Source organism: Flavobacterium niveum, from assembly GCF_055231775.1.
Genome location: NZ_JBUYSX010000006.1, coordinates 346029 through 393714, shown reverse-complemented (window position 1 = coordinate 393714; position 47686 = coordinate 346029). Strand labels below are relative to the sequence as shown.

General features: G+C 45.9%; 40 protein-coding genes (1 of these 40 running past the window's edge). 13 read left to right on the top strand and 27 right to left on the bottom strand.

Annotated features, from left to right (window positions below; all coding sequences use genetic code 11):
• Window positions 1–229: 229 nt before the first annotated feature.
• The 7 genes from ACZIX4_RS16460 to ACZIX4_RS16430 form a co-directional block, all read right to left on the bottom strand.
• Entirely contained in the window at window positions 230–2059 is a 1830-nt protein-coding gene (locus ACZIX4_RS16460; protein ID WP_463336736.1) for a BatD family protein, read from the bottom strand.
• A 65-nt stretch (window positions 2060–2124) separates the two neighbouring features.
• On the bottom strand, window positions 2125–2946 hold the full coding sequence (locus tag ACZIX4_RS16455; protein WP_463336735.1) for a tetratricopeptide repeat protein: 822 nt from the start codon (window positions 2944–2946) through the stop codon (window positions 2125–2127).
• On the bottom strand, window positions 2946–3980 hold the full coding sequence (locus ACZIX4_RS16450) for a vWA domain-containing protein (protein ID WP_463336734.1): 1035 nt from the start codon (window positions 3978–3980) through the stop codon (window positions 2946–2948). Before ACZIX4_RS16450 ends, ACZIX4_RS16455 begins: the two co-directional genes overlap by 1 nt.
• 3 nt (window positions 3981–3983) lie before the next feature.
• Window positions 3984–4991, bottom strand: a complete 1008-nt coding sequence (locus ACZIX4_RS16445) for a vWA domain-containing protein (RefSeq protein ID WP_463336733.1) — start codon at window positions 4989–4991, stop codon at window positions 3984–3986.
• Between the two features lies 1 nt (window position 4992).
• Entirely contained in the window at window positions 4993–6654 is a 1662-nt protein-coding gene (locus ACZIX4_RS16440; RefSeq protein WP_463336732.1) for a hypothetical protein, read from the bottom strand.
• A 13-nt stretch (window positions 6655–6667) separates the two neighbouring features.
• Window positions 6668–7534, bottom strand: coding sequence for a DUF58 domain-containing protein (locus tag ACZIX4_RS16435; protein ID WP_463336731.1), 867 nt, complete (start codon window positions 7532–7534; stop codon window positions 6668–6670).
• A 113-nt stretch (window positions 7535–7647) separates the two neighbouring features.
• The gene (locus tag ACZIX4_RS16430) at window positions 7648–8649 is read right to left on the bottom strand and encodes an AAA family ATPase (RefSeq protein ID WP_463336730.1); all 1002 of its coding nucleotides are present in this window, start codon (window positions 8647–8649) and stop codon (window positions 7648–7650) included.
• A gap of 274 nt (window positions 8650–8923) precedes the next feature.
• On the opposite strand from ACZIX4_RS16430, the gene ACZIX4_RS16425 reads away from it, so the two are divergent.
• From ACZIX4_RS16425 to ACZIX4_RS16415, 3 genes are all read left to right on the top strand, one after another.
• Complete coding sequence (locus tag ACZIX4_RS16425; protein WP_463336729.1) at window positions 8924–10954, top strand: M43 family zinc metalloprotease; 2031 nt, start codon at window positions 8924–8926, stop codon at window positions 10952–10954.
• 95 nt (window positions 10955–11049) lie between these two features.
• Window positions 11050–11919: an aldo/keto reductase gene (locus ACZIX4_RS16420; protein WP_463336728.1), complete on the top strand. Its 870-nt coding sequence runs from the start codon at window positions 11050–11052 to the stop codon at window positions 11917–11919.
• A gap of 198 nt (window positions 11920–12117) precedes the next feature.
• Window positions 12118–12873, top strand: a complete 756-nt coding sequence (locus tag ACZIX4_RS16415; RefSeq protein WP_463336727.1) for an SDR family NAD(P)-dependent oxidoreductase — start codon at window positions 12118–12120, stop codon at window positions 12871–12873.
• 65 nt (window positions 12874–12938) lie between these two features.
• On the opposite strand, the gene ACZIX4_RS16410 is transcribed toward ACZIX4_RS16415, so the two are convergent.
• The 6 genes from ACZIX4_RS16410 to ACZIX4_RS16385 all read right to left on the bottom strand — a co-directional run bounded on the left by ACZIX4_RS16410 (window position 12939) and on the right by ACZIX4_RS16385 (window position 22459).
• Window positions 12939–15101: a T9SS type A sorting domain-containing protein gene (locus tag ACZIX4_RS16410; protein ID WP_463336726.1), complete on the bottom strand. Its 2163-nt coding sequence runs from the start codon at window positions 15099–15101 to the stop codon at window positions 12939–12941.
• Window positions 15102–15183: 82 nt separating this feature from the next.
• On the bottom strand, window positions 15184–17337 hold the full coding sequence (locus tag ACZIX4_RS16405; RefSeq protein WP_463336725.1) for a M12 family metallo-peptidase: 2154 nt from the start codon (window positions 17335–17337) through the stop codon (window positions 15184–15186).
• A gap of 270 nt (window positions 17338–17607) precedes the next feature.
• The gene (locus ACZIX4_RS16400) at window positions 17608–18270 is read right to left on the bottom strand and encodes an ACT domain-containing protein (protein WP_463336724.1); all 663 of its coding nucleotides are present in this window, start codon (window positions 18268–18270) and stop codon (window positions 17608–17610) included.
• Window positions 18271–18349: 79 nt separating this feature from the next.
• The gene (locus ACZIX4_RS16395; protein WP_463336723.1) at window positions 18350–18709 is read right to left on the bottom strand and encodes a YraN family protein; all 360 of its coding nucleotides are present in this window, start codon (window positions 18707–18709) and stop codon (window positions 18350–18352) included.
• Window positions 18709–19605: a S66 peptidase family protein gene (locus tag ACZIX4_RS16390; protein WP_463336722.1), complete on the bottom strand. Its 897-nt coding sequence runs from the start codon at window positions 19603–19605 to the stop codon at window positions 18709–18711. The genes ACZIX4_RS16395 and ACZIX4_RS16390 overlap by 1 nt, the downstream gene beginning before the upstream one ends.
• 235 nt (window positions 19606–19840) lie before the next feature.
• Entirely contained in the window at window positions 19841–22459 is a 2619-nt protein-coding gene (locus tag ACZIX4_RS16385; protein WP_463336721.1) for an immunoglobulin domain-containing protein, read from the bottom strand.
• A gap of 217 nt (window positions 22460–22676) precedes the next feature.
• Between ACZIX4_RS16385 and metG the strand changes: the two genes are divergently transcribed.
• A complete protein-coding gene (gene metG, locus ACZIX4_RS16380) occupies window positions 22677–24737 on the top strand; it encodes a methionine--tRNA ligase (protein WP_463336720.1) in 2061 nt (686 codons plus the stop codon).
• A gap of 112 nt (window positions 24738–24849) precedes the next feature.
• Here metG and ACZIX4_RS16375 read toward each other — a convergent pair whose 3' ends face one another.
• Entirely contained in the window at window positions 24850–25065 is a 216-nt protein-coding gene (locus ACZIX4_RS16375; protein ID WP_463336719.1) for a hypothetical protein, read from the bottom strand.
• Between the two features lie 164 nt (window positions 25066–25229).
• Window positions 25230–25958: a metallophosphoesterase family protein gene (locus ACZIX4_RS16370; protein ID WP_463336718.1), complete on the bottom strand. Its 729-nt coding sequence runs from the start codon at window positions 25956–25958 to the stop codon at window positions 25230–25232.
• A 124-nt stretch (window positions 25959–26082) separates the two neighbouring features.
• Here ACZIX4_RS16370 and ACZIX4_RS16365 point away from each other — a divergent pair, with 124 nt between their 5' ends.
• A complete protein-coding gene (locus ACZIX4_RS16365) occupies window positions 26083–28245 on the top strand; it encodes a DUF7619 domain-containing protein (protein WP_463336717.1) in 2163 nt (720 codons plus the stop codon).
• Window positions 28246–28285: 40 nt separating this feature from the next.
• Here ACZIX4_RS16365 and ACZIX4_RS16360 read toward each other — a convergent pair whose 3' ends face one another.
• The gene (locus tag ACZIX4_RS16360; RefSeq protein ID WP_463336716.1) at window positions 28286–28576 is read right to left on the bottom strand and encodes a hypothetical protein; all 291 of its coding nucleotides are present in this window, start codon (window positions 28574–28576) and stop codon (window positions 28286–28288) included.
• 7 nt (window positions 28577–28583) lie between these two features.
• Window positions 28584–29738: a DUF5929 domain-containing protein gene (locus tag ACZIX4_RS16355; protein ID WP_463336715.1), complete on the bottom strand. Its 1155-nt coding sequence runs from the start codon at window positions 29736–29738 to the stop codon at window positions 28584–28586.
• A gap of 141 nt (window positions 29739–29879) precedes the next feature.
• On the opposite strand from ACZIX4_RS16355, the gene ACZIX4_RS16350 reads away from it, so the two are divergent.
• Both ACZIX4_RS16350 and ACZIX4_RS16345 read left to right on the top strand, forming a co-directional pair.
• Complete coding sequence (locus ACZIX4_RS16350; protein ID WP_463336714.1) at window positions 29880–31022, top strand: lycopene cyclase family protein; 1143 nt, start codon at window positions 29880–29882, stop codon at window positions 31020–31022.
• Window positions 31023–31115: 93 nt separating this feature from the next.
• A complete protein-coding gene (locus tag ACZIX4_RS16345; protein WP_463336713.1) occupies window positions 31116–31664 on the top strand; it encodes a hypothetical protein in 549 nt (182 codons plus the stop codon).
• A 91-nt stretch (window positions 31665–31755) separates the two neighbouring features.
• Here the strand turns inward: ACZIX4_RS16345 and ACZIX4_RS16340 are convergent, their stop codons facing one another.
• Window positions 31756–32433, bottom strand: coding sequence for a hypothetical protein (locus ACZIX4_RS16340; protein ID WP_463336712.1), 678 nt, complete (start codon window positions 32431–32433; stop codon window positions 31756–31758).
• A 256-nt stretch (window positions 32434–32689) separates the two neighbouring features.
• Between ACZIX4_RS16340 and ACZIX4_RS16335 the strand changes: the two genes are divergently transcribed.
• The 3 genes from ACZIX4_RS16335 to ACZIX4_RS16325 all read left to right on the top strand — a co-directional run bounded on the left by ACZIX4_RS16335 (window position 32690) and on the right by ACZIX4_RS16325 (window position 35089).
• The gene (locus ACZIX4_RS16335) at window positions 32690–33100 is read left to right on the top strand and encodes a BrxA/BrxB family bacilliredoxin (protein WP_463336711.1); all 411 of its coding nucleotides are present in this window, start codon (window positions 32690–32692) and stop codon (window positions 33098–33100) included.
• 252 nt (window positions 33101–33352) lie between these two features.
• Window positions 33353–34087 carry a lysophospholipid acyltransferase family protein gene (locus ACZIX4_RS16330; RefSeq protein ID WP_463336710.1) on the top strand — a complete coding sequence of 245 codons (735 nt, stop codon included), beginning with the start codon at window positions 33353–33355 and terminating at the stop codon, window positions 34085–34087.
• A gap of 6 nt (window positions 34088–34093) precedes the next feature.
• Complete coding sequence (locus ACZIX4_RS16325) at window positions 34094–35089, top strand: acyl-ACP desaturase (RefSeq protein WP_463336709.1); 996 nt, start codon at window positions 34094–34096, stop codon at window positions 35087–35089.
• A gap of 58 nt (window positions 35090–35147) precedes the next feature.
• On the opposite strand, the gene amaB is transcribed toward ACZIX4_RS16325, so the two are convergent.
• Window positions 35148–36695, bottom strand: a complete 1548-nt coding sequence (amaB, locus tag ACZIX4_RS16320) for an L-piperidine-6-carboxylate dehydrogenase (RefSeq protein WP_463336708.1) — start codon at window positions 36693–36695, stop codon at window positions 35148–35150.
• Between the two features lie 200 nt (window positions 36696–36895).
• Here amaB and ACZIX4_RS16315 point away from each other — a divergent pair, with 200 nt between their 5' ends.
• Window positions 36896–37351, top strand: coding sequence for a DinB family protein (locus ACZIX4_RS16315; protein ID WP_463336707.1), 456 nt, complete (start codon window positions 36896–36898; stop codon window positions 37349–37351).
• Window positions 37352–37440: 89 nt separating this feature from the next.
• Here ACZIX4_RS16315 and ACZIX4_RS16310 read toward each other — a convergent pair whose 3' ends face one another.
• Window positions 37441–38235, bottom strand: a complete 795-nt coding sequence (locus tag ACZIX4_RS16310; protein WP_463336706.1) for a DUF3298 and DUF4163 domain-containing protein — start codon at window positions 38233–38235, stop codon at window positions 37441–37443.
• 110 nt (window positions 38236–38345) lie between these two features.
• Between ACZIX4_RS16310 and ACZIX4_RS16305 the strand changes: the two genes are divergently transcribed.
• Entirely contained in the window at window positions 38346–39491 is a 1146-nt protein-coding gene (locus tag ACZIX4_RS16305; protein WP_463336705.1) for a cystathionine gamma-synthase, read from the top strand.
• A gap of 318 nt (window positions 39492–39809) precedes the next feature.
• Window positions 39810–42092, top strand: coding sequence for a type IX secretion system anionic LPS delivery protein PorZ (gene porZ, locus ACZIX4_RS16300; RefSeq protein WP_463336704.1), 2283 nt, complete (start codon window positions 39810–39812; stop codon window positions 42090–42092).
• 51 nt (window positions 42093–42143) lie between these two features.
• Here porZ and ACZIX4_RS16295 read toward each other — a convergent pair whose 3' ends face one another.
• The 7 genes from ACZIX4_RS16295 to hemC all read right to left on the bottom strand — a co-directional run.
• Window positions 42144–42539 carry a c-type cytochrome gene (locus ACZIX4_RS16295; protein WP_463336703.1) on the bottom strand — a complete coding sequence of 132 codons (396 nt, stop codon included), beginning with the start codon at window positions 42537–42539 and terminating at the stop codon, window positions 42144–42146.
• Window positions 42540–42715: 176 nt separating this feature from the next.
• Entirely contained in the window at window positions 42716–43729 is a 1014-nt protein-coding gene (hemB, locus tag ACZIX4_RS16290; protein ID WP_463336702.1) for a porphobilinogen synthase, read from the bottom strand.
• 92 nt (window positions 43730–43821) lie between these two features.
• Window positions 43822–44724: an oxygen-dependent coproporphyrinogen oxidase gene (hemF, locus tag ACZIX4_RS16285; protein WP_463336701.1), complete on the bottom strand. Its 903-nt coding sequence runs from the start codon at window positions 44722–44724 to the stop codon at window positions 43822–43824.
• Window positions 44714–45259, bottom strand: coding sequence for a GNAT family N-acetyltransferase (locus tag ACZIX4_RS16280; protein WP_463336700.1), 546 nt, complete (start codon window positions 45257–45259; stop codon window positions 44714–44716). Before ACZIX4_RS16280 ends, hemF begins: the two co-directional genes overlap by 11 nt.
• Window positions 45260–45369: 110 nt before the next feature.
• Window positions 45370–46398: a uroporphyrinogen decarboxylase gene (hemE, locus tag ACZIX4_RS16275; RefSeq protein WP_463336699.1), complete on the bottom strand. Its 1029-nt coding sequence runs from the start codon at window positions 46396–46398 to the stop codon at window positions 45370–45372.
• 165 nt (window positions 46399–46563) lie between these two features.
• Window positions 46564–47232: a uroporphyrinogen-III synthase gene (locus ACZIX4_RS16270; RefSeq protein WP_463336698.1), complete on the bottom strand. Its 669-nt coding sequence runs from the start codon at window positions 47230–47232 to the stop codon at window positions 46564–46566.
• On the bottom strand, window positions 47232–47686 hold the 3' end of the coding sequence (gene hemC / locus ACZIX4_RS16265) for a hydroxymethylbilane synthase (protein WP_463336697.1). Its footprint extends 469 nt past the window's final position; the window shows 455 of its 924 coding nt (coding positions 470–924); its start codon lies off the right edge, out of view; it ends in the stop codon at window positions 47232–47234. Before hemC ends, ACZIX4_RS16270 begins: the two co-directional genes overlap by 1 nt.

The following is a 47686-nucleotide window of genomic DNA, read 5'->3' as shown; positions in this document are numbered from 1 at the left end:
ACCACAAGGTGCACAAAGTTTTTTCACTAAGTACACTATGTTGTTGACCACAAAGTGCCGACTTTGTCAGCTTACAAAGTACACAAAGCTTTGTGGTTGTACGTTTACGGTATATAGCTTGAAGCCTTGCTTCAAGCCTTTGTGAACTTTTAAACACTATTCATTTACCTTGTGAACTCCGTGAAAACCCTTTGTGCACCTCGTGGTAAAATCAACAGCAATGAGCCATTTAAGAAACCTGTTTCTCTAAACTCGTTATAACACTCACTGCGCTTTCATAATCCTGCTGCATGGCCGTATCAGACGACGGTGCATAACGGGCAAACTCGCAGCTGTCCATAATACGGGTAAAGTCATTCACCGTATCCGGATTGGCCTTGCGTGACAGCAACAGCTCACGGATGTTATCGCGGCTAAGCTCGGCGGTTTCAATGCGCAACCTGGCTTTCAGGAAGTTGTGCAGGGCTTTTTCAAGTGCCAGGTAGAATGGCTCCTTGTTGCCCAGTTGTTTCCTGGCATCGGTAAGGTACTTTTTAGCCAATTTGTTGTTGGTGCGTATCTTGCTGCCTTCCACATCGCTGTCGTAGGCTTCTTTCTTCTTACGTGCCAATACAATTACCGGTATCAGTGCAAACGGCGTTACCAGCAGTATATAGAACAGCGTAGAACCGTAAAAATCCTCATTGCCCTGCGCCCTCAGGGTAGTCTTGGTAGCTATGTAGCGGAAGGTTTCAGCCGGTGCCAACTGATGCTTGCCGCCCTGGGCCTTGCCAGATGCCACGGTACCTTCAGGCACGCTGAGTACATCTATCATTATCTCGTCGCTGGATTTGCTGTAGTACTTGCCTGTAGCCGGGTCAAACCACGAGAAGGTCATGGCCTTAATCGGGTATTTGCCTTTGCTGTTCGGTACTATGGTGTATACATCGGTAATGCTGCCCGTCATGCCCGTAAGCGGGGTCTGTACGTTTTCCTTGTGCTCAGGGTCATACATTTCCAGTGCGGCAGGTACTTCAGGTTTCGGCAGGCTGAACAGTTTCAGGTTGCCCTTGCCGCTTACGCTGATGGTAAGCTTTATAGCCTCGCCATTTTTACTGGTGGTTTTATCAGGCGTAACCTTAAATTCGAATTTACCCACGGCACCGGCAAAGTCGGCCGGCTTACTTACTTCAGGCAACGGCCTTACGTTAATATATTGCTTGCCTGTACTCACCGTCATTTTGGCTTCCTTCATCTGTACGCGCCCAAAGAAATCGGGCCTTCCTGCGACTATTTCTGCGCCAATTTCATCAATCAGCGGCTCCAGCAACAATTTCCCGCTTTTCTGCGGATACAGTACTGCCTTGCGCACTACGATATAATGCGCGGGTTTGCCTTTGTAGGTACCCTCTTTCAGTTGTATCTTTTCGCCTTTAAGCAGGTCTACCTGGCTCCAGAAGTCGTTGTATTTCGGGGTGGTCTTTTCCTGCCACGATATATTCCCCACATTACGGCCTATGTACAGTTTGTATACTACATTAACCGGTTCGTTTACATACGGGTTTGTATTTTGCACTTCAGCTACAAGATGTACCTCCTCTTTCGGGTCTATATTTATATCCTGCTGTTGCTGTTGCTGCTGCTGCCTGCGCCCAAACGGGTCAAACGGATTGAAAGGGTTGTATTGCGGCGCCTGCTGGTCCGGGTCGGGTTCTGCCACAGCATTACCCACCGTGATTTTAAACGGTGTTGTTTTATATTCTACACCCGCTATTTCTATAGTTGCCGCGCCTATGGTAAAAGTACCTTTGGCAGTGGGCGTAAGCAGGTAATTATAGCTTTTGCTAAAAGTGTGTTTATTATTTACCCAAGAGTTATTGATACTTTGCCCCGGTCCCGAAACCTTAAAGCCCTGGAACGATGGCGGCACAAAGTTATCGCCGTCCTGGTTCATGGTAAATTCTATACGCACGTGCTCGTTTATCCCTATCTTGCTACGGCTGGGCACGGCTTTAAACTCCACCTGGGCATGCAGCCCCTGAAGCACTAAAAGGAATAATAAGATTAAATACTTTTTCATTACGTTCGTTATTCCGTAGTTACGGGCCCACAGGCATTGTGCAAAAATAGCATTTGCTGTGGCTATTACCAGTCTTTTTCAGGTTTTACCTGCTGGCCGCGCACCTTTTTACCATTTTTCAGTTTATCCTGAACTTTCTTCTCTTCGTTATTCATGGCATCGAGCATACGCTCCATCTGGTCTTTGTTAGGGCTGGCACCGCTTGGTTTAGGGTCGCCGCCTTCATTCTTATCCTTGCCGTCGCCGTTCTTCTTATCTTTATTATCGCCTTTATCCTGGTTGTTGTCCTGCTTATCTTTACCGTCCTTTTTATCCTTGTCCTGGTCTTTGTTATCGCCCTGGCCACCTTTGTTAGGATCCTGGTTTTTGTTGTCCTTGTTCTTGTCCTGCTGGTCGTTTTTGTCCTTATCGTTGTTCTTTTGCGGCGGTGGCGGAGGGTTTTGCTTTAGCATTTTTTTCGCCAGGGCAAAGTTATAACGGGTTTGCTCATCAGCCGGGTTATTGCGTAAGGCATTCTTATAGGCTTCCACGGCGTTTTGATAATCCTTTAACTCCATAAGCGCATTACCCATGTTATGGAACGCACGGTGCTTCTCCTCCTTGGTCTTGGCTGTTTCTATGGCACGGGCGTATGCAAATGCAGATTCTGCCGGTTTCTTTTGCCTGTAAATGGCATTCCCCAGGTTATAGGATGCTATAGATTTGCCCGGCTCATTACTGCCCGAAATGCGGTATTCCGCCTCGGCAGCGGTATAATCTTTACTGTCAAAGGCTTTATTGCCCTTCGGCAGGTTCCTGTCTTTAACCTGAACCTGTTGTGGCTGCTTCTCCTGCGAAAAAGCCGTAATGGCACCGAGCAGCAGGCATACTGTAAGTACTCTTTTCATTATTCTTTTTCGTTAAACAGGTTAAGTTTTGTTATCCAGGCCGTTTTCCTGTCCAGCAGGAAGATGTCTATAAACAGCAGCAAAAACGCCGCGCCTAAAAACCACTGGAATTGCGACTCGTACAGTGCTACTTCCTTAGAATCGAACTCTTTCTTTTCTATATTGTCCAAAGCCTTCTTTACGTACTCGGTTACCTCGCGTGTGGTACCGCCGAATACATAACCGCCATCGGTTTTTTCAGCTATGGTTTTCAGTGCATCAGGGTACAGCTTTGTAATTACCGTTTCACCGGCGTTGTCCTGCTTGTAGCCTTGTAGCTTGCCGTTTTCACGCAATGGAATAGGCCCGCCCTTTTCAGAGCCGACACCTATGGTCAGTATCTTGATGCCTTTTTCTTTTGCTTCAGCAGCCGCGGCTTCGCTGTCTTCGCCGTGGTCTTCACCGTCTGAGATCAGTATCAGCAGTTTGCTGGTCTGCGGGTCGTCATAATAGGTAGCTGCCAGGTGAATAGCATCGGCTATGGCAGTACCCTGGCTCGAAACCATATCGGTATTCATGTTCTGCAAAAACATCTTCGCTACACTGTAGTCTGTAGTAATGGGCAGTACCGGGTAGGCGCTACCGGCATAACCAATGATACCGATGCGGTCGGCACCCAGACTGTTGATGATTTGCGATGTTATTTGCTTGGCCTTTTCCAGCCTGTTCGGGGCCATGTCTTCGGCCAGCATACTCTTACTTACGTCTATGGCAAAAACAATGTCTACGCCCTGGCGTTTTACCGTTTCGGTACGGGTACCTACTTTCGGGTTTACCAATGCCAAAATCACGGCAGCTATAGCCAGTGATACCACAGTAAGTTTCAGTGCCGGCTTAAATACCGAACTGTCGGCGCTGAGCCTGCGTACCAGCTTAGGGTCGCCAAACTGGCGCTGCTTCCTTTTTTTCCACCAAAGGTTGAATAAAAAAAGCGCTACAAGCACCGGGATGATGCCCAGCAGGTACAAATATTTTGGTTCGTCTAACTCGTACATAGTTTATATAAAGCTTCTGTAAAGTGTTTTACGCGCAGCTGCCTCCAGCACAAGCAGCCCCAGGGCAGCCCATACCCACGGATGGAACTTTTCGTCGTAGTTATAAAACTTCTGTTCTTCTATCTCGGTTTTTTCGAGCTTGTTTATCTCTTCATAAATAGCCTTAAGCCTGCTGTTGCTGGTAGCCCTGAAGTAGGTACCATCGGTTTTTTTGGCAATTTCCTTCAGCAATGCCTCGTCTATTTCTACCGGCATCATCTGGTACACCAGCTTACCTGTACGAGGGTCGCGGGCATACGGCATCATGGCACGGCCGTTACTGCCTATACCTATGGTATATACCTTTATGTTGTGCTCTTTGGCAAAATCTGCCGCCATGCGCGGGTCTATAAACCCGGAGTTGTTTACACCGTCTGTCAGCAATATGATGATGCGGCTTTTTGCCTTGCTTTCCTTAAGCCTGTTTATGGCAGTGGCAAGTCCTACGCCTATACCGGTACCGTCCTGCAGCACCTGTTCGTCGTACTGTATTTCGCGTATCGATTCCTTTACAAGCTCTTTATCGCTGGTTACGGGTACACGTGTATAGCTTTCGCCTGCATAAACAACTAAACCTACACGATCGTTAGGGCGGTTGTCTACAAAACTTTCGGCTACTTTTTTAAGTGCTTCAAGGCGGTTCGGCTTAAGGTCTTTCGCCAGCATACTGCCCGAAACGTCTATCGCCATAACAATGTCTATACCCATGGTAGAACGTATCTTGTTGTTGATGTCTACCTTACGCGGGCGGGCAAGGCCAACAATAATGCAGCTTAGTGCCAATAGCCTTAGGGCAAACAACACCGGCTTTAGTTTGGCCAGCATGGATGGTGCTGCCTTAAAACCGTTTAACGAACTAACCGTAAGCGCAGCGGTTTGTCTTTTCCTCTTCCAAATGTACCAGCCAATAGCTACGGGTATTGCCGCAAACAGCCAGAAGAAACCGGGATTTAAAAATGTTACTTCGTTCATATTATTGCTGTTGCTCTTGTTGTTGCTGGTTGTTATTAAGTGCCCTTAATTCTATCGAGTTTTTCACACGGTTTAATATCTGCGGGGCATATTTATCACCTTCGCGGTACGCTACCATTACCTGTTGCAGGCCGCCCTGCTGGCTGAAGAAATATATCTCGTAATATGCCCGTACCGGGTTACCGGTAAGCTTATCTTTAAGGTTCATTGTGCCGTAAGAACGCAGGCCTGTAATACCTTCAGGCGTTTTAAACTCGTCTGTTTTTACCAGTATGTCTGTTGCGCCTTGTGCTTCCATGGTTTTTATAACACCTTCACTGGCCTTTTCAAGGTCTACATTAATAGGTTGCTTAAAGTTGGCCGTGGAAACCAAAATATAAAAATCGCTGAACAGGGTGCCCTGCCCGAACATGGTCATGTCCTTTATAAGCGCCATGGTTTCAGGTGGCATTACCTTGGCTACATCCACACGTTTAAGTACCTGAGGGGTTTCTATAGTAACCCCCGGCACACCGTATTCGCTTTTTACCCAGTCACCTTCCAGCATGTCTTTGGTCGACTCACCAAACAACAGGGTGTGTACATAGTTATAACTGAAAAATGCTGAGATGGCAAAGACAAGTACCGAAGCACTTATAATAATTGCCGTAGTACGGCGCTTTTTACGTTTAGCCTCTTCCTTAAGGCGTTTGGCCTCCAGCCATGCCTGTGTGGTGTTTTCCTCATCGGGTTTGTCCTCAGGGATGCTGCGGTCTATCACCACTATGGTTTGCTCTATACGGCTGCGGTCGTCGGCAATTTCAAAATCCATCGGGCGCGATTTGGCAAACTTCACCATATCAGCAGTACGCAATACTTTTTCAAGCTGCTCAAAGGTTTCCTGCTTCAGTACCATTTTGCGGCGCTTCATGGCTTCGCGCATGGCTTCAATAAGCTCACCTGTGGTGCTTTCCATCGCCGGTACATGTATGGCTTCCTCTATGTACATACGGGCGATATCGGCCAGTTCGCTGTAGTATTCCTTTACGGCACCTTGTTGTAGTAGTGCTTTTTTCTCCAGGTCCTGAAGGTGGGCAGTGGCTTTTTCTATAGGCGAAACAATAACCTCAGGTTTTTTCTTCTCTGCCGGTTTCTTTTTACGGAGGAAGAACCACCATCCGGCAAATCCTGCACCGCCCAAAACAACTATGCCCAACAGCCACCAAACCCATGCCGGGGTGAAGGATTCGCCCGTGGCTACAGTTTTAATGTCGTACATTTTTTGCTTCAGGGTATCTACCTGTACTGGGGCTACTTCCAACATCAGCGAATCAGACTGTACGGTTTTGTTGTTTATCACCACCGGAAGGCGGGGTATTACATAGCGCCCGCTGTCAAACTGGGTGATGCCGTACTTTTTTACCAGCTCATAGATGCTGCCTTTTTTCACGGTATCTACCGGGTACGATTCCAGTACCTCCAGCTGCCCGAATACCTTCCCTTCGGGGAAGTTTACCCTGTCTTTGCTGTTTACGGTAGCCTTAAGGGTAAGGTTAGCCTGCGCCCCTATTTTTATCTTAGCTGAATCGATACTGGTGTGTATGGGGTTTTGCTGTGCAAAGGCGGCAAACCCTATAAACAGGGCCAGTAAGGCATACAGATAGTTGTTTTTTGTTACTCTCATGGTTTTAACCTGCTTATGCCCGGGCCTTAAAATAGCCCAGCAGTTTGGTTACATACGATTCGTCTGTGCGGGTGCTTACCGTACCGGCACCGCATCGGCTAAAGGTTTCCTGGAAATATTTTACCTTTTCCTGATAATACTTTTCATATTGCAGGCGCACCTTTTTACTGCCGGTATTTACCAGCAGGGTTTCGCCGCTTTCGGCATCGGCCATTTGTACCATGCCTATATTGGGTAGCTGTTCCTCGCGGGTATCATACACGCGCACCCCGGTAATATCGTGCTTTTTGGCTGCTATTTTCAGGGTATGGTCATAACCATCCGCCATAAAATCAGAAATAAGGAACACAATGGCCCTCTTTTTCAGCACGCCCGACAGGAATTTAAGCGCCTGGCCCACATCGGTTTTTTTACTCTTCGGCTGGAACTCTATCAGTTCGCGGATGATGCGCAGTACGTGGCTCTTCCCTTTTTTGGGCGGGATAAACAGCTCTATCTGGTCTGAAAACAGGATAAGGCCTATCTTATCGTTATTCTGCGTAGCCGAAAAGGCCATGGTTGCCGCAATTTCGGTAACAATATCGCGCTTAAAGGCGTTTTGCGTACCGAAGCTTTCGCTCCCGCTCACATCGGCCATAAGCATCATGGTAAGTTCTCGCTCTTCCTCAAAAACCTTAATGTACGGCTCGTTATAGCGCGCCGTAACGTTCCAGTCGATGTTACGCACGTCGTCGCCAAATTGGTATTGGCGCACCTCGCTAAAGGTCATACCCTTACCCTTGAATGACGAGTGGTACTCACCGGAAAATATGTGGTTGCTGAGCCGCCGGGTCTTTATCTCAATCTTGCGGACCTTTTTTAATATATCTTTTGTATCCAAAATCTTTTTGTTTCACGTTTCAGGTTTAAAGTTTTTTTGCCTGTTCGTTCGTTACCGTAACGTTTTTCAGGTTCCACAACTTGAAACCTGAAACTTTAAACTTGAAACGAATATTAAGGAACCTCTACCTCGTTTACAATCTTGTTGATGATATCAATCGAAGTGATGTTTTCGGCTTCGGCTTCGTAGGTAATACCTATACGGTGGCGCAGCACATCATGCACTACGGCGCGTACGTCTTCCGGAATTACATAGCCACGGCGCTTGATGAAGGCATAACACTTGGCAGCAGTAGCCAGGTTAATACTACCCCTTGGCGAAGAACCGAAGCTGATAAGCGGCTTAAGGTTGGCCAGCTTATACTTTTCAGGATAGCGGGTAGCAAAAATGATATCGAGGATGTATTTTTCTATTTTTTCGTCCATGTATACCTCACGTACTGCTGCCTGGGCACGCAGTATCTGGTCGGTAGTAACCACTGGGTTTACTTTTTCAAACGAACCTTTCAGGTTGGCACGGATAACCAGGCGTTCGTCTTCCATTTTAGGATAGTCGATAACCGCTTTCAGCATAAAACGGTCTACCTGCGCTTCCGGCAGCGGATAGGTACCTTCCTGTTCTACCGGGTTCATGGTAGCCATTACCAGGAACGGTTTTTCCAGCTTAAAGGTTTCGTCGCCTATGGTTACCTGCTTTTCCTGCATGGCTTCAAGCAGTGCCGACTGCACTTTTGCAGGGGCACGGTTAATCTCATCTGCCAGCACGAAGTTGGCAAAAATAGGCCCTTTTTTTATGGTGAAGTCATTTTGCTTAATGTTGTAGATAAGGGTACCCACCACGTCGGCAGGAAGCAGGTCTGGTGTAAACTGTATACGGCTGAAACTACCGTGTACTGCCTGGCTCAGTGTATTAATGGCCAGTGTTTTTGCAAGCCCAGGAACACCTTCCAGCAATATATGGCCCTGGCCTAATAAACCGATAAGCAGGCGCTCTATCATATACTTCTGGCCTACGATAACCTTGTTCATTTCCATTACCAGCAGGTCTACAAAGGCGCTTTCCCTTTCTATCTTTTCATTAATCGCCCTTATGTCTAAGGCAGTATTTCCTTCCATAATTTATGTCGTTTGTTTTAGGAGTGTAATTTAACAAATGCTTTTATAACACTACAAATTCATTGCCGAATTTATACAGTTTACCGCGCATAGCTTGTTAATGTGTTGTTAACGGGTTTTATAGTTGATGCAATTTACTGAATTTCAAAAATATAAAAAACAAACTATTGTTAACTACATTGTTTTCGCTTTGTCGCAGGCAGTGTTAAAACGGAATTATCCTGTTTAAAGTATATTTTTGTTAATTTTGCCCGCAAATTTAATGCACAAACCAATGAAGCAATTATTATTTATTATTACCTGCCTGTTTATAACTACAGCGCAGGCGCAAGAGCATTGCGGTACTGATACCTATCATCAAAATTTAGTGGCTACTAATCCTGAATATGCAAGAAGAATGCAGGAATTTGATGCAAAACCCCATAGCCGTGTAGCCTCTAAAAATGAGTCTGAAAATCCAATTTATGTCATTCCGGTAGTTTTCCATATTATGCATAAGGGAGAACCTGTGGGTGAGGGTGTAAATGTAACAGATGAAGAAATAAAGCTAAAAATAAAGCAGTTAAACGAGTCGTACAGGAAAGTCGCCGGGTCTTTAGGCGACGGAAACGGTGTGGATGTAGGCCTGGAATTTGCTTTGGCGGTGCGTGACCCGCAGGGAAACTGTACTAACGGTATTGTAAGGGTAGACATGACCCAGAATACTGAGTACATGAATAATGGTGTGGCTTACGGTAATTCAGTTATAGGTATAACCGATGCCAGCCTTAAAGCCACAAGTTTTTGGGATTCTAACCAGTATTATAACATTTGGATAATTTCAGAAATTGACAATGGTACCTCGCCCTGGGCAGGATATGCCCCCTACGCTTCTGCACACGGCATGGCCATCGACGGTACTGTAATGCTATATTCACAAGTATTATCACCTACCGGTATAACCCTTCAGCATGAATTGGGGCATGGGCTTAACCTCTATCATACATTTGAAGGCGATAATGACGGTGCATCTTGCCCTACTGTAGAAAATGGTTGCGGAACAGGAAGCGGTGATTGCTGTGACGATACTGCACCGCACAAACGATTTAGTCTGTGCGATGCTTCGTCTAACGCTTGTGCCCCTGATAACAATAACTTTAGTTTTGCTAAAAATTACATGACTTATGGAGACCAGAGTTGCCTAAATTCATTCACACAAAACCAGAAAGAGCGTATAATGGATGCTTTAATAATACGTCAGTCTTTATTGGCAGAAAACGGCAATATGAGCCTGGTGCCGCCGGCGGCTCCTGAGGCATCTTTCTCTTTTACCGGAGGTGGCGTAGTTTGTGCCGGTGAAGCACTGGCAAACATGGTTAGAAACACATCTACCTGTGTGCCGGATACGTATCTTGAGCAGTCGCCATGGGATACCATTACATATTCCTGGACCTTTTATAACGGCACCAACAGCTATACAATTACAGGGCAAAACCCGGTAATAAATATTCCACAGGCAGGTACCTATAGTACGTCGCTTACTGTTACCACATCGGCGGGAAGCAGTACTGTAACGCAGCAAAATGTGGTGACAATATCTGATCCTGCGCCGGACTTATGTATTCCAAATGTTATTAGCGTTGGCGGAAACGGCTACTATTGTATAAGTAAAGTTGATTTTAATACACTATCCAGCACCACTTCGTACAGTAACAACGAAGGCTATCTTGACCTGAAATGCAGCAAGGCCACATCTGTAGTGTCGGGAAATACCTATGATTTAAAATTATCGGTTACTGCAAATGGCGATACCGAATATTTTATGGTACTTATAGATTACAACAATAACGGCGAGGTTGAGGTAGATGAAATTGTATTTAACGGGCAGCACGTAGGAGATAGTACTGATGATTATGAAACTACGGTAACAATACCTGAAACTGCGGTACAAAACCAATTGGTTAACATGAGGGTAATAGGCAGCTTTACGCCTATTACATTTGAAAATATGATGTGCCAGCAAATATTTTTTGTGGGCGACATTGAAGACTACGGTGTGTACATCACTCCTACGTTAGGTAATGAGGACTTTGAACAAAATAAAGTTATTATTTCGCCTAACCCTGCAGCTGATATCATAAACATCAGCGCCGGTAAACCTGTAGACAATATCATTGTTTATAACATGCTGGGGCAGGTTGTTGTGCAGCAAAACATCAACGCCGCCTCTGGCACTGTAAATATTTCAAAGCTGAGCAGCGGTACTTATTTGGTATCTGCTACATCCGGGACGGAAGTTTACAAGCAAAAAGTTATAAAGAAATAAAACTTTCAAGCCTCGCGAATGCGAGGCTTTTTTTACAAATTATGCAACGGATTTATGTGTAATTTTACAACGTTTGTAACCCTACAGAAAATAAAATGGACGTACATCTTTCGCCTGTAATAGCTGGAGCCATGAACTGGGGCGACTGGCATGCGAAATTCTCCCCTGCACAAATGGCCGCGCTGATAAACGACTGCGTAAGCTATGGCATAACCACCTTTGACCACGCCGATATTTACGGGGGCTATACCACCGAGGCTGATTTTGGCCGTGGCTTTGCCGAAAGCGGCGTTAAGCGTGAAGACATTCAGCTGATAAGCAAATGTGGTATACAACATACCGTGGGCAACCGCGAAAACAAAGTAAAGCACTACGATTACAGTAAGGAATACATCATTTGGAGTGCAGAAAACTCACTGAAGTTCCTGCAAACCGACTACCTTGATGTGCTGCTGCTGCACAGGCCAAGCCCGTTAATGCATCCGGATGAGATAGCCGAAGCAGTAACCAAACTGAAAAGTGAGGGTAAGATACGTGCCTTTGGTGTAAGTAACTTTACCAACAGCCAGACCGACCTTATACGCAGCCGCACCGAAGTGTTTTGCAACCAGATAGAATTTTCGGCTACGGCCTTCCAGCCTATGCTGGACGGTACGCTGGATTATATGATGGTACACAACATAAAGCCATTGGCCTGGAGCCCTATAGGCAGCGTGTTTAAGCAGGGTAACGAACAAAGCCGCAGGCTGAAACTGCTGCTTATGGATATGGTGGTAAAATACAGCGCCCCGGTAGATGTAATACTGCTGGCCTGGATTATGCAGCACCCGTCGGGTATTGTGCCGGTATCGGGTTCTACGAGCAGCGACAGGCTGAAAAGCCAGATGAAGGCCAAAGACATTAAGCTGGAGCTTACCGACTGGTTTGCCATCTGGACGGAGAGTATGGGGAATAAGGTGCCATAAGAAGTTTACAGTCGCAGTATTCAGTTTACAGTGTCCCATGACCCTGAAGGGGTCACGTATAGTAGCCATGGGCAACGCCCGTGGGAATATAAGAGTCGCGCGCAATAGCCCCGGGCAACGTCCGGGGGGAAATGTAAACACAACGGTGGCATCCAGAATTTTTAAATTTTAAATCTTTCAATTTTTAAATAATAAAAGATGAAGAAAACAGTACTGATAACAGGCGCTACAAGTGGTATAGGCAGGGCTACGGCACGCCTGCTGGCACAAAACGGTTACCGCCTTATTATATGCGGGCGCCGCGAAGACCGCCTGACTGAACTACAGGATGAATTTGCCGACCTTACCGATGTGCAAACCCTGAACTTTGACGTAAGGAACAAAAAGGCTGTTACCAAGGCCATAGCATCGCTGCCTGCTGATTTTATCAACATAGATGTGCTGATAAACAATGCCGGTAATGCACACGGCCTTGACCCGATAGAAAATGGCGATGTGGATGACTGGGACAGCATGATAGACATCAACATTAAAGGGCTGCTGTACGTAAGCAAGGAGGTTATACCGGGTATGGTAGAGCGCCGTGGCGGCCACATCATTAACATAGGCTCTATAGCCGGGAAAGAGGTGTATGCTAATGGTAACGTATACTGCGCCACCAAGCATGCTGTAGATGCCATAAACCAGGGTATGCGTATGGACCTTAACCAATACGGTATACGCGTAGGCGCCATTAACCCGGGTATGGTAGATACCGAATTTAGCGAAGTGCGCTTTAAGGGAGACCAGGAGCGTGCCGAAAACGTGTACAAAGGGCTGGAGCCACTACATGCAGAAGATATAGCCGATATTATCCACTTTGTAATATCGCGCCCGTACCATGTAAACATAGCTGACCTTACTGTGCTGCCTACCGCACAGGCCAGCGCTACTATTGTAAATAAGGCTTTATAGTTACTATAAAAAGCAATAAAAAATGCCGCATATTATGCGGCATTTTTTGTATAATCTTTATATGGTTATTCTTTTACAATCTTCAGGTTGGCGCTGTTGCGGCCGTTATCTACTTTTATAAAGTAAACCCCCGTAGCGTATCCCGACATATCGGTAACATTGGTAGTGGCATTTACCTGCTTTTCTGCTAACAGCTGGCCGGCTATGTTGTAAATGGCTATGTGCGTAATGCCTTCACTTGCTGTTATGGTAAGGTTACCGTTTACCGGGTTAGGGTAGTAGCTCAGGCTGCTAAAGGTATTGTCTTTAGTGCCAAGTGTGGTACAACTCACGGTAGCTTCCCAGCCCGAACGGGTAAGGTAGGCATCTGACGTAAACTCAAAGGTAAGGGCACCCTCTGCATTAGTGGCTTCAAACGGACCGGGTATGTCTTCACCGGTAAATGTGCCCAGTAGTGGGGCAGTGGTGCCTATGCCATCGTACACATACATAAAATCGTAATCATACTCCAGTTCGAAGCTGTCAAACGAAACGAAGGCCATACTGCCTGCCACGCCGGGTTTTATAATACGTACCAGGTGCTGGCCGTTCGGGTAATCGTCAAAAGCGCCCCCGGTATCGGTCCATGATACGCCGTTACACCAGTCATCTGATTCTGTGCCAAATGTAATACTGCTGTTTCCCGGTACCTGGTTTTCATTACACACCGGCCTTACGGCAAAAGTGTAGTAGCTGTCGGCATCCAGTCCGCTTATGGTATATGGGTTTTCGGCAACTTCTGTCCAGTTGGTTATTTCGTCACCAAAAAAGGCATACCCCACCTGCCATGGGCCGCTGTTACCGTCTTCCCATTGCAGTGTAGCAGTAGTCATGGAACTGTCCATAACGTATAATGCCGTTACGGTATTTATGCAGGTATTAATACAATCGGTGCTTAAACATTGTGAGCTTTCTATATTATCAATTATACGCTGTGCAGGCTGTGGGCCAAAACCATTGGCAAAATTAATACCCACACCGCCTACAAGGTGGCAGTAACTCATTATGGTACCACCTTCTTCTTCAGATGGTATATAACCTTCTTCACACAGGCCTTCTATATACCCTACCGATGTGCCGCAGCCGTCTATAGCCGTATCGTTACCATTCCAGTAGCAGCCGTGCGTATGTGGCGAGCCGTACAGGTGGCCCAGTTCATGCGTTACCACCTCTATAGTCCATGAAAAAACAGGTACGGTTTCATAAAACAGGTAAGTATCGCTGTAGCTAACGTTGGCATCGCTGCACAGCCCGTCTATAGAAATAGCCACGCCGCCCAGGCCACCATCGTCTACGCCCAGTAGCTGCCCCACGTCACCGTCAAAAACCGGCCTGTTGTAGTAAAACTGCAACAGGTAGTCTCCCGATGCGGTGGCATCGTATACATCGGGCTCCGTCCATATATAAACCGACTTGATAGCTGTGGTAATACCGTCGTTGTCGTACAGGGTCTGCACGTTGTTAAACATGGCAGTAAGCCAGTTGCTGGTAAGTGTGGTATCGTAGTTGTTTTGTTCAAACAGCTTGTAACGGATTTCAAAATACACCGTAACGCAACGGGTGCTCTGTACATCCTGCGCCATTTTGCCGTGTGGCATAAAGCCCGGAACGATATTATTATCCTCTGTATTACACACAAAAGTATTGGCCACGTTCATGTTTTTATCGGAATACACTATGTAATCGCTGAAATTATTTGGCGTATTAAGCCTGCCTACCACAAGGTTATGTAGCTGCGGTGACGATACCACACCGGCCATTTCCTTATCGAAGAAACTGAATGCCGCTACCGACTTTGGGTTGCCTTTTACAATACCCCTGTAGTATGCACCACCTGCATAGGCTATGTTCTGCTTTTTATCGGTATCAATGTGGAAACCGTTTGCAGTAACCTCTACGCGGTACAGCTGCATGGTTACCGTACTGTTGTTGTACGGTATGCTCAGCTCTATGGCGGCGTATTTGTTTTTGGCAATGTCCTTTACCACCGCAGGGTTTAAGCCTGCATACGTAGCATTGTTTACTACGGCATCGGCTTTGGTATTGCGGGTAGTAGTAACATTTAGCGGGCTTACCGGCCTGAATGTGGTTTTATTGTTTATGAGCTGCTGCACGTGTGCCGGTATGCGCTGCTGCCCAAAAAGTGTTACGGCACATAAAAGTGCCATAACAAGGGTAATTCTTTTCATTATCGTTAAAATGTTTTGGCGTAAAATATCAGTCAGGGGCAAATGTATGATAAAACATGATAGATTAAGAAATCTTTAACAGTTATTGCTTAATGATATTAAAGTTAGCCAATTTGTTGTTACCGGTTACCTTAAAGAAGTATACACCCGTAGCAAACGAAGAAATATCCGCTACAAAATGTGTTGCATTTACCTTTTGCTGTAGCAATATTTGCCCTGTTGCGTTATACACCGTTATTTCTTCCACGGGTTCTTCAGAAACCAGGGTTACCTCGGTTGAAGCCGGGTTAGGGAAGTATCGAAGATTAATAAAGCTTCCCGCATCTGTGCCAAGGATAGACTCACAGGTTACGTTTGCCAGCCAGCCAAGTGAATTCACTTGTACATCAGAGGTAAACTCAAAAGTTAGGGCACCATCCTCTGCCGAAGACACAAACGGTCCGGGGTTGTCGTTACCTGTAAATTCACCTATTAATGGCGCATTAGTATCGGCACCGTCATATACCTTTAGGAAATCAAAACCATCTTCAAGATGGAAAGAGGAAAAGGCAACTTTAACCCTGCTGTTTGGCGCTGAAGGGGTAAGCGTACGGATTACGTGCTGGTTAGAGTCATAAAACCCGCTGATGCCATTAGGTCCGGTAAACACCTGCCCGCCGCACCATTCGGCACCGGTAGCAAAAAGAACCTCTTCGGCAGCAGATGTCCCGCTGTCGCACACCGTCCTTATGCCAAATGTGTAATACGTATTCGGCTGTAAACCCTCAAAAGTTACAGATGGTGCTGTAGCATCCTGCCATGTTGGCTCCTCATTTTGGGCATATATTGCAACCTGCCATGGGCCTGTAGTTTCGTCTGTCCATGAAAAACCTGCCGTATTGTTAGTTATTGATGTTGTATTTACAGCACTTACGTAGCTGTGGCACGCCGTTGCTGCACAAAGTGAGCCGAGGCAGGTAGCATTATTAATAAAATCCTGTATCCTCTGTGCTACCTGCAAACCAAACCCGTTTGCCAGGTTAACGCCCACGGGCTGCAGGTGGCAATAGCTCATTATGGTGCCGCCCTCCTGCGGGATGGGGCCAGGTGTACACACACCATCTTCAATGGGGGCACAGCCGTCTATAGGGGTGTTGTTTCCATTCCAGGCGCAGGCGTGGGTATGCTGTGACCCGAATAAGTGACCCAACTCATGCGTAACGGCCTGTACCGTCCAGCTATACAAAGGTATGGGCGAAAAATTAAGGTCATCTATATCTACGTAGCTTACATTAATACCCGAACTGTTTTCGCAAAGGCCACCCAGTACCGCCAGCCCACCAAGCCCACCGGGGTCCATAGCCAGCAGCTGGCCGATATCGCCGTCGAAATCCTGTTCAAAATGGTTAATGGCAAACTCGTTCAGGTAATCTTCTGCCCCGGGGCCAACATACTGATCCGGTGAAGTCCATACCATAAACGACTTTAACGATACCGTAATGCCGTCATTTTCATACAGTGTCTGGGTGTTGTTAAATAGTGCCGTAAGCCAGTCGCCCGCCGCCTGTTCGTTCGAACCGTTTTGCAGGTAAATATCGTGGTCCAGTTCAAAATATACTGTGGCGCAGTTATTTGTTTCTGTATCAGTAACAGCGTTTATCCCTTTTTTATCATTTGGGAGTAAAACATCTGCTGTTGTACATGCAAAATTGTTGGTAAGGTTAAGGTTGGCATCCGAATAGATAATATATTGTGATGCGTCCCTTTCCTGTGGCAAATGGCCTACAACAAGATTTTTCAGGCTGGCCGAAGATGCCATGCCGTTCATTTCGTTATTAAAAAAACTGAAGGATGCCAGCGAGTTTTCGTCGCCTTTTATAATTCCCCTGTAATAAACGCCGGGGTGGTAATTAAAATTTTTACGCTTATCGGTATCGGCATGGAAGCCCTGCGCCATGATTTCGGCTTTGTACAGTTGCAGGACAACATTGGTGCCGTTATAGGGCAGTGTAAGCTCTATAGCATCAGGTGCTGAAACGTTAATTTGTTTTAAAAGGTTTTTGTCCAGTTTTGCCAGTGTGGCATTTTTAACTGCTGCATTAATGGCGGTATTGGCAGGGGTTTTACTCGCTTGTAGTGGCGTAAAGTGGGTAAACGTTATGTGCCGGTCATTCATCTGCGCTATCTTTTCAGATACTTTGTGCTGCCCATAAGAGAAGGATCCGAGCAGCAACAATAAAAAGGTAAACTTTTTCATAGCAATTTAGGAATTTTGAATAAAAATTATAAATGGGAGAATAAAATCGCTGCAAGAAAAAGCAAATTCCTCTTAATTTATTTAAAAACAAGAGAAGATGTGGTTTCGGTTAGTATTTGGCAGTTATGGTTTAGTATTCGATATGATATGGTCTTTATGACCATTATTTTGTTTTTCCGGATTATTGTTGCTGTACAGAGAGTTAAAAAACAAAAACAGGCCCCGCTAAGCGGGGCCTGTTTTTTATACTATTGTAGAAAATTCTATATACTAATGCGTTGTCTTTAGGTCTTTTATCACCTTAAAGGCAAGGTCTACCTCGTCTTCATTTACCAGTATGGTAAATTCGTAAGACGTAGATATTACCTCTATTATGGTAATGCCTTCCCATGCCAGCCTCTGGAAAATGTAGTAGTAGATACCCGGGGTATTAATGTTGTCCTTAGGCAGTTTTACAGTTATAGAGGCAAGGTTATCATTACGCTCTATCTTTTTTTCTTCGGCAAAAAGGCGGTCTACAATGTGGTTCATGCTGCTGCTTACCACAATGTTAGTCTCGTTAACCCCGCGTGATGAGGTATAAAATACATCCGGGTTCTGGTTAATGCTGTTTATCAGCTCAGCCTGTTTGCTCAGTATGGTGTCGCTTACGGCAAATGTAAAATCAGTCAGCGATGAGCGTACGGTGATTTCGCCTATTCCTTTAAGTACCTTAACAATTTTGTGGTTTACACGGAAGTCAAGGTCTTCACTCAGTCTTTTCAGCGACATAACCACAGCGCCCTGCTTTATGTCTTTGCCCAGTTCCTGCTCCAGTTCAGGCATCATGGTACGGGCAAGGGATGTAAGGTTGATAATACCCTGGGAGAGGGCACTCAACAAAAACGGTTTTGTTTTAATGTAGTGTTCTACTACAGAAGAAATGGTTTTCATAACAGATAAATAGTTGTGTGTGTTTTAGTTCTGGGGAACAAATATACGAAATTAAACAAATTGTTAAAAATTTAACACATCAAAAATGAAAAAAAGCATCTGTAAGGTGCTCAATTTCAAATGAACTGCCGTTTTTATGTACGCCAATGATGTCAAAACGTACTTCGGCATCAATGTCGTTGTCTTCTACATATTGGTTCATAGCCTTTACAAGGAGTTGTATTTTTTTCGGTTTTACAAAATCCTGCGGCAGGCCAAATTCTAACGTCGTACGGGTTTTTACTTCTACCGATGCCAGGATGTTACCCTTCTGGGCAATGATATCTATTTCGGCTTTTTGCCAGATATAGTTGGTCTGTAAAATGGTGTAGCCTTCCTTCCTCAGGAAATCAGCTGCGGCTTTTTCGCCCTCTTTGCCCAGCTCATTGTGTTCGGCCATTACTCGAAAGTGAGTTTTGTACCGGTGGCCGTTACATCCAGCATTACCTCTTTGCCGAATACCAGTGCGCGGTTATCGGTTATGTGCCCCGCCGGGAAGTTAAAGCATATCGGTATGTTGTACTCTTTGGTGATGTCCTGTATTATTTCCAGTGCATCGTGTCCCCACGGTATGTCATTGTCGCGCATTTTGGTAAAGCCGCCTATAATAATGCCCTTTACATTTTTAAAGTACCCGTTGCGTTCCAGGTTCATCATCATACGGTCTATGTGGTACAGGTACTCGTCCAGGTCTTCTATAAACAATATCTTGCCCTTATAATCCACCTCAGAGCGCGACCCTAAAATACTGTACAACACCGAAAGGTTACCACCCACGAGTTCGCCTGTGGCTTTGCCTGTTTTATTGAACTTATGTGCAGGTATGCTGTAGTTTATCTTTTCGCCAAACAGCGCCTTACGGAACGATTCTATGGCTTCGGGGGTGGCATGCGCCACGCTAACGCACATAATGCCGTGTATGGTGGCTATGTCCATGTTGTTTATGTGGCTGTGCAGCACGGTGGCATCGCTAAAGCCTATGAACCACTTGGGTTTTTTCTTAAACTGTGTAAAATCTATACGGTCTACCATACGTACAGTGCCGTAACCGCCTTTGGCGCACCATACCGCCTTTATGGTAGGATCGTCTATCATTTCCTGGAAATCTTTAGCACGCTGCCAGTCGGCACCGGCCAGCTGGTTGTTGTCCAGCCCCACCGTTTTACCCACTACCACGTTCAGCCCCCAGCTTTTCAGCAGTTTTATGGCAGGTTCCAGCGGTTCGTGGTCTATTTTACGGGCGGTGGCCAGTATGGCTACAGTATCTCCTTTGGTAAGGTACGGCGGTAGTTTCATAAGCTGTTTCTGTGGGTAAGCAGTAAAGGTGTTTATCAGTAACAAAAGAAATAAAAATATTCGTTTTGTAAGCATTTGCTGTATTTGATTTACCGGCACAATCTTTAAGCACCGTAATGTTTAAACGTAAAAGCCCGTGTTTTACATATAAGCAAAGTTAAAAAAATAAGCACGTGCATAGTGCACGTGCTTACCAGAAAAATGAGTGGAGTTATCTATGGTAATACAGATTCGGTTAGAATACTATTTTCTTGGTTACCATACCGCGTTCGGTATTAATCTCCAGGACTACCACCTGCTGTGCTATTTGCAGCCCGGTTACCGAAGCTGAGTTGGCACTGATTTTATCGGCGGCATACAGTTGCTGGCCCCTGATGTCGAACACTTTTACAGATTGTATTTGTGCCATTTCTGAATTAATATCTATAGCATTGCCGTTTTTATAGGCAATAATATTATTTGATGTAAGGGTATTATTATCTACAGAAAGTGCAGATGTAGCATAGGTAACCTGGAACCTGTCGTTAAACGTACCGGCTTCGGTTGTAAAGCTGTATACGTTAGTACTCAGGTTAGTAACGATTCCGGTAACGGCATCGGTAAGGTATATTTTTTGGCCTTGGGCAAATACACCTTCGCTCCTGTCAAGGTTTATAGTGTAGGTGCCTGCTGTGGCAGCGTTGTAGCCAAGGTTTACCATATCGGTACTTTCAAAGGCCGGGCGTGCCTGTATGGCAAGGTTTTTACCTGCTGCCAGTGTGTATAGGTTTACACTGTCTTCATCATTAAAGCCTACTCCGTCGTAGCCATAGTCAATGCCTGTAGTAGCGCCGTCTATATAAGCTACTGCTGCCTGGCTAAATGCATCGGCCGTGTTGCTTATGTTAAGCCATAGCCTTGATGCCGTTTGTGGTGCCGACTTAAAAAATGCCTGCCCGTTTAAAGATGCGCCCCTGCGCATGCCGTTGTTATAAGTAAGCGTAGCTGAGGTAAGGCCTTCTTTTGTTTTTACAAAGAAACCCTGCCCCTGTGATAGTGTCCATTGGCTGCTGTCACCAAGAAAGTAGTCGGCCTGGTCCTGGCCACCGTAGTTGTAGCCGGGGATTGGCACACCGGTAGCATCGGCAACACCTCTATTGGCTACAAAGCCTGCAAGTGTTACCTGTGCGTAAGATGATGTGGCCATGTTGTTCTTTTTCCTCCACAGGTAAATACCTGAAACGCTGTCCAGCACTGCGGTATTTTGCTCAAAGAAGTCGGCAATGTTTATAGGCGATGCATACGGGTTACCCGTAGCGGTAAAACGACCTGCATTTACCGAAAGGCTTGTAGAAATATTACCATTGTACGGTGTACCGGTAAAGCTGCCGTGGTGTATTATAGATACGCTTCCGCCGTTATAGCCCGGTGTGCTGTCTACGTTAGGCATCCTGATAAGGAAACCTTTACCCGCACTGAAGTAAGTAGATGCAGGGTTTACTGGCCAGTAGGCTTCCACATATTCGGTACCTGTGTAGTCATATTTGTATTCGTAAAAACGGTGTTGTACCGTAACCGGTGAAAATGCCAGCAGTTGCTGCCCGCCTACAGGTGATGACCATAGAGTATAATCAAGCCTGAAAAGCGCGTGGCTGTCTTGTTTTACAGTAATGATACCGTTATTGTCCACATCGTTTACTTGTACCAATGCGCCGCCGTTTTCTACCACAAAGCTGCCTGAGCCCAATATGGCTATATCGTCTATAACTTCTATTGTACCTCCGTTAGCTACTGTAAGGCCTGCGGTGTCGTCTATGGTAAGTGTGCGTGCATACGCTGTATCGCCTGAGGCTACAACAGGTTGGTTATCGCCGTTTTCAGGGACAATTACGTCAATTTCACTATCAGGAATCAGGTTACAAGACCAGTTGCCCGGTGTATTCCAGTCGCTGCTTTCGGCACCGGTCCATAAAAATACGTGGCCAGTGGTTACCGAAACCACATCGGAAATATCATAACCGCATACGCCGTTTACCAATACCCTGTAATAGGTAATTTCGTAAACTGCCGGTGTTGTATACATGGTTGTGGTAGCACCGCTGCCGCCGGAAACGTTCGTCCAGCCGCTTGTGCCGTTTTCTGATTGCTGCCACTGGAAGCCAATACCGCTGTACCCCGTAACATACACGATAGTGCTTTCGCCGGGGCAAATGGTTACGTTAGCCGATGTATTACCGGCATTTACACCGCCCGAGACGGTAAAGGCTACCGCATTAGAGGTTACCGAAGCACACTCATAGTTAAGCGGGTGAACTACGGCATAGTAATAACGTGTACCTGCTACATCGGTAGCGGGGGTATACAGGCTTTCTGTAGCGCCATTAATAATGGTACCACCCACATTGGTATTGGTTGCAGAGCTGTACCACTGGTACTGCACGTCTTTACCTTGAGTGTTTACCTCTATGGTTGCAGGGGTGTTCAGGCAGGTCGTATTGCCTGTAGTGGTGGTAATACTGGCGTTAAGATACGCAGTATCTGAAGTGCTTATACCCGCCGAATGTGTTACCACACAACGGTAGGCTGCATAATCACTTTGTGTTATGTTGTTTAAACTAAGCGAACTGCTGTTTGCTCCGTTTATGTTACTACCGTTTTTTTGCCACTGGTAAGTTAATATAGTACTGTTTTCAAAAGTCACAGTAAATGTTACATCAGCGCCCGGGCACGCAGATTGCGATTGGGGCTGTTGGGTAAAACCCGGCTCGGCCTGCAGTACAACAGTCTTCCCCACTGCTGCAAAGGCCATAACTGCCTGTAAGGACATCATCCAAACAAGTAGCTTTCTCTGTACATTAGTAATTTTCCGCCTCATAAAAAATTAAATTTTATATACTTCAAAGGAAATTATTAATAATGCAAATTTTTGTTGACGCTTTGTTAAACAGTGTTAAGCCCCGTATTTACTAAGAGTTATTTAACATGTGTTCGTTAAAGGACGTTAAATACTTTTTAGATAATCAGCACATATTTGCGTGGCAAGGCTATCTCATGTATAATTTGTACTTTTGCACTAAATTCAAAAAACTACCATGTTACAGGATCCGAAACGATATACCATAACCGCTGCATTGCCTTACACTAACGGCCCTATACACATAGGCCACCTTGCAGGTGTGTATGTACCCAGCGATATTTATGCCCGTTACCTGAGGCTTCAGGGCAGGGATGTAGCCTTCATCTGCGGAAGCGATGAGCACGGTGTGGCAATATCTATGAAAGCCAAAAAGGAAGGCATTACACCACAGCAGGTTATAGATAAATACCACCATATCATCAAGACCTCGTTTGAGGATTTCGGGATATCGTTTGATAATTATTCGCGTACATCGGCTCAGATACACCACGAAACGGCATCGGAGTTCTTTAAGAAACTGTACAATGAAAACAAGTTTATAGAAGAAGTTACCGAGCAGCTGTATGATGCACAGGCAGACCAGTTCCTTGCCGACCGTTTTGTAACCGGAACCTGCCCTAAGTGTGGCAACGAAAGCGCGTATGGCGACCAATGCGAAAACTGCGGTTCGTCACTTAACGCTACCGACCTTATAAACCCTAAGAGTACCATAACAGGTACTACACCGGTACTAAAATCTACCAAGCACTGGTTCCTGCCACTGGACCAGTACGATGCTTTCCTGCGCGAATGGATACTTGAAGGCCATAAAAACGACTGGAAACCAAACGTATACGGACAGGTGAAATCATGGCTGGAAGATGGCCTGAAACCACGAGCGGTAACCCGCGACCTGGACTGGGGTATCCCTGTGCCTGTTGAAGGTGCCGAGGGTAAGGTGCTGTACGTATGGTTTGATGCTCCTATCGGGTATATTTCGTCTACAAAAGAGTGGGCGCAGCGCGAAGGCAAAGACTGGGAGCCGTACTGGAAAAGCGACGATACCAAGCTGGTACATTTCATTGGCAAAGACAACATCGTATTCCACTGTGTGATATTCCCTGCCATGCTGAAGGCTGAAGGCAGCTACATACTGCCGGATAACGTTCCGGCAAATGAGTTCCTAAACCTTGAAGGTAACAAACTGAGCACCAGTAAAAACTGGGCCGTTTGGCTTAATGAATACCTTGAAGACTTCCCGGGCCAACAGGATGTGCTGCGTTATTCGCTTACCGCCACTGCCCCTGAAACCAAGGACAACGACTTTACATGGAAAGACTTCCAGGCGCGTAACAACAACGAGCTTGTAGCCATATTCGGTAACTTTATCAACCGTGTCGTGGTGCTTACCAATAAGTATTACGAAGGCGTGGTGCCTGCACCTAACGAGTTTAGCGATATAGATGAGGCCACCCTTACCGAAATGCGTGCTTACCCTGCCGTTATAGCCAGCAGTATAGAGCGCTACCGTTTCCGTGAGGCGCTTACCGAGCTGATGAACCTTGCCCGCCTTGGTAACAAGTACCTTGCCGATGAGGAGCCGTGGAAGGTAATAAAAGACAACCCTGAACGTGTAAAAACCCAAATGTATGTGGCGTTGCAAATAGCCACTGCCCTTGCGGTACTGAGCGAACCATTCCTGCCGTTTACGGCTGCCAAGCTGAAAGGCATACTGAAGCTGGAGGGTGATTTTGGCTGGAACGACATCAGCACTAAAACCGACCTGATTAAGGCGGACCATACCATAGGCCAGGCGGAGCTTCTTTTCGGTAAAATAGAAGATGAAACCATACAGAAACAGGTGGACAAGCTTGAGGCTACTAAAACAGCCAATAAAGCTGCCGCTAAAACCGTGGAGCCGCAAAAGGATTTAATACAGTACGATGATTTTGCTAAAATGGACATCCGCACGGGTACTATCCTTGAAGCCGAAAAAATGCCTAAAGCCAACAAGCTACTGGTACTTAAGGTAGATACGGGTATTGATGTGCGCACTATAGTATCGGGTATTGCAGAGAGCTTCACCCCTGAGGAAGTGGTAGGCAAACGCGTTACTGTGCTTGTAAACCTTGCCCCGCGTGCACTTCGTGGCGTAGAAAGCCAGGGCATGATACTGATGACCCAAAACGCCGAAGGCAAGCTGGTATTCGTTAACCCTGATACCGATGGTGTAGGGAACGGGGAGGTGATTTCTTAGTCTTAAAGTCAGACGGCTAAAGTCATAAAGCTTTAGCTTCAGAGATAAATTAAAAGGGCTGTCTTTCATGAAAGACAGCCCTTTTTGTTGTCATTTATTATTTAGTAGGATGCTAATAGAAACAGTTTACAATGAATAAAGTGCTGTTTACAAATATGCTCGCCAAAAGCAGGTTAAACGTGGTCTTTGCAGATTGCTGTGATAGCAGTGCGCCGTTGTAACTTACACATAATACCACTGCCACAAACAGCTGCACCATTTGTACCGGTGAGTTACCGTTAATCAGTATGGCCATGGCAGCAAGGCCGCCCAGGCAACTTTGTACCATGACGCTAAGGGTTGAAAATCCTAAATAGCCGCGTGTGTAATTCTGTAGATAATATTGATAAGTGCTCATAACTAAAAACCTTTATTATTATGAGTCAAAATTACGCCTGCCATACCCTTAACGATATGATATTTATCATGTTGCAGTAACTGTTTTATGCGTATTTAATTCCTCCCCGCTTCATCAGGGTATAGTTCGTGTACCGGGTCGCTTTGCCAGTATTCTTTAGTATCGGCATCCATAATGGTCAGTGGACCTTTAAAGGCAGCACCGGTGTCTACATTCCAAATATTCGCTTTTTGTACCGGTACCGTTTGCCCTATACGGGTTACGGGTGTATGGCCTATAAAAACCTCTTTGTAGTGTGTAAAACGCTTAGGGTACAAAGGGTCTTCCGTACTTAACGATGTGTCCAGCGCCAGTGCGGTTTCCCAGAGGGTGCGGTCCCAGTAGAACAAACGGGTAAAATACTCGTGGTGTATACCGTTCAGGTTGGTAAAGCCTGCGTGTACAAACAACCGGTTGTTTTCATCGAGGTGGTAGTCCTTCAGGCTTTCCAGGAACAGTATATGCAGCTGCTTTTTGTCTTCGGGCAGGGCATTGTAACGCTCCATGGTAATGCGACCGCCGTGGTTAAACCACTGTTCGCTATACTGGCCGGTATGCAGCCACTGCATCAGCAGGTCGTCGTGGTTACCGCGTATGTAGGTGCAGTTGTGCGTAGCCTTCAGGCGGATGAGGAAGTCTACAACCTCAGGGCTTTGGCTCCAGCCGTCTACAAAATCGCCCAGGAAAATAAGGTGGTCTTTTGGGGTTACGGCAGCGCGTTCCAGTATTTGTTGTACTGCCAGTAAGCTTCCGTGGATGTCGCCAATAACAAGGGTTCTGCCCATTCAATGTAGTTTTTAAGTACTTAGGTACAAGTGTAGCGTAAATTTAGTATTTTGCGGGAAGAATTGCCAACCGCTTTTCCTAAAACTTACAAAAACCACTTATTATCCTGAAAAACCAATTTACATGAAAAAAACATTACTTGCATTTTTAAGTTTAATCTCGTTATCTGCCTTTGCCCAGGAATTTGTAGAGGGTTTTGAGGGCACCTGGCCACCCGAAGGCTGGTCTGTTGTAAATGTTGCAGGCCCTAACCAGCAGTGGCAGCAAACCACAAACCCGGCAATGGCCGCCCAGGGTTCGTATGCTGCTACAATAGCCGGTGAAGATGTAACTGACGGTACACAAAGCGAGGACTGGCTGATAAGCACACAGTTTATAGCAGGCCCTGACACCCAGCTTAATTTTGTTTCACGCCTCATACAAACGGGCGACCAGGGCAATACTTACAAGGTAATGATAGGCACAGACCCCACCAATATAGGTGCGTTTGTGCAACTACAACAATGGACGGAGTTAGAAATAAACCCGGTGCAGAGCGATTTCAGCCTTATTGTGGTAAACATACCACAGGTATATGCCGGGCAGGCAGTACATGTTGCATTTGTAATGACGGGCGACAGTGGCGAAGGCTGGATAATAGATAATGTAGGCATAGAAAATTACTGTGTGGCTCCTGATAACCTTGCGGTTTTTAACGTAACCCTTACAAGCGCAGACCTTGCCTGGACTAACCAGGGTACTGCAAGTGCATGGGAAGTGGAAGTAGTACCCCAGGGTGCTGTGCCGCAAGGTATAGGTACTTTGGCTAATTACGCACCCTATACGGTAGTAGGCCTTTCGCCGGATACCTGCTATGAGTTTTATGCCCGTGCGGTATGCAGTGAAAGCAGTTTTAGCCCATGGTCAGGGCCTGTTTCATTTTGTACACCTTCAGTAATTGGTTTTAACCACCTTACCGGCTATGCACGTGCTGATATAAACGGCGACGGTATTTGCGATAATACTGATGCCGCCATACCTAATGTGGAACTACAGGTGGCTGTAAATGGAGTAGATGCCGGTTCGGTATATACCAGTACAGATGGTTCTTATAACGTTTACCTGCCTGCTGAAGATACCTCTACTGTAACCTTAACACCTGTGGCGGTACCGGGCTTTACAACACCGGCACCTGTAACGGGTAACTACACTTTTGCATCATCGCAAACGCAGCCCGGCCCTGATTTTTGCCTGGGTACAACTGCCGAAACGGTGAACAACCTTAGCATAACGGTAAGCGCATCGTCTAACATTGTACCGGGATTTGACTTTTATGTGAGCGTAGGGGCCTTAAATACTGGCAATACCGTACCTCCTGCTCCTATGGCCTCGTTTACCTATGATGCTTCGCGTTTTACACTGCTGTCTTATGACGGTGTAGCTGCAACGGCAGCGGGTACTGTTGATATAAACTTTGGTGATATAGGCTTGTTTAGCTATGAAGTGCACGTACTGCAATTCCATGCGGCTGAGCCTCCGGTAAACGTAAGCGGTGATTTGGCTACGTTTAGCGCAGTGCTTGACTATGCCGATGACAATGCTCTTGATAATACGGCTATATTGAATAAGACAATCGTAAACTCTTTTGACCCGAATGATATTACCGTGCACGAAGGTGCCGAAATAACCCCTGCGCAGGCAGAAGGCTACCTTACCTATACCGTGCGTTTCCAGAATACGGGTGATTTTACAGCGACCAATGTAAGGATAGAACAGGAGCTTGATGCCAACCTGGACTGGGATACTTTTACCCCGGTAACCGCAAGCCATTTGGGCCAGGTAAGCCGCGTGGAGGATGCACTGGTGTATAACTTTAATGGTATCAACCTGCCTTTTTCAGGCCAAGATGAACCGGGCAGCCACGGGTATGTTACCTACCGCATAAAACCGAAAAGCACGGTAACCATAGGCGATTTTATGTACGGTACCGCTGGTATCTATTTCGACTTTAACGAACCGATAATTACCAATACATGCAGCACGCAGATTGTAGAAGCAACTTCTGGTACCGATGGTTTTGCATTGGGCAACATAAAGCTGTACCCTAACCCGGTAAAAGATGTGCTGAATGTAAGCCTTACCGATGGCACATTACAATCGGTAGCGGTGTACGACCTTAACGGAAGGCTGTGCCTGCAATCAGGAAACACCACAACGGTTAAAACCGACGGCCTGACGCCGGGGCTTTACATGGTAAAGGTTGTTACTGATAAGGGCAGCGGAAATTATAAGCTGATAAAGAAATAAGGAATAAATTACGGGCGGCACTTCGGTGCCGCTTTTTTTGCTACAGCAGGAAGAACAATACAAAATAAAAAACCAGCATGCCTAAATGTATCATTGCCGATGGTTTATGATGTTCTTTGCCATATAAATACAACCCAAAATTCACCACAAATAATATAAGGCTTATGATTGGTAATAAAAACGCTACCATAATACCTGCACCGGGTGCACAAGGACCACCGGGATAAACTTTATTTAGAATTATAATGGTCGCAAAAGCGACAATGTAGAAAACTATAGTAAGCCCTGTGCCTACTTTTTTATTACCTAATGCAGAGGTTGATTGTTCCATGTTTTATCTAAGTTACCTGCCTGTCGTACTTCATTTTGCGTAATACCCGCATCGCTTCCTTAAACGATACATATACAGAAGGGTCCGGGAAGGCTTTCAGTAAGGGTTTGGCATCCGCCAAAAGCTGCTTGGCATCCTCAAAACCGTTCAGGTAGCAAATCATCAGCGTACTGGGCAGGTTGGCCACATCGTTGTACTCGCGGTCGGTGAGGTATACATTCTTTTCCAGCTTGCGAAGCAGTGCGAGCTGCGAATTGTATATGTGGTACATCAGTTTTTCGTTGTACTGCGGCGGGTCAAACAACAGTTGCGATTCTATATGGTAGGTGCCTTTCTCGGTAAAGCTGATGTTCACCTGTTCCAGCGGGTAATAGCTGGTTTTGTCATTCAGCCCCAGGGCTACATATTCGGTAATACTGAAAGTATCGTCTGTAAACTCTATACTTACTTCATCTAACGCCGAATAAAACAGCTTAATCTGTTCGTTAATCAGCTCTATGTCCACCCGGCTGTAGTAGTTGCGGCCTTTCACCACTTTTTTATGGCCGGCCCAACAGACTATAAACAACTCCTTAAACACCTTGTAGTGTGCAGCCATGTCCTTATGGCGGTTGTTTATAAAGTCGATAACTCCCTCCAGGGTGTGCTCTATGCTGTTTCGGGAGCTGTTTTCTATGTTGCCCACCGTAAGTTCGTTCATGCGGTTAGGCTCCACGCTAAGCCCGTCTACCGGTATGGAGTTACTGCCCCGGCGCATAAAGATAGCCCCGGCGGGTATGGTGTAAATATTCTTTTTAAAATAAGCCGTGCGCCCATTCGGGCTTATGGTAACCAGCCCCACCACGTGGTCTTTAGGCAGGTTAGGGAAAGGCACGTTTTCGTACTGTATCTGCGGAGGGTTTTCCAGCAGGGCATTTACCAGGTTTTGTATGCGGCTGTCGTCATAGAAGTCGGTACCCACAATATCGTTGCTGCCGTCTTCCACACCTACCACTATATAGCTGTTGTTGGTAGGGTTGCTGTTACTCAGCGCGCAGATATGTTTGGCAAATTTAGCCTTACCTTCTTTGGTATGCAGGTTCAACTGGCGCTTTTTGTCATAAAAGCTGCTCTCGTCGTTGTGGGCGAGCAGGTTTTTTATGAGTAGGCGCTTATTAATCATGATTTCAGAATTCAGATTGTAGATTTCAGATTGAAACGAAACCCTCTGGTAACAAATCTATTAAATAAATAACGGATATAAAAGCCCTTTTGGTGTTAATCCCCTGAAAAATAGTGCTGCCTATTTACTATTTTTGGGATAATGAAACACTACCACTATATTTTTGCGGGTACGGGGCTGGCCGCGCTCATGACGGTGTACCGTATGGTACTTTCGGGCAGTTTTACAGATAAGCATATACTGCTCATAGACCCTGACATAAAAACGGCAAACGACCGCACCTGGTGTTACTGGGAAACCGGTACAGGGGAGTGGGACAGCATTGTGTACCGCAAGTGGGATAAAGCCAATTTTCTTGATGCGCACATGCAGAGAAGGCTTGATTTCGGAGGTTACAAATACAAAATGATACGCGGGGCTGATTTTTATGCCTTTGTAAAGGCTGAACTGATTAAGCATCCCAATGTAGAAATTAGCCGGGAGCGGGTTATTTCTTTTAAAGATACAGGAGATGGTACCGAAGTGCAAACCGAAACAGGAAGTTACACCTGCGATACGTATTTTAACAGCATATACTGCCCCACGTTACCTGCCCTGCAAAAAAAGTACCCGGTACTGCAACAGCATTTCATCGGTTGGCATGTAAAAGTGAAGGAAGCCAGGATTTTTAATCCCGGTATACCCATATTTATGGATTTTGGCGTGGCACAAAAGGGTAATACCCGCTTTATGTACGTGCTGCCGTTTAGTGCTACCGAAGCCATTGTAGAATATACGCTGTTCAGCAAAGACCTGCTGCCCGAACACGAATACGAAACTGCTATACAGGAGTATATTACCCACTTAGGTGTAACCCGATATGATATATTAGGTAAAGAAAAAGGCAGCATCCCCATGACGGGCTATAAGTTTTGGCAGGCGAATACCAAAAACATTATGTACATAGGTTCGGCAGGGGGGTGGACCAAGGCCAGCACGGGCTATACCTTTAAAAATGCCGATAAGCTGAGCCGGAAGCTCGTGGATTTCCTGCAAACGGATAAACCGCTTACGCAGTTTTATAAGCCAACCCGTTTTTGGTTTTACGATTTACTCCTGCTGGATATACTGGCTAAGCATAACGAAAAAGGCAGTGCCATTTTCTCGGCGATGTTCCGAAAGGGGAAGGCAGCACCTGTGTTTAAATTCCTGGATGAGGAAACCTCGCTGTGGGGCGACCTGAAGGTAATATGGAGCTGCCCAAAGGGATTGTTTATTAAAGCGCTGCTGGGTAGATTGTTTTAAATTCTAAATTTTATATTTTAAATGAACGAGATGGGCTAAATAGCTCAGAAGCTAAGCGACTCACGAACTTATTAAAAATAACCAACCAACATTATGGAAGCACTTGGACACTTTATTTTTGAACTATTCAAGATTGGTTTACTCAGTTTTGCGTACGCCTGGATAATACGCTATGTTTTAAAGAAGCTAAAAAAGGACAAACCTATTTTGTCCCTTAAAAAAATAGCGTCAGGCATTGCGGTACTGCTGTTTGTGTATATGTTTATGCCTTATGGCAATCATGGCTTAGGAGATTCGGCGCGTATACCCGTGGGTTGGAGTGATGGGCTGTCTAATATAGATTCGGGTAATATTGCAACCCTTGAAGATGTATATACTCCGGATAAAAGTCAGGTGCAGACTACAGCTTTTCTAATAAAGGATAGTTATGTGTGTGGAAATCTATCTGGTGATTTTTATGATTATAAAAATGTTTATTTTGTTTACAATTCAGATTCCGATGTTTTGAAAGAATTTGCATCAGAGTCAGATTATATGCGTTATGCCAAAGAAAATAATTTCCCCGTGGTAAGTGAGTTTAAATCTTTTGAGCAAAACTATCACGACTACTGGAGCGGATGGCGCTTTTTCTTGTTGCCCTAAAGCTATAGTTTATTTTAAATTCTAAATTTTATATTTTGAATTATGTGGTGCCTTCAAAAGCTAAGTAGCTCAGAGACTCAGTAGCTTACTTTTAAGAAATCCACCTGCCAAAAACGTAAACCTGTTTCCATTCCCCATCTGTCTTTGTAAAAATATAGCATGCCCCACTCCCGGCTTTGTTCACCTGAATTATGGCATATTTCCCGTCAGATGAAAATAGCGGTGTGGAAATCCTGAAATAAGTCATTTTTTCAGGAGGGGTTGCGTCATAGTAGTCCTGCCAGGCTTTATCGGTTACCCTGTCTATTTTCTTTTGGCTCCATGATTCTTTCACCCGAACAATTAACTCATCATATTTTTTATTTTGTTCTAAGCTGTCTAATGTGCGTTTAGGGGTGTCATACGGTACCAATCTCGTAATTTTACCCCAAGTGGGAAATCTCGGAATAGTGTTTTTCGAATATAAAACTGCGTTTTCAATCTTCAATTCTTTCCAACTTTGTGGCTGAGCTTTGCTTGCCAGTGCTATAAATTCTTCAGGGTTAAATTCAGGATTGTTATCCAGAAAAATCTTGTTTTCTCGTTCGCGAACATCCAGGCTGTATTTGTCAAATTCCATTACAAAACTTGAATCCACCAGATTAAAATAACGAAACTCTTTAGGTACCACATTTTTACAGGCAGCGTTTAACAACAGTTCTGTTTCGCTAAGTTGTGCTTTGCAAAATAGCGGAATACATAGAAAAATTATTATTCGGATGATATTCATAAGATTGGTTTTTGGTTAAGGTAAATTTACTAAAAAAGTTTTTGCCTGAACAAATAACGATTTGGCTTAATGAACATTCGGGTATTTTCGAATTACCGAATAACCACATTACTAAATGACCTGTAATGCTAAGCATCTAAGCGGCTCAGAAACTAAGAAGCTTTCAAAAACATTCTGTAACAAAAATTGATACATTTATATTTTTAGATGTAAAATTCGTTACCTTTGTAGCCATAAAACTTTAATTAGTACAGTTATGTATCCTGAAGAATTAGTAAAACCGATGCGTGCCGAACTTTCTGAGGCCGGGTTTAAAGAAATATTTACTGCTGAAGACGTAAAAAACGAAATTGAGAAAGAGGGCACTACCCTTGTAGTAGTTAACTCAGTTTGCGGTTGTGCTGCGCGTAACGCCCGCCCGGGTGCACGTATGAGCCTGGCTAACGAAAAAGTGCCTACAAACATCATCACCGTATTTGCCGGTGTAGATAAAGAAGCTGTAGACGCTGCCCGTGGCCTTATGTTCCCGTTCCCGCCGTCATCGCCAAGTATGGCGCTGTTTAAAAACGGTGAACTGGTACACATGCTGGAGCGCCACCACATAGAAGGCCGCCCTGCAGAGCTTATCGCCGAAAACCTTAAAGAGGCTTACAACGATTTCTGCTAATCAGGTTCAACTCTTTAATTTAAGATAAATGAGGACCACGCTTTACGGCGTGGTTTTTCTTTTTTATGGTTATGTGGTTATTTGTTAATTCGAAGTTTGAGGGAACTAAAATCATTTGAAATTAGTAGAGGTCTGAAAGTCTAATAATCCAACCTTCTCAAAATCTAATAATCATAAATAAAATGCCTGCATACTAAAACTTTTTATTATTCCACAAAAAGGCACTACTTTTGCGTGATTTTTTATTAAAGAATGCGAAAACTGTTGGCTTACCCGTTATCGGTAGTTTTTTACCTGATATTCGGCTTATTCTTGCTCATCTTTCACCCCATACAGTGGGTGTGTTTTAACCTGTTTGGGTACCAGGCGCACAAAAAAAGCGTGGATATCCTGAACGGTTGGCTGGTAAGGAGCTTTTGGGCATTGGGTACAACAGCAAAATTTGAAGGCGTGGAAAAAGTGCCTTCGGGGGTGCCGCTTATTATAGTGGCAAACCACCAGAGTATGTACGACATTCCACCAATCATATGGTTCATGCGCAAATTTCACCCGAAGTTTGTCAGCAAAAAAGAACTCGGCAAAGGTATACCCAGTGTGTCTTATAACCTAAGGCACGGAGGTAGTGTACTTATAGACCGTAAAGACCCTAAGCAGGCCATACCTGCTATAGGAGGCCTTGGCAAGTATATAGAAAAAAACAACCGTTCGGCTGTTATATTTCCCGAAGGTACCCGGAGCAAAACCGGAGAACCGAAGCGATTTAGCGAAAACGGATTGAAAATACTCTGCAAATATGCCCCGTCGGCGTGGATTGTCCCTGTGAGCATTAACAACTCATGGAAGATGGTACGTTACGGACAGTTTCCGCTTGGCATAGGCAACCGCTTAACTTTTACAGTACAGGAACCATTTGCAATTAAAGGCGTCCCTTTTGAAGAAGTAATGGCAAGGACTGAGAATGCAGTGATACAAGGAATAAAAAATTAAAGAGACATGTCTGTAAAAAATATCCGCCTGGAGGTAATGCAGTTCCTGGAAAAGAACATAGATTCTTATGTGGAGCAATACCTTATACCGGTAGAAACCATTTGGCAACCTACCGACCTGCTGCCCGACTCTCAAAATGAAAACTTTTTTGAGGAGGTAAAAGAACTGCGTGAAATAGCCAAAGACCTGCCTTACGACTTTTGGGTTACCCTTGTGGGTGATACCATTACTGAGGAAGCACTGCCTACTTATGAGTCCTGGCTTATGGATGTAGAAGGTGTAAACCAGGTAGAAAACGGTGGCAACGGCTGGAGTAAATGGGTACGCCAATGGACCGGCGAGGAAAACCGCCACGGCGACCTGCTGAACAAGTACCTTTACCTTAGCGGCCGTATAAACATGCGCGAAGTGGAAATGACCACACAGCACCTTATTAACGACGGCTTTGACATAGGTACTGACCGCGACCCGTACAAAAACTTTGTGTACACAAGCTTCCAGGAGCTGGCTACATACATATCGCACAACAGGGTTTCGCAACTGGCAAAGCAGTATGGCGATAAAAAACTGAGCAAAATGTGCAGGCTTGTTGCGGGTGATGAGATGCGTCACCACCTTGCATACAGCGAGTTTGTAGACCGTATCTTTAAAATAGACCCAAGCGAAATGATGCTGGCATTCCAGCACATGATGAAGCTGAAGATAACCATGCCGGCGCACTTCCTGCGCGAAAGTGGCGACAAGATAAGCACGGCGTTTGAGGAATTTTCAAATGCTGCACAGCGTATAGGTGTGTACACAGCCCATGACTATGTAGACATACTGCGCAAGCTGATAGAAAAATGGCAAATAGACAAGATAGACGGCCTTACAGCTGAAGCCGAAAAAGCCCGCGATTACCTTATGAAGCTACCGGACAGGATGGCACGCATAAGCGACAGGCTTACAATACCGGAACAGCCACATATATTCAAGTGGGTACAGCCTGCTTTGATTAAGTAATAAAACAAGAACTCCCGCCACTGGCGGGAGTTTCTGCATATAGAAATTTCTTTTCTGATTACAAGTCAAATTTAATACCCTGTGCAAGCGGCAGCTGTGTGCCGTAGTTAATGGTATTCGTTTGCCTGCGCATATAGGCTTTCCATGCATCAGAACCACTTTCGCGGCCACCGCCGGTTTCTTTTTCACCACCGAATGCACCGCCTATCTCAGCACCCGAAGTACCGATGTTAACGTTGGCTATACCGCAGTCGCTGCCCTGCGTACTAAGGAACAGTTCCATTTCGCGCATGTTGTTGGTAAATATAGACGATGAAAGCCCTTGCGGCACATCATTCTGCTGCGCAATGGCATCTTTAATATCAGTATACTTCATTACGTACAGTATCGGCGCAAAAGTCTCGTGCTGTACAATCTCGAAATGGTTTTTCGCTTCAATGATAGTCGGTTTTACATAGCAGCCGCTTTCGTAGCCTTCGCCCTCAAGTACACCGCCTTCAACCACTACATTGCCTCCTTCTGCTTTTGCTTTTTCAATAGCGGCAAGGTACTGTTGTACTGCATTGGTATCAATAAGCGGCCCCACGTGGTTGTTGCTGTCAAGCGGGTTACCAATGCTCAGTTGGCTGTACGCACTTTTAAGCACCTCTATGGTTTTGTCGTATACACTTTCGTGGACGATAAGCCTGCGTGTAGTGGTGCAACGCTGGCCTGCGGTACCCACAGCGCCAAACACGGCACCTACAAGCACCATGCTGATGTCGGCATGCTCACTTACTATAATAGCGTTGTTTCCGCCCAGCTCTAATATTGTTTTACCGAAACGGCCTGCAACCACCTGGCCTACGTGGCGGCCTACGCGTGTAGAACCCGTAAATGACACCAGTGGTATGCGTTTATCGTTGGTGAGGATGTCGTTACACTCCTCGCCGGTTACCAGGCAGCAAAGGCCCTCCTGAAGGTTGTTGCGCTCCAGTACGGTTTTCATGATGTTCTGGCAGGCTATGGCACACAGCGGGGTTTTGCTCGATGGTTTCCATACGCACACGTCGCCGCAAATCCACGCCAGCATCGAGTTCCAGCTCCATACCGCTACCGGGAAGTTAAACGCCGAGATGATGCCTACGATACCTATAGGATGGTATTGCTCGTACATGCGGTGGTTAGGGCGCTCGCTGTGCATGGTAAGGCCATACAGCTGGCGCGACAGGCCTACTGCAAAATCACAGATGTCTATCATTTCCTGAACCTCACCAAGGCCTTCCTGCAGGCTCTTGCCCATTTCGTAACTTACCAGCTGGCCCAGTGCATCTTTGTGCTTGCGCAGTTCGTCGCCCATCTGGCGGACAATTTCGCCACGCTTAGGGGCAGGTACCTGCCTCCATACTTTAAAGGCTTCTTCGGCCTTAGCCATTACTTTTTCGTAATCGTCGGGAGTGGAACCCTGTACTTTTGCGATAAGCGAACCGTCTACCGGAGAGAACGATGAAATAAGCGCGCCGCTTGCAAAGCTTTCGGTACCGGTAGAGGTACCTGCGTTAATTTCGGTAATGCCCAGCTGGATTAGTACTTTTTGTATGCCGATGGCATCGGTAAGTGTAGCCATTTTGTAACTTTTTTGCTGTTTGTTGTTATATTACAAATATAGCGGTTTTTAAATATTTTGGGTTATTTGCCACGAATTTCTCGAATTTCACAAATTTTTTCGATTAGCCGCTAAAAAACTGAATTTCTTTCAAAAAGCCTTGCCAAAAGAGTTTGATAAATTAGGGAAATTGGTGAAATTAGTAGCAAACAAAAAACAATATGGAAACCGAATTTAAAATAACCCGCCGTACCCACGAACTGCTGGACGGATATTTTGAGAATTTTACCATAGAAGGACTGAACAAAATACCCGATGGCTTCCGTAACAACCTGATATGGAACATAGGCCACATCATAGTGTCGCAACAGTCGTTAATCTATAAAGGCAGCGGCCTGCCCATGGTGGTGAGTGATGAGTTGGTAGCATTATACGCCCGTGGCACGCACCCGCACCGCGATATTTCGCCGAGCGAAGCTGTAGAACTGCGCCACCTGCTGGATTCGCTTATCCGTAAAACCGAGGATGATTATAACGACGGTGTATTTACCGAATACAACTCACGCAAAAGCGAAATGGGGTACGACCTGGCTACGGTAGAAGATGCCATAGCCTTTAACAATCACCACGAAGCCCTGCATTTAGGCATCATGATGCAGCTGAAGAAGTTTATTTAGTTTACAGTTTTCAGTCGCAGTACGCAGTTACGACTTACTGTAAACTGTGACTGCGACTGAAAACTGTGACTGCGACTGAAAACTAAAAACTATTTCAAAAACGGTTTCGCTTCCGCATAGGTAACCAGCACATCTTTAGTGCCTTCGGCATGGGCGGCTACTTCATCGCTGTTGTATTGCAGCAGCAACCCCTTGTCGGTAAAGAAGATGTTGTTTGGCAATGAAAATTTATCGTTCAGGAAGAACAGCCCGGTACTGTTTATGTTGGCTCCGGTAATCTTGTACTTCGCCCTGAATTTCTTCTCAGCAAGTGCGGTAAAACCTTTTTTGTCCTTAAACAGATCGTTTTGGGTAATGCTGTGGCCTGTTTTGGCATCAAACAACAGCGAAGTATCTGCACCGTAACCGTGTGCACCACCGGCAAAGGTGTAGTGTGTAAGCTTTACGTTTACTATGCTGTCGTTTTTATAGGTAACCTCACCGGTAACCTTAGCTTCCCAGGGCACATCCTCGTCCGGGTATTTTTTTGCGAGTTCCTCGTAGGCAGCAACAAACGATGCCATTACCTCCTCATAGCTTTTGGCATCCGAAGGCTTTTCGCCAAAATGTACAATCTCCCGCACGGTACGGAAAATTTTGTTGTTAATGCTGTCGGCACCTGTACCCACGGCTTCAGGCACATCTATGGTTACTGATGTACGGGGGTCTTTGGTTTTTATAGCCGATTTCTTTTCGTACACCTTTTTGTCGAAAGAAACGGTAGCGATTTCGGGGGTGGATATTGTTGTGGTATCTGTATCGGTTTCAGTGCCTGTTTCCTGCTTTTCTTTTTTGCAGGAAGCCAGAGTAGCCAGTAGTGCGGCGGCTATTAGTATACGTTTCATAGCGGTTTCTGTTTGGGTTTGTACAAGGTTAATTGCCGTTAAACATATTATCGGTCTAACTAAATTACAGTAAATTTGCCGGATAGTATTAGAAAGAAAATCAAGTTTATATGAAATTTAACACGAAAACCATACACGGCGGGCAGCACCACGACCCCTCTACAGGAGCGGTAATGCCACCGGTGTACCAAACGTCTACGTTTGCGCAAAGCAGCCCGGGTGTACATACCGGCTACGAGTACAGCCGTGCGGCAAACCCTACGCGTACCGCGCTGGAAAACGCCCTTGCCAGTATAGAAAACGGTACGCGTGGCCTTGCATTTGCATCGGGACTTGCGGCTACCGATACGGTAATGAAACTGCTGAAGCCCGGCGACGAAGTTATAGCCATGGACGACCTTTATGGCGGCACCTACCGTATGTTTACCCGTATTTACCAGGACTACGGCATTAAATTCCATTTTGTGGATATGAACGATGAGGCGAAGTTTAAAAGCCTTATCAACGAAAATACAAAGCTGGTTTGGGTGGAAACACCTACCAACCCACTGATGAAGCTGGCCGATATTGAGGCCATTGGTAAAATAACCAAAGTGCACAACCTGCTGTTTGCAGTAGACAATACTTTTGCTACCCCGTACCTGCAACGCCCGCTGGACCTTGGTGCCGACATAGTAATGCACAGCGCTACCAAATACCTTGGCGGCCACAGCGACGTTATAGCCGGAGCCCTTGTGGTTAAGGACGAATCTTTGGGCGAAAAGCTGCACTTTGCGCAGTTTGCCACAGGCGGGACACTTGGCCCACAGGACAGCTACCTGGTGCTGCGCGGTATAAAAACCCTGCACCTTCGTATGGAGCGCCACAGCTTTAACGGTCAAAAAGTTGCCGAATACCTGCTGAGCCACCCGAAAGTGGATAAGGTGTTTTACCCGGGGCTGGAAAGCCATCCGTATTACGATATTGCCAAAAAGCAGATGAAAGGCGGCTTTGGCGGTATGGTGTCGTTTACATTTAAGACGGGAGAGAAGGCAGATGCCATTAAATTCCTGGAGAGCGTGAGGGTGTTTACCCTGGCGGAATCGCTTGGCGGAGTGGAGTCGCTGGCGAACCACCCTGCATTGATGACGCATGCATCTATCCCCGAACCGAAACGTAAGGAAATAGGCATTACCGACGACCTGGTGCGCCTTAGCGTTGGCGTAGAGGACATTGACGACCTTATAGCCGATATAGAGCAGGCATTTACGGTTTAAGGGTTTTAAACCACAAATACGCGTAAGACGCTATTAAAATATTTTACCACAAAGGGCACAAAGTTTTTCACCATGGGCACTAAGCGGGTTGGGAGAAGGAGCTACGATTATGGGACACAAAGCTTTGTGGTCTCCCGCCGTAGGCGGTTTCCTTGTGTGCTTTGCGAAAAAACTTTGTGTACTTTGTGGTAAAAACATACTTTTAACAGACTCTCAAACTCAAAGTTAGAGGTTAATTCGTGGCTTTATTTTTTGGTAAGATATACAAAAACGGCGATAACTGCGTTTTAGCTATATTTGCGCAAATAAACGTGCCCGATGAACATTCGCTTTACTTTACTTTTATTTTTCATGTGCTGCTTTGGCTTTGCCCAAAACCAGCTGTGGGGCAGTTATTTTTCGTATACCGGTATTGTGGATATGGCACAAAACAACGGCCGTATATATGCAGCATCTGAAAGTGCTGTTTTTTCGCAAAATGTTATTTCGGGGGAGCTAAAAACCCTTACTTCGGTAGACGGGCTTAAGGCCGAAACTATTACTTCTATATACTACAGTACCTCTACACAACGCTTTTTGGTAGGCAACAGCAACGGTTTACTCCTTGTGGTAAACCCGGATGGTACTATAGCCACCAAAATAGATATTGTACAGGAAACCAATGTGCTTGCGAGTGTAAAAAGCATCAACAATATTTACGAATACGAGGGCATGGCGTACCTGAGCTGTGATTTTGGGATAGTAGTGTTCAACATGGAAACCCTGCAATTTGGCGATACCTACTACATCGGCAGCACCGGCGGGCAGATAGGAGTAAACCAGTGCGCGGTGCACAGTGGCTATATTTATGCCGCTACACAGGAGGGCTTAAAAAGAGCGCCGCTTACGGCAAACCTTATCAACTTCAGCGAGTGGAGCGTGGTTTCGGGGGGTGTATGGCGAAATGTATTGCCTTACCAGGGCGTGTTGTTTGCTGTGTCTGACTGGAACACGGTGTATACCGTAAGCAGCGGTACTACTACTGTGTTTACCTCATTGCCCACACAAATAACCGACTTTAGGGTGGCAAACGGCTTTATGCTGATTACATGCCCTACAAAGGTAGTGCTGTATGATAACACCCTTACACTCACTACACAGATAAATACGGTAAACGAACCGGCAGTATTTACAAAAGCTACCTACGCCGGGCGTAAAATATATATAGGTACCACTGAAAACGGCGTGTACAGTGTAGATACCAATTCGTTTACTGTACTGAACATAACCCCTAACGGGCCACTGCGCAGTAGTATTTTTTCGCTTGAAAAAACACCTAAGGGGCTGTGGGCTGTGTATGGCGGTTACAGTTATTACTATACACCCGATGATGCCAAATACGGGGCCAGTAAATATACTGCTGCCGGAGGCTGGGAAAACATAAAGTATGATGACTTAACAACCATAAACGGTACACAGGTGCAGGTAAGGTCACTTTCTGATATTGCATTTAATCCTAATGATGAAAAACAGGTGTACCTGTTTTCTACCGGTGATGGTGTACTGAGACTTAATGATATGGTACCCGAAGTGCTGTATAACCCTACTAACAGCGGCCTGGAAAACCTGCAAACGCCTTTGCCAAACCCTTATTACAACGTACGTGTGCGTGGCGGGGTATTTGATAGTGCGGGTAAACTGTGGATGATGAACTCCAGGGTTATGAGTCCGCTGAAAGTATTTACCGGCAGCGGCTGGAACTCGTATAGTTTTGAAAACGTAATTTCAGGGCAAACAGGTGAAGAATACAGCGACATAGTAATAGACCGTAACGGTACTAAATGGATAGGCTGTTACAATAACGGTATTGTGGCATATAACGAAACTATGGGGCCAAAGTTTATAAACATTACAACCGATAATAACCTGCCTGATAACTATGTACGCAGCCTGGCACAGGATAATAGCGGCAGGCTGTGGATAGGCACTAACAATGGCCTGCGTGTGCTGTATACTACCGAAGGTTTTATGACGGAGGAATCGCTTGATGTGTATTCGGTAATTTTTGAGGAAGACGGCGTGGCGCAGGAGCTTATGTACGGGCAGGCAATACTGGATATAGAGGTAGACGGGTCTGACAACAAATGGTTTGCTACCACCACTGCCGGGGCTTTCCTTGTATCGCCGGACGGGCAGCGTACGCTATACCACTTCACCAAAGAAAACTCGCCGTTGCCCAGTAATACCATTAACGATATTGCAGTAGATAACACTACAGGTGAAGTGTTTTTTGCTACCGATAAAGGCATGGTGTCTTTTAAGGGTACTTCTACCGCTGCGGCTAACGACCTTAGCAAGGTGTATGTATACCCTAACCCGGTACGCCCGGGATTTGACGGCGATGTAAAAGTGACCAACCTTACTGATAATGCCAATATAAAAATTACCGATATAGAAGGTAACCTGGTGTATGAAACCACTAGCGAAGGCGGTACCATACTGTGGGATACTACGGCCTTTGGTAAATACAAGGTACGCAGTGGTGTATACATGGTATTTATTTCTACCGAAGACGCCACGCAGACTGCCGTGCGCAAAGTGATGATTATACGCGGGAACTAATTCCCGGATGAAATACAAATAAAAAACGCGGAGAAGCCCTCTCCGCGTTTTTTATTTGTACGTATGCATGTAGGCTTCGATTGCCTTTAATTCTTCGTCTGTGAAGGTTTTTGTGAGGTAGAAATTGGTTTTCATCACCTCGTACTGTTCCGGTTTTACAATCGGCTTGCCATTTCCCTTCAGGAAGGTGACCATATCGCCATTATTATCCCGGTACACTTTTGCAATATCTTTTATAGACGGCCCTATAGACTGTGCATCGGGTTTATGGCAGGTATAGCAGTTACCCTTGCCGTCAAATATTTCCTGTCCCAGGGTTTCCTGCGGGGTTAGTTTGGCCACATCGCCTTCAGAAACTTCAACAGTACCCGATGTGCTTTCTTCAGCCTTTTTACCACCACATGCCGTAAGGCTGAAAGCGGCGGTTATCAGTAATAGTTTTTTCATTGTAGTTTATTTATCCTGTAGCCTTACATTTTATTATCAAAACTTTTGCGGCTTCGCGGCTTTGCGAGGTATGTTTTACCACAAGGTTCACAAAGTTTTTCACGAAGGGCACAAACCTTTGGTTAAACAAAAAATAAGGCCACTAAGCTTTCCTGCGGAAAGGCAGGGCAAAGATATTATTCATTCAGCAAAATTGCCGCTTCTTTGGCAAAATAGGTGCTGATAATATCGGCACCGGCGCGTTTTATACAGTGCAGCTGCTCCAGCATTATCTTGTCATGGTCCAGCCATCCGCGTTCGGCAGCGGCCTTTACCATGGCATACTCACCCGATACCTGGTATACCGATACTGGTACGTTTACGGCGTTTTTCACTTCGCGTACAATGTCCAGGTAGGCAATGCCCGGTTTTACCATAACTATATCGGCGCCTTCCTCCACATCGTGCAGGGCTTCGCGTATGGCTTCTACACGGTTGGCATAGTCCATCTGGTAGGTCTTTTTGTCCTTAGGGGCAGCCTGTACTGAACTTGCCGAAGTGCCGCCTTCCTTTGGCGCACTATCCAGCGCATCTCGGAACGGCCCGTAGAATGACGACGCGTATTTAGCAGCATAGCTCATGATACCCACATTGTGGAAACCGGCGCTGTCCAGCCCTTCACGAAGTCGGATAACACGGCCGTCCATCATATCGCTGGGCGCTACAAAGTCGGCTCCTGCTTCCGCATGCGAAACCGCCATTTTTACAAGGGCAGCCACCGTTTCGTCATTTGCTACGTCGCCGTTTTTTATAATTCCGTCGTGACCGTAAATAGAGTAGGGATCCAGCGCCACATCGGGCATTACAATCATTCCCGGCACGGCATCTTTAATGGCTTTTATGGTACGCTGCATCAGCCCGTCAGGGTTCCATGATTCTACCCCGGCATTGTCTTTAAGGCTGTCGTCTACCTTTACGTAAATGTTCACAGCCTTAATGCCAAGGCTCCACAGTTCTTTAACTTCCTGTACGGTAAGGTCTACAGAACGACGGAATATACCCGGCATGCTCGGGATTTCTACTTTTATATTCGTCCCCTCGGCAATAAACATCGGGAACATAAAATCGTTTGGTGTCAGTATGGTTTCGCGTACCAATGAACGAATGGAATCGTTGGTGCGGAGCCTTCTATTACGGTGTATTGGGAACATAATTCTTTGTTTTTTAAAAGCGCCAGCGGCGCGGCATATTTATAGAAAAAAATAGACGGTCAGGGACAGAGCTCCATAGGAGCGGCATATCATTATATCCAGTCTTTCGGATTGGCAAGTACCTGTAATAATTTATCTTCTTCACTACCCACTTCCGGCTGATGGTCATACACCCATTGCACATGCGGGGGCAGGCTCATAAGAATGCTTTCTATACGGCCATTGGTTTTCAGGCCGAACAGCGTACCCTTGTCATGTACCAGGTTAAACTCTACATAGCGGCCACGGCGTATTTCCTGCCAGGTACGGTTTTCTTCGGTATACGGAATGTCTTTCCTGCGTGCTACGATTGGCACATACGCTTCCAGAAAACTGTTGCCTACTTCGGTTACAAAATTGTACCACTGCTCCATGCCAAAATCATCAGTTGCCTTGCAATGGTCAAAGAAAAGGCCACCTATACCACGGGCTTCGTTGCGGTGTGCATTCCAAAAGTACTCATCGCACTGCTTTTTAAAGCGCGGGTAGAAAGTTGCGTCGTGCTTATCGCAAGCCGTTTTACAGGTCTGGTGAAAGTGTGTGGCATCTTCATCAAAAAGATAATACGGTGTTAAGTCCTGCCCGCCGCCAAACCAACTGTCTACCACATTACCCGCCTTATCGTACATTTCAAAATAACGCCAGTTGGCATGTACGGTGGGCACAAACGGGTTTTTCGGGTGGATAACCAGGCTAAGGCCACAGGCGAAGAAATCTACATCGCCCACGTTAAAATACGCCTGCATGGCTTTGGGCAACGGCCCGTGTACGGCAGAGATGTTCACACCGCCTTTTTCAAATACATTGCCGCCCTCTATCACACGGGTACGGCCACCACCGCCTTCGGAGCGCTGCCAAATATCCTCACGGAATGTAGCTTTGCCGTCCACCGCTTCAAGCCCGGCGGTTATGGTGTCTTGTAACTGCTGTATGTATGCGTAAAATTTATCTTTCATTCTTTTTGTATTCAGACCTAAGCAAACCGTAGTATACCACATCTTCCAGCACGCCGTGCATGTTCTTAAATTCCTGCCTTAGTATGCCTTCCTGCGAAAAACCGTTTTTCAGGGCAACTTTCCTGCTGCCGTGGTTTTCGGGGTGGGCGCAAATGTATACCTTGTTAAACCCAAGCGTAGTAAAACAAAAATCGGAAACCTCTGAAACTACATCGGTAATAATGCCCCGGCCCTGGTACTCGGCATCTATAAAGTAGGCCAGTTCCGCCTTCATAATGTTCAGTATGATGTTCTTTACGCATACATAGCCTATCAGGTTGTTGCTGGCAGCATCGCGCAGGTAGAAATAGTAGTTTTCTCCGCGTTCTTCGTTGTTAGTGGCCTTTATAAGGAAAGCCGTGGTTTTCTCCAGCGAGTCGCACAGCGATACAGTTACGGGAAATGTGGGGTTAATATAGGCCCTGTTCTTTTCTATAAGCGAAAAGAACTCCGCAGGTTTTACGTTGCTTATCCTGTCGGTATACCAGGTTTTCATTTTTAGTGTGTGTGTTTAGCCCCCAACCCCCAAAGGGGGCTAAGCTTCACTCTCATGCATAAATCAGAGTGAAGCTGCTCCCTCTTTTTTGGAGAGGGCTGGGGAGAGGCTTATTTCTTATATTCCTTAACTGCGTCTACAAACGCTTTAGCATGGTCTACCGGAATGTTCGGCAGTATACCATGGCCTAAATTTACAATATAATTGTCTTTGCCAAACTCGTCTATCATCTGGTTTACCATTTTCTTAATAGTAGGGATAGGCGATAGTAACCTGCTTGGGTCAAAATTACCCTGCAGGGTAATGCGGCCACCGCTAAGGTAACGGGCATTTCGGGCGCTGCACGTCCAGTCTACACCAAGTGCCGAAGCTTTGCTCTGTGCCATATCGTTAAGCGCAAACCAACAGCCTTTGCCAAACACAATAACATGTGTCTCCGGTGCTAAAGCCTCTACAATCTGGTTGATGTACTTCCATGAAAACTCCTGGTAGTCAACCGGGCTCAGCATGCCGCCCCAACTGTCGAACACCTGTACGGCGTTTACACCTGCCTTTACTTTTTCTTTAAGGTAGGCTATAGTGGTATCGGTTATTTTTTGAAGCAATACATGCGCGGCCTCAGGTTGCGAGAAGCAGAAACCTTTGGCGGTATCAAAGCTTTTAGAGCCTTTACCTTCCACAGCATAGCAGAATATAGTCCACGGGCTACCGGCGAAGCCTATAAGAGGTACCTCGTCATTCAGCATTTCCTTGGTAAGCTTTATGGCATCCATTACATAACCCAACGTTTCATGGATGTCCGGAACGATTACCTTCTCTACATCCTGAGCTGAACGGATAGGGTTTGGCAAAAACGGCCCAACACTTTCTTTCATAAGCACCTCTATACCCATAGCCTGCGGTACCACAAGGATGTCGCTGAACAGTATGGCTGCATCCGGCTTTACTATGCGAATGGGCTGCACAGTGATTTCAGCGGCAAGCTCAGGCGTCTGGCAACGGGTAAAGAAATCGTATTTGTCGCGCAGCGCACGGAACTCCGGCAGGTAACGCCCTGCCTGGCGCATCATCCATACGGGTGGGCGTTCTACGGTTTCGTTTCGTAATGCTTTTAAGAAAAGGTCGTTTTTTATGCTCATTTGTTTGTTTTTATGTTTTGCCAACCTGCAAGGTTTCCGAAACCTTGTAGGTTTAACATTTTGTCTTTATTTCTGCTTATAAAAACCTTGCAGGAGCCACTCTTTCCTGTGTTCCTCGCAATGACGGGTGTGAGTGAAGCTGTTCCCCTTTCCGTGGGAGAGGGGTTAGGGGTGAGGCCTGTAATAATTCCTCACCTGCACTATTACATTTTCAATGCTCGGCTTGTGTGCCACAACCACTTTATCGGTTATATCGTTTAATGCATTTGCGGTGGTTTGCCCGATGCAAAAGCAGGCTTCACCTGTTATATTATTCTCTTTCAGGTAACTCTCCACTGCCGATGGGCTGAAGAACAGTATACCGTCGAGTTTTGTTTCAATTTTATGCGGGGTAAGCACTGTGTTGTACACTTCGGTTTCGGTAAATGCTACCCCGGCTGTGGCCAATGCATTTGGGAGCGATTCCCTGCGCAGGTTCCCGCTGAAGAACATAAAACGCTCCTGAGCGTACTGATCTACAATCAGCTGCGCAAGCGTTTCGGCATCGGTTGCAGTTTCTGCAACCGTAAAGCCGTGGCGTTCTATCAGGCTTTTTGTTTTTTCGCCTACGCAAAATACCCTGCTGCTGGTAAATATACCGCTGGCTATATGCCTTAAAAATCCCAGAAAGCTGTTTTGGCTCGTAAAGATGAGGTTGTCTGCCGTATCTTTTATTTCAAAAGGCTTGTATTGTACCCCTATAAAATCTGCCTCAATAACCGAAAGCCCTGCATTAAGCAGGTACAGCTTTTGGTTTGGTTGCAGCTTTTTGGTAGAAAGTACACGGTAAGCCATTATTTTTTCAGTTGGGTACGTATCTGTTCCATCAGTTCGGCACCGCCATTTTGCAATATTTCATCGGCGCAGGCATTGCCCAGGTTGGGATAATCCCCATTAGCAGGAATCACCTTTTCTATGTGCAGCCTTTGCTTGCCATCTATGCTCAGTAATACACCCTCAAAACGGATTTCATCGTCTATGTAGGTTGCCAAAGCTCCTATAGGTGCAGTACAGCCGCCTTCCAGCTTGCGAAGAAACTGACGTTCTATGTGCGTAGCCACTTCGGTAGGGGTGTGGTTCAGGTGGGCAAGGGCTTCAAGGCAATACGCATCGTTTTCCATAGCCACAACTACCATGGCCCCCTGTGCCGGTGCCGGAATCATCCAGTCGAGTGTTATGTGGCTTTCGGGTAGCACGTTAATGCGTTCCAGTCCTGCCTTGGCAAACACGGCGCCTTCCCACGTGCTTT

Coding starts and splice junctions, on each gene's coding strand:
- ACZIX4_RS16335 (WP_463336711.1), top strand. CDS start 32,690: ATGTATCCTGAAGAATTAGTAAAACCGATGCGTGCCGAACTTTCTGAG.
- ACZIX4_RS16310 (WP_463336706.1), bottom strand. CDS start 38,235: ATGAAACGTATACTAATAGCCGCCGCACTACTGGCTACTCTGGCTTCC.
- ACZIX4_RS16340 (WP_463336712.1), bottom strand. CDS start 32,433: ATGAATATCATCCGAATAATAATTTTTCTATGTATTCCGCTATTTTGC.
- ACZIX4_RS16375 (WP_463336719.1), bottom strand. CDS start 25,065: ATGGTACAAAGTTGCCTGGGCGGCCTTGCTGCCATGGCCATACTGATT.
- ACZIX4_RS16355 (WP_463336715.1), bottom strand. CDS start 29,738: ATGATTAATAAGCGCCTACTCATAAAAAACCTGCTCGCCCACAACGAC.
- ACZIX4_RS16450 (WP_463336734.1), bottom strand. CDS start 3,980: ATGTACGAGTTAGACGAACCAAAATATTTGTACCTGCTGGGCATCATC.
- ACZIX4_RS16365 (WP_463336717.1), top strand. CDS start 26,083: ATGAAAAAAACATTACTTGCATTTTTAAGTTTAATCTCGTTATCTGCC.
- ACZIX4_RS16405 (WP_463336725.1), bottom strand. CDS start 17,337: ATGAAAAAGTTTACCTTTTTATTGTTGCTGCTCGGATCCTTCTCTTAT.
- ACZIX4_RS16390 (WP_463336722.1), bottom strand. CDS start 19,605: ATGAAACTACCGCCGTACCTTACCAAAGGAGATACTGTAGCCATACTG.
- metG (WP_463336720.1), top strand. CDS start 22,677: ATGTTACAGGATCCGAAACGATATACCATAACCGCTGCATTGCCTTAC.
- ACZIX4_RS16460 (WP_463336736.1), bottom strand. CDS start 2,059: ATGAAAAAGTATTTAATCTTATTATTCCTTTTAGTGCTTCAGGGGCTG.
- porZ (WP_463336704.1), top strand. CDS start 39,810: ATGAACATTCGCTTTACTTTACTTTTATTTTTCATGTGCTGCTTTGGC.
- ACZIX4_RS16370 (WP_463336718.1), bottom strand. CDS start 25,958: ATGGGCAGAACCCTTGTTATTGGCGACATCCACGGAAGCTTACTGGCA.
- ACZIX4_RS16400 (WP_463336724.1), bottom strand. CDS start 18,270: ATGAAAACCATTTCTTCTGTAGTAGAACACTACATTAAAACAAAACCG.
- ACZIX4_RS16350 (WP_463336714.1), top strand. CDS start 29,880: ATGAAACACTACCACTATATTTTTGCGGGTACGGGGCTGGCCGCGCTC.
- ACZIX4_RS16330 (WP_463336710.1), top strand. CDS start 33,353: ATGCGAAAACTGTTGGCTTACCCGTTATCGGTAGTTTTTTACCTGATA.
- ACZIX4_RS16415 (WP_463336727.1), top strand. CDS start 12,118: ATGAAGAAAACAGTACTGATAACAGGCGCTACAAGTGGTATAGGCAGG.
- ACZIX4_RS16395 (WP_463336723.1), bottom strand. CDS start 18,709: ATGGCCGAACACAATGAGCTGGGCAAAGAGGGCGAAAAAGCCGCAGCT.
- hemE (WP_463336699.1), bottom strand. CDS start 46,398: ATGAGCATAAAAAACGACCTTTTCTTAAAAGCATTACGAAACGAAACC.
- ACZIX4_RS16455 (WP_463336735.1), bottom strand. CDS start 2,946: ATGAAAAGAGTACTTACAGTATGCCTGCTGCTCGGTGCCATTACGGCT.
- ACZIX4_RS16385 (WP_463336721.1), bottom strand. CDS start 22,459: ATGAGGCGGAAAATTACTAATGTACAGAGAAAGCTACTTGTTTGGATG.
- ACZIX4_RS16430 (WP_463336730.1), bottom strand. CDS start 8,649: ATGGAAGGAAATACTGCCTTAGACATAAGGGCGATTAATGAAAAGATA.
- ACZIX4_RS16445 (WP_463336733.1), bottom strand. CDS start 4,991: ATGAACGAAGTAACATTTTTAAATCCCGGTTTCTTCTGGCTGTTTGCG.
- ACZIX4_RS16420 (WP_463336728.1), top strand. CDS start 11,050: ATGGACGTACATCTTTCGCCTGTAATAGCTGGAGCCATGAACTGGGGC.
- hemF (WP_463336701.1), bottom strand. CDS start 44,724: ATGAAAGATAAATTTTACGCATACATACAGCAGTTACAAGACACCATA.
- ACZIX4_RS16410 (WP_463336726.1), bottom strand. CDS start 15,101: ATGAAAAGAATTACCCTTGTTATGGCACTTTTATGTGCCGTAACACTT.
- ACZIX4_RS16315 (WP_463336707.1), top strand. CDS start 36,896: ATGGAAACCGAATTTAAAATAACCCGCCGTACCCACGAACTGCTGGAC.
- ACZIX4_RS16325 (WP_463336709.1), top strand. CDS start 34,094: ATGTCTGTAAAAAATATCCGCCTGGAGGTAATGCAGTTCCTGGAAAAG.
- ACZIX4_RS16295 (WP_463336703.1), bottom strand. CDS start 42,539: ATGAAAAAACTATTACTGATAACCGCCGCTTTCAGCCTTACGGCATGT.
- ACZIX4_RS16345 (WP_463336713.1), top strand. CDS start 31,116: ATGGAAGCACTTGGACACTTTATTTTTGAACTATTCAAGATTGGTTTA.
- ACZIX4_RS16425 (WP_463336729.1), top strand. CDS start 8,924: ATGAAGCAATTATTATTTATTATTACCTGCCTGTTTATAACTACAGCG.
- ACZIX4_RS16360 (WP_463336716.1), bottom strand. CDS start 28,576: ATGGAACAATCAACCTCTGCATTAGGTAATAAAAAAGTAGGCACAGGG.
- ACZIX4_RS16280 (WP_463336700.1), bottom strand. CDS start 45,259: ATGAAAACCTGGTATACCGACAGGATAAGCAACGTAAAACCTGCGGAG.
- ACZIX4_RS16305 (WP_463336705.1), top strand. CDS start 38,346: ATGAAATTTAACACGAAAACCATACACGGCGGGCAGCACCACGACCCC.
- ACZIX4_RS16270 (WP_463336698.1), bottom strand. CDS start 47,232: ATGGCTTACCGTGTACTTTCTACCAAAAAGCTGCAACCAAACCAAAAG.
- amaB (WP_463336708.1), bottom strand. CDS start 36,695: ATGGCTACACTTACCGATGCCATCGGCATACAAAAAGTACTAATCCAG.
- hemB (WP_463336702.1), bottom strand. CDS start 43,729: ATGTTCCCAATACACCGTAATAGAAGGCTCCGCACCAACGATTCCATT.
- ACZIX4_RS16440 (WP_463336732.1), bottom strand. CDS start 6,654: ATGAGAGTAACAAAAAACAACTATCTGTATGCCTTACTGGCCCTGTTT.